59 protein-coding genes (1 of these 59 running past the window's edge) are annotated in these 57,119 nt (G+C 63.0%); 24 read left to right on the plus strand and 35 right to left on the minus strand.

Annotated features, from left to right (window positions below):
* Positions 1–562 (minus strand): aminotransferase class III-fold pyridoxal phosphate-dependent enzyme (locus P3G66_RS05000; RefSeq protein ID WP_276116275.1); only part of this gene is annotated, 562 nt, incomplete at its 3' end.
* A gap of 132 nt (positions 563–694) precedes the next feature.
* Here P3G66_RS05000 and P3G66_RS05005 point away from each other — a divergent pair.
* Positions 695–1,012 carry a DUF2322 family protein gene (locus tag P3G66_RS05005; RefSeq protein ID WP_003942194.1) on the plus strand — a complete coding sequence of 106 codons (318 nt, stop codon included), beginning with the start codon at positions 695–697 and terminating at the stop codon, positions 1,010–1,012.
* Here the strand turns inward: P3G66_RS05005 and P3G66_RS05010 are convergent.
* The gene (locus P3G66_RS05010; RefSeq protein ID WP_003942129.1) at positions 983–1,612 is read right to left on the minus strand and encodes a Pr6Pr family membrane protein; all 630 of its coding nucleotides are present in this window, start codon (positions 1,610–1,612) and stop codon (positions 983–985) included. The two genes, P3G66_RS05005 and P3G66_RS05010, sit on opposite strands and share 30 nt — an antisense overlap.
* 101 nt (positions 1,613–1,713) lie before the next feature.
* Between P3G66_RS05010 and hrpA the strand changes: the two genes are divergently transcribed.
* The gene (hrpA, locus tag P3G66_RS05015; protein ID WP_276116276.1) at positions 1,714–5,619 is read left to right on the plus strand and encodes an ATP-dependent RNA helicase HrpA; all 3,906 of its coding nucleotides are present in this window, start codon (positions 1,714–1,716) and stop codon (positions 5,617–5,619) included.
* Between the two features lie 286 nt (positions 5,620–5,905).
* Here hrpA and nrdR read toward each other — a convergent pair whose 3' ends face one another.
* The gene (gene nrdR, locus P3G66_RS05020; protein WP_030535543.1) at positions 5,906–6,403 is read right to left on the minus strand and encodes a transcriptional regulator NrdR; all 498 of its coding nucleotides are present in this window, start codon (positions 6,401–6,403) and stop codon (positions 5,906–5,908) included.
* A gap of 194 nt (positions 6,404–6,597) precedes the next feature.
* Positions 6,598–7,311, minus strand: coding sequence for a LysM peptidoglycan-binding domain-containing protein (locus tag P3G66_RS05025; RefSeq protein WP_054782108.1), 714 nt, complete (start codon positions 7,309–7,311; stop codon positions 6,598–6,600).
* Between the two features lie 281 nt (positions 7,312–7,592).
* Between P3G66_RS05025 and lexA the strand changes: the two genes are divergently transcribed.
* A complete protein-coding gene (lexA, locus tag P3G66_RS05030; protein WP_007735195.1) occupies positions 7,593–8,321 on the plus strand; it encodes a transcriptional repressor LexA in 729 nt (242 codons plus the stop codon).
* A 94-nt stretch (positions 8,322–8,415) separates the two neighbouring features.
* Here lexA and P3G66_RS05035 read toward each other — a convergent pair whose 3' ends face one another.
* The 3 genes from P3G66_RS05035 to P3G66_RS05045 form a co-directional block, all read right to left on the minus strand.
* Positions 8,416–9,558, minus strand: coding sequence for an acyl-CoA dehydrogenase family protein (locus tag P3G66_RS05035; RefSeq protein WP_276116403.1), 1,143 nt, complete (start codon positions 9,556–9,558; stop codon positions 8,416–8,418).
* Between the two features lie 189 nt (positions 9,559–9,747).
* Positions 9,748–11,028 carry a solute carrier family 23 protein gene (locus P3G66_RS05040; RefSeq protein WP_020907537.1) on the minus strand — a complete coding sequence of 427 codons (1,281 nt, stop codon included), beginning with the start codon at positions 11,026–11,028 and terminating at the stop codon, positions 9,748–9,750.
* Positions 11,029–11,103: 75 nt separating this feature from the next.
* Positions 11,104–12,777 (minus strand): putative PEP-binding protein, encoded by a 1,674-nt coding sequence (locus tag P3G66_RS05045; protein WP_204855764.1) that lies wholly within the window; start codon positions 12,775–12,777, stop codon positions 11,104–11,106.
* Between the two features lie 191 nt (positions 12,778–12,968).
* Here P3G66_RS05045 and P3G66_RS05050 point away from each other — a divergent pair, with 191 nt between their 5' ends.
* From P3G66_RS05050 to P3G66_RS05065, 4 genes are all read left to right on the plus strand, one after another.
* On the plus strand, positions 12,969–13,736 hold the full coding sequence (locus P3G66_RS05050; protein ID WP_003942134.1) for a DeoR/GlpR family DNA-binding transcription regulator: 768 nt from the start codon (positions 12,969–12,971) through the stop codon (positions 13,734–13,736).
* Positions 13,733–14,728 carry a 1-phosphofructokinase gene (gene pfkB, locus P3G66_RS05055; RefSeq protein WP_204855763.1) on the plus strand — a complete coding sequence of 332 codons (996 nt, stop codon included), beginning with the start codon at positions 13,733–13,735 and terminating at the stop codon, positions 14,726–14,728. Before P3G66_RS05050 ends, pfkB begins: the two co-directional genes overlap by 4 nt.
* A gap of 18 nt (positions 14,729–14,746) precedes the next feature.
* Positions 14,747–16,816, plus strand: a complete 2,070-nt coding sequence (locus tag P3G66_RS05060) for a fructose-specific PTS transporter subunit EIIC (protein WP_007735189.1) — start codon at positions 14,747–14,749, stop codon at positions 16,814–16,816.
* 97 nt (positions 16,817–16,913) lie between these two features.
* Positions 16,914–17,171 (plus strand): HPr family phosphocarrier protein, encoded by a 258-nt coding sequence (locus P3G66_RS05065; protein WP_003942144.1) that lies wholly within the window; start codon positions 16,914–16,916, stop codon positions 17,169–17,171.
* Between the two features lie 39 nt (positions 17,172–17,210).
* Here P3G66_RS05065 and P3G66_RS05070 read toward each other — a convergent pair whose 3' ends face one another.
* The 7 genes from P3G66_RS05070 to P3G66_RS05100 all read right to left on the minus strand — a co-directional run bounded on the left by P3G66_RS05070 (position 17,211) and on the right by P3G66_RS05100 (position 24,471).
* Entirely contained in the window at positions 17,211–18,554 is a 1,344-nt protein-coding gene (locus tag P3G66_RS05070; RefSeq protein WP_052027949.1) for an alpha/beta hydrolase-fold protein, read from the minus strand.
* Positions 18,555–18,592: 38 nt separating this feature from the next.
* A complete protein-coding gene (locus P3G66_RS05075; RefSeq protein WP_276116277.1) occupies positions 18,593–19,600 on the minus strand; it encodes a hypothetical protein in 1,008 nt (335 codons plus the stop codon).
* Complete coding sequence (gene hflX / locus P3G66_RS05080) at positions 19,593–21,068, minus strand: GTPase HflX (protein WP_003942213.1); 1,476 nt, start codon at positions 21,066–21,068, stop codon at positions 19,593–19,595. The genes P3G66_RS05075 and hflX overlap by 8 nt, the downstream gene beginning before the upstream one ends.
* Before the next feature lie 75 nt (positions 21,069–21,143).
* A complete protein-coding gene (gene dapF / locus P3G66_RS05085) occupies positions 21,144–22,013 on the minus strand; it encodes a diaminopimelate epimerase (RefSeq protein ID WP_276116278.1) in 870 nt (289 codons plus the stop codon).
* Between the two features lie 32 nt (positions 22,014–22,045).
* On the minus strand, positions 22,046–22,717 hold the full coding sequence (locus P3G66_RS05090; protein ID WP_030535550.1) for a class F sortase: 672 nt from the start codon (positions 22,715–22,717) through the stop codon (positions 22,046–22,048).
* A gap of 84 nt (positions 22,718–22,801) precedes the next feature.
* Positions 22,802–23,737 carry a tRNA (adenosine(37)-N6)-dimethylallyltransferase MiaA gene (gene miaA / locus P3G66_RS05095; RefSeq protein ID WP_276116279.1) on the minus strand — a complete coding sequence of 312 codons (936 nt, stop codon included), beginning with the start codon at positions 23,735–23,737 and terminating at the stop codon, positions 22,802–22,804.
* Positions 23,725–24,471, minus strand: a complete 747-nt coding sequence (locus P3G66_RS05100; protein ID WP_276116280.1) for a class III extradiol dioxygenase subunit B-like domain-containing protein — start codon at positions 24,469–24,471, stop codon at positions 23,725–23,727. The genes miaA and P3G66_RS05100 overlap by 13 nt, the downstream gene beginning before the upstream one ends.
* Before the next feature lie 139 nt (positions 24,472–24,610).
* Here P3G66_RS05100 and P3G66_RS05105 point away from each other — a divergent pair, with 139 nt between their 5' ends.
* Entirely contained in the window at positions 24,611–25,996 is a 1,386-nt protein-coding gene (locus tag P3G66_RS05105; RefSeq protein ID WP_003942193.1) for a DUF349 domain-containing protein, read from the plus strand.
* A gap of 94 nt (positions 25,997–26,090) precedes the next feature.
* Here P3G66_RS05105 and P3G66_RS05110 read toward each other — a convergent pair whose 3' ends face one another.
* Complete coding sequence (locus P3G66_RS05110) at positions 26,091–26,681, minus strand: hypothetical protein (protein ID WP_003942155.1); 591 nt, start codon at positions 26,679–26,681, stop codon at positions 26,091–26,093.
* Positions 26,678–28,225 carry a tRNA (N6-isopentenyl adenosine(37)-C2)-methylthiotransferase MiaB gene (gene miaB, locus P3G66_RS05115; RefSeq protein ID WP_047271495.1) on the minus strand — a complete coding sequence of 516 codons (1,548 nt, stop codon included), beginning with the start codon at positions 28,223–28,225 and terminating at the stop codon, positions 26,678–26,680. Before miaB ends, P3G66_RS05110 begins: the two co-directional genes overlap by 4 nt.
* A gap of 231 nt (positions 28,226–28,456) precedes the next feature.
* Here miaB and gluA point away from each other — a divergent pair, with 231 nt between their 5' ends.
* From gluA to P3G66_RS05135, 4 genes are all read left to right on the plus strand, one after another.
* Positions 28,457–29,185 carry a glutamate ABC transporter ATP-binding protein GluA gene (gene gluA, locus P3G66_RS05120; RefSeq protein ID WP_007735175.1) on the plus strand — a complete coding sequence of 243 codons (729 nt, stop codon included), beginning with the start codon at positions 28,457–28,459 and terminating at the stop codon, positions 29,183–29,185.
* Between the two features lie 124 nt (positions 29,186–29,309).
* A complete protein-coding gene (locus tag P3G66_RS05125) occupies positions 29,310–30,146 on the plus strand; it encodes a glutamate ABC transporter substrate-binding protein (RefSeq protein ID WP_030535553.1) in 837 nt (278 codons plus the stop codon).
* Between the two features lie 100 nt (positions 30,147–30,246).
* The gene (locus tag P3G66_RS05130; RefSeq protein ID WP_030535554.1) at positions 30,247–30,927 is read left to right on the plus strand and encodes an amino acid ABC transporter permease; all 681 of its coding nucleotides are present in this window, start codon (positions 30,247–30,249) and stop codon (positions 30,925–30,927) included.
* Positions 30,924–31,820 carry an amino acid ABC transporter permease gene (locus P3G66_RS05135; protein WP_042450676.1) on the plus strand — a complete coding sequence of 299 codons (897 nt, stop codon included), beginning with the start codon at positions 30,924–30,926 and terminating at the stop codon, positions 31,818–31,820. Before P3G66_RS05130 ends, P3G66_RS05135 begins: the two co-directional genes overlap by 4 nt.
* Positions 31,821–31,936: 116 nt before the next feature.
* Here the strand turns inward: P3G66_RS05135 and recX are convergent, their stop codons facing one another.
* The 8 genes from recX to P3G66_RS05175 form a co-directional block, all read right to left on the minus strand.
* On the minus strand, positions 31,937–32,512 hold the full coding sequence (gene recX, locus P3G66_RS05140; RefSeq protein WP_276116281.1) for a recombination regulator RecX: 576 nt from the start codon (positions 32,510–32,512) through the stop codon (positions 31,937–31,939).
* 8 nt (positions 32,513–32,520) lie between these two features.
* The gene (gene recA, locus P3G66_RS05145; protein WP_007735170.1) at positions 32,521–33,558 is read right to left on the minus strand and encodes a recombinase RecA; all 1,038 of its coding nucleotides are present in this window, start codon (positions 33,556–33,558) and stop codon (positions 32,521–32,523) included.
* A gap of 288 nt (positions 33,559–33,846) precedes the next feature.
* A complete protein-coding gene (locus tag P3G66_RS05150) occupies positions 33,847–34,041 on the minus strand; it encodes a DUF3046 domain-containing protein (protein WP_003942185.1) in 195 nt (64 codons plus the stop codon).
* Positions 34,042–34,093: 52 nt separating this feature from the next.
* On the minus strand, positions 34,094–35,257 hold the full coding sequence (locus tag P3G66_RS05155) for a nucleotide disphospho-sugar-binding domain-containing protein (protein ID WP_276116282.1): 1,164 nt from the start codon (positions 35,255–35,257) through the stop codon (positions 34,094–34,096).
* Between the two features lie 12 nt (positions 35,258–35,269).
* Positions 35,270–36,805, minus strand: a complete 1,536-nt coding sequence (locus tag P3G66_RS05160; RefSeq protein WP_003942114.1) for a glycerol-3-phosphate dehydrogenase/oxidase — start codon at positions 36,803–36,805, stop codon at positions 35,270–35,272.
* A gap of 2 nt (positions 36,806–36,807) precedes the next feature.
* Positions 36,808–37,446, minus strand: a complete 639-nt coding sequence (locus P3G66_RS05165) for a TetR/AcrR family transcriptional regulator (RefSeq protein WP_003942216.1) — start codon at positions 37,444–37,446, stop codon at positions 36,808–36,810.
* A 73-nt stretch (positions 37,447–37,519) separates the two neighbouring features.
* Complete coding sequence (locus P3G66_RS05170) at positions 37,520–38,233, minus strand: PIG-L deacetylase family protein (RefSeq protein ID WP_042450681.1); 714 nt, start codon at positions 38,231–38,233, stop codon at positions 37,520–37,522.
* Positions 38,234–38,250: 17 nt separating this feature from the next.
* Positions 38,251–38,427 (minus strand): hypothetical protein, encoded by a 177-nt coding sequence (locus P3G66_RS05175; RefSeq protein WP_003942133.1) that lies wholly within the window; start codon positions 38,425–38,427, stop codon positions 38,251–38,253.
* Positions 38,428–38,664: 237 nt separating this feature from the next.
* On the opposite strand from P3G66_RS05175, the gene P3G66_RS05180 reads away from it, so the two are divergent.
* From P3G66_RS05180 to P3G66_RS05190, 3 genes are read left to right on the plus strand one after another with little or no spacing between them, the layout of a single operon-like run.
* Positions 38,665–39,261: a biotin transporter BioY gene (locus P3G66_RS05180; protein ID WP_276116283.1), complete on the plus strand. Its 597-nt coding sequence runs from the start codon at positions 38,665–38,667 to the stop codon at positions 39,259–39,261.
* A 6-nt stretch (positions 39,262–39,267) separates the two neighbouring features.
* Positions 39,268–39,948, plus strand: coding sequence for an ABC transporter ATP-binding protein (locus P3G66_RS05185; RefSeq protein ID WP_276116284.1), 681 nt, complete (start codon positions 39,268–39,270; stop codon positions 39,946–39,948).
* Positions 39,945–40,550, plus strand: a complete 606-nt coding sequence (locus P3G66_RS05190) for an energy-coupling factor transporter transmembrane protein EcfT (protein WP_054825715.1) — start codon at positions 39,945–39,947, stop codon at positions 40,548–40,550. Before P3G66_RS05185 ends, P3G66_RS05190 begins: the two co-directional genes overlap by 4 nt.
* A gap of 39 nt (positions 40,551–40,589) precedes the next feature.
* Here P3G66_RS05190 and P3G66_RS05195 read toward each other — a convergent pair whose 3' ends face one another.
* The 5 genes from P3G66_RS05195 to pgsA form a co-directional block, all read right to left on the minus strand.
* Positions 40,590–41,435 carry a hypothetical protein gene (locus P3G66_RS05195; RefSeq protein ID WP_020907518.1) on the minus strand — a complete coding sequence of 282 codons (846 nt, stop codon included), beginning with the start codon at positions 41,433–41,435 and terminating at the stop codon, positions 40,590–40,592.
* 31 nt (positions 41,436–41,466) lie between these two features.
* Entirely contained in the window at positions 41,467–42,279 is an 813-nt protein-coding gene (pspA, locus tag P3G66_RS05200) for a phage shock protein PspA (protein WP_003942098.1), read from the minus strand.
* A gap of 156 nt (positions 42,280–42,435) precedes the next feature.
* Positions 42,436–42,816, minus strand: coding sequence for a helix-turn-helix transcriptional regulator (locus tag P3G66_RS05205; RefSeq protein ID WP_003942191.1), 381 nt, complete (start codon positions 42,814–42,816; stop codon positions 42,436–42,438).
* 90 nt (positions 42,817–42,906) lie between these two features.
* The gene (locus P3G66_RS05210) at positions 42,907–43,404 is read right to left on the minus strand and encodes a CinA family protein (protein WP_064075603.1); all 498 of its coding nucleotides are present in this window, start codon (positions 43,402–43,404) and stop codon (positions 42,907–42,909) included.
* On the minus strand, positions 43,401–44,042 hold the full coding sequence (pgsA, locus tag P3G66_RS05215; RefSeq protein ID WP_003942125.1) for a CDP-diacylglycerol--glycerol-3-phosphate 3-phosphatidyltransferase: 642 nt from the start codon (positions 44,040–44,042) through the stop codon (positions 43,401–43,403). Before pgsA ends, P3G66_RS05210 begins: the two co-directional genes overlap by 4 nt.
* 120 nt (positions 44,043–44,162) lie before the next feature.
* On the opposite strand from pgsA, the gene P3G66_RS05220 reads away from it, so the two are divergent.
* Positions 44,163–44,687, plus strand: a complete 525-nt coding sequence (locus P3G66_RS05220; RefSeq protein ID WP_007735157.1) for an amino-acid N-acetyltransferase — start codon at positions 44,163–44,165, stop codon at positions 44,685–44,687.
* 58 nt (positions 44,688–44,745) lie between these two features.
* On the plus strand, positions 44,746–45,030 hold the full coding sequence (locus tag P3G66_RS05225) for a YciI family protein (protein WP_003942124.1): 285 nt from the start codon (positions 44,746–44,748) through the stop codon (positions 45,028–45,030).
* 16 nt (positions 45,031–45,046) lie between these two features.
* Here P3G66_RS05225 and P3G66_RS05230 read toward each other — a convergent pair whose 3' ends face one another.
* The 6 genes from P3G66_RS05230 to thyX all read right to left on the minus strand — a co-directional run bounded on the left by P3G66_RS05230 (position 45,047) and on the right by thyX (position 53,363).
* Complete coding sequence (locus tag P3G66_RS05230) at positions 45,047–46,027, minus strand: TerC family protein (RefSeq protein ID WP_019748181.1); 981 nt, start codon at positions 46,025–46,027, stop codon at positions 45,047–45,049.
* Between the two features lie 45 nt (positions 46,028–46,072).
* Complete coding sequence (locus P3G66_RS05235) at positions 46,073–48,844, minus strand: DNA translocase FtsK (RefSeq protein ID WP_030535561.1); 2,772 nt, start codon at positions 48,842–48,844, stop codon at positions 46,073–46,075.
* A 124-nt stretch (positions 48,845–48,968) separates the two neighbouring features.
* Complete coding sequence (locus tag P3G66_RS05240) at positions 48,969–49,592, minus strand: TIGR03085 family metal-binding protein (RefSeq protein ID WP_003942175.1); 624 nt, start codon at positions 49,590–49,592, stop codon at positions 48,969–48,971.
* A gap of 59 nt (positions 49,593–49,651) precedes the next feature.
* Positions 49,652–51,661: a ribonuclease J gene (locus P3G66_RS05245; protein ID WP_003942231.1), complete on the minus strand. Its 2,010-nt coding sequence runs from the start codon at positions 51,659–51,661 to the stop codon at positions 49,652–49,654.
* Positions 51,662–52,567, minus strand: coding sequence for a 4-hydroxy-tetrahydrodipicolinate synthase (dapA, locus tag P3G66_RS05250; protein ID WP_054782114.1), 906 nt, complete (start codon positions 52,565–52,567; stop codon positions 51,662–51,664). It abuts the gene before it with no gap.
* A gap of 43 nt (positions 52,568–52,610) precedes the next feature.
* Positions 52,611–53,363: an FAD-dependent thymidylate synthase gene (gene thyX, locus P3G66_RS05255; protein ID WP_003942250.1), complete on the minus strand. Its 753-nt coding sequence runs from the start codon at positions 53,361–53,363 to the stop codon at positions 52,611–52,613.
* Positions 53,364–53,517: 154 nt separating this feature from the next.
* Between thyX and P3G66_RS05260 the strand changes: the two genes are divergently transcribed.
* The 7 genes from P3G66_RS05260 to nuoD all read left to right on the plus strand — a co-directional run.
* Positions 53,518–53,997 carry a toxin-antitoxin system HicB family antitoxin gene (locus P3G66_RS05260; protein ID WP_003942206.1) on the plus strand — a complete coding sequence of 160 codons (480 nt, stop codon included), beginning with the start codon at positions 53,518–53,520 and terminating at the stop codon, positions 53,995–53,997.
* 87 nt (positions 53,998–54,084) lie between these two features.
* Positions 54,085–54,519, plus strand: coding sequence for an SRPBCC family protein (locus P3G66_RS05265; RefSeq protein WP_003942203.1), 435 nt, complete (start codon positions 54,085–54,087; stop codon positions 54,517–54,519).
* 180 nt (positions 54,520–54,699) lie between these two features.
* A complete protein-coding gene (locus P3G66_RS05270) occupies positions 54,700–55,092 on the plus strand; it encodes a response regulator transcription factor (RefSeq protein ID WP_042450864.1) in 393 nt (130 codons plus the stop codon).
* Positions 55,093–55,303: 211 nt separating this feature from the next.
* The gene (locus P3G66_RS05275; RefSeq protein ID WP_003942165.1) at positions 55,304–55,663 is read left to right on the plus strand and encodes an NADH-quinone oxidoreductase subunit A; all 360 of its coding nucleotides are present in this window, start codon (positions 55,304–55,306) and stop codon (positions 55,661–55,663) included.
* An 80-nt stretch (positions 55,664–55,743) separates the two neighbouring features.
* Complete coding sequence (locus tag P3G66_RS05280; protein WP_003942234.1) at positions 55,744–56,298, plus strand: NADH-quinone oxidoreductase subunit B; 555 nt, start codon at positions 55,744–55,746, stop codon at positions 56,296–56,298.
* Complete coding sequence (locus P3G66_RS05285; RefSeq protein WP_042922617.1) at positions 56,295–56,957, plus strand: NADH-quinone oxidoreductase subunit C; 663 nt, start codon at positions 56,295–56,297, stop codon at positions 56,955–56,957. Before P3G66_RS05280 ends, P3G66_RS05285 begins: the two co-directional genes overlap by 4 nt.
* A protein-coding gene (gene nuoD, locus P3G66_RS05290) for an NADH dehydrogenase (quinone) subunit D (protein WP_003942229.1) crosses the window boundary here: on the plus strand, positions 56,957–57,119 show its start. 1,169 nt of this gene lie beyond the right edge of the window; the window shows 163 of its 1,332 coding nt (coding positions 1–163); it begins with the start codon at positions 56,957–56,959; its stop codon lies off the right edge, out of view. Before P3G66_RS05285 ends, nuoD begins: the two co-directional genes overlap by 1 nt.

A 57,119-nucleotide genomic window follows, 5' to 3' on the forward strand; every position in this document is an offset into this window, starting at 1 on the left:
TCGCACCGATCTTCTCGATCAACTCGAGCAGGCTCTTCGCATCGTCCCAGCCGACGGTCGCCGCATCCGCCATCAGCTCGCCGTACCCCTCACGGTTCACCGGAATACCAGCGAGAGCCGTTCCGGCAACGTGCATTCCGTGATACGCCTTCTGGCGTCCGACGATGATCGTCTTCTCCGGCTGCCCCACCTCGTGCCAGTACCGGCGAGCCAGCTTCGCCGCAGTGTCCACCGAATCCGAACCACCCGAGGTGAAGAAGATCTTGCTCCCGGCAACCGGCGCGATGGCCGCCAACCGCTCCGCCAACACCTGCGTGGTCTCGGGAACAAAATCACCGAAGTTGGAGAAATGAGCGATCTTCGACAACTGAGCCGCCACCGCATCCGCGATCTCCGTGCGCCCGTGCCCGACATTGGTGAACCACAGGCCCGCCGTCGCATCCAGATACCGAGTGCCCTCGCGGTCCCAGATGTACGCGCCCTCACCGCGAGAGACGACAAACGCGCCGTTCTTCTCCACAGCGCCCATGTCCGCGAACCCGTGCCACAATGCCGAAGCCATCATTGTCCCCTTCGAATACAAACGATGCTGGTGTGCAAACGATGTGCTGCGACTATATCGACACCAGGAATCCGCGCACGACGGCGCTCGCCCGGCACCGGCTTTCACGGGCGCACCCGTAATCTGTCGACCATGACTTTCGCCGACAATCTTGCAGCACTGCCCGCCATCGATCATCTGGCCGCCATCGAGGTACTCGACGCCGACGGAAACGTCATCGACACCGTGGAGAACAAGCCCGGAAAGTCCGGCTCGGTCAAGGTGTACAACCATCTCGCTCAGGTCTACGGCGCGCTGACACCCGAAGCCGCCTCGGCAGGATTGACGATCTTCGCCGAGCACACGGAGGACGCCCGGGCGAACCCCGGTAAGCACCCGAACGTGGACCGCCTCGAGCAGGTGCTCGCCTCCGGCAATCCCCTAGGACTTCGCAGCGTTCCGTCCGCGTAACCCGGCTCCCAGCCGTCCGACGGCATTGACCGCCAACGCCATCAAGGCCATCGCGATGCCCAGTACGACGAATCCGATGAACAGGGCCAGATAGCCCTGGTGGCGAGGATCCATGAACGGATACGGATACCAGTCGACGATCGGCCCTCGAATCAACGTGTACACCGCGTAGATCACCGGAAACAGCAGCCACTGCAGTGAGCGGGCTTCGGAGATCCTGTGCCTCGAAGCGAAGAACACCCAGTCGAGAAGCATGACCAGGGGAAGAATCCGATGCAGTGCCGAGTTGATCCAGGCATCGTTCAAATTGACGTCGATATCGGCCAGGAGCACGGCGTAGATGATCCCGGTGATCACCATGTACAGCGTCACCGCCCCTCGGATCGACTGCCACGCCTGCGATTGTGGATCTCGAATTGCACCGACCAGCAACACGATCACCGCAAGAATGTTGCTCTCGATGGTGAAGTAGCTCAGATAGTTCGACAGAGACAGCTCAGCCGCGTCACGGATCGGGATCCACAGCAAAGCGGCAAGTCCGAACACAGCAAACAACAGTCTCAGGGCTCGCACGGCGATCGGCGTCGACAAGACAGGCACCGATGACTCATTTGCGGTATTTGTCGTCACTGGTCGATATTTGCACATCAGCACGATCTGCGAGCGGTAGTTGTGAACGCGTTCGATAGGCTGTCATCAGCATGTCTACAACACCACCGGCCCCGCTCTCCCCCAAGCGGAGTGACCTGAAGAGCGCGCTGGCGCAGATCTCACTCCGCGACGAGAGTCGACTCCGTCGCAAACTCGACCGTGCCCGCACACCAGACGCTTTGGTGGCGCTGGCCGAGGAAATCGAAACGGCGCGCACGCGGTTGGCCGCACGCTCCGCCAATGTTCCCGCAGTCTCGTATCCGGAAGCTCTGCCCGTCAGTCAGCGCAAGGACGACATCGCGACCGCGATCTCGGAGAATCAGGTTGTCATCGTCGCCGGCGAGACCGGCTCGGGTAAGACAACCCAGATCCCGAAGATCTGTCTCGAACTCGGACGTGGCGTCCGCGGTTTGATCGGACACACACAGCCGCGCCGGTTGGCAGCACGCACCGTTGCCGAACGTATCGCCGAAGAACTCGACACCGAACTCGGCGACGCCGTCGGATACACCGTGCGGTTCACCGACCAGGTCTCGGACCGCACCTACGTCAAGCTCATGACCGACGGCATTCTCCTCGCCGAAATTCAGCGCGACCGTATGCTCCGACGCTACGACACGCTGATCATCGACGAAGCGCACGAACGCAGTCTCAACATCGACTTCATCCTCGGTTACCTGGCTCAGCTGCTCCCCCGCCGACCCGATCTCAAGGTCATCATCACGTCGGCGACCATCGATCCCGAGCGCTTCGCCAAGCACTTCGCTGTCGACGGTAAGCCCGCGCCGATCGTCGAGGTATCCGGGCGAACATTCCCTGTCGAAATGCGTTACCGGCCACTGACCGTCGAATCCGGCGACATCACCTTCGACCGCGATCCCGTCGACGCGGTCTGCGAGGCGGTCGACGAGCTGAGCGCGGAGGGCGAAGGCGACATCTTGGTCTTCCTCTCCGGCGAACGCGAAATTCGCGACACCGCAGATGCTTTACGCGATCGGCGTCTTCGCAACACCGAAATCGTCCCGCTGTACGCGCGGCTGTCTGCTGCCGAGCAACACAAAGTGTTCTCGCCGCACACCGGCCGACGCGTCGTCCTTGCCACCAACGTGGCCGAGACCTCGCTGACCGTTCCCGGCATTCGGTACGTCGTCGATCCGGGAACCGCGCGCATTTCGCGATATTCGGTGCGCACCAAGGTTCAGCGGTTGCCGATCGAGCCCATTTCGCAGGCGTCAGCTCGTCAGCGTTCCGGGCGTTGCGGCCGCGTCGCCGAAGGAATCTGCATCCGCCTGTATTCCGAGGAGGACTTCGAGTCACGGCCGGCATTCACCGAACCGGAGATCCTGCGAACCAACCTCGCATCCGTGATCTTGCAGATGACGGCCCTCGGCCTGGGCGACATCGCGGCATTCCCCTTCGTCGAACCGCCGGACCAGCGCGCCGTGAAGGACGGAATTGGACTCCTCGAGGAACTCGGCGCCATCGCGCGAGGTTCCGAGGCCAGCCACCCCGAACTGACGCCGGTCGGCCGCGAGCTGGCCCAGATTCCGGTGGATCCGCGGCTGGCACGGATGCTGGTGGAAGCCAAGAACAACGGTTGCCTTCACGAAACCCTTGTCATCGTCGCGGCGTTGTCCATCCAGGACGTTCGCGAGCGGCCCGCCGAGTTCCAGCAAGCCGCCGACGAAAAGCACGCCCGCTTCAACGTCGAGAACTCCGACTTCCTGGCCTACCTGAAACTGTGGGACTACTTACGCGAACAACGTAACGATCTGTCCTCCAACCAGTTTCGCAAGATGTGCCGGAACGAGTTCCTGCACTGGCTCCGCATCCGCGAATGGCAGGATCTGCACGGGCAACTCCGGCAGATCACCCGCGGTCTCGGCTGGACAGTGGGAGAGACACCGGCAAGCGAGAACGCGATCCATCAGTCGCTCCTTGCCGGGTTGCTCTCGCATATCGGGCTACGCGAGGGCGAGAAGCGGGACTACCTCGGCGCCAGGGGCAGCCACTTCGCGATCTTCCCCGGATCGGGACTGTTCAAGAAGCCACCACGCTGGGTCATGGCCGCCGAACTCGTGGAAACGTCGAGGCTGTGGGCGCGCATGTCCGCGCGTATCGAACCCGAGTGGGCTGAAAAGCTCGCCCCGCACCTGGTGAAACGGACCTATTCCGAACCGCACTGGTCCTCCAAGCGCGGCTCGGCGATGGCATACGAGCGGGTCACTCTCTACGGAGTTCCTCTGGTAACCGGCCGCGCAGTGACGTACTCACGAATCGATCCCGAGGCCTCTCGCGATCTCTTCATCCGCCATGCGCTCGTGCAGGGCGAATGGCAGACGAACCACAAGTTCTTCCACGAAAACCGTGCACTCCTCGACAACGTCGAAGAACTCGAGAACCGCGCGCGCCGACGCGACATCCTCGTCGACGACGAAACTCTCTACGAGTTCTACGACGAACGTATCGGCCAGGAAGCCGTATCCGCCAAGCATTTCGACCAGTGGTGGAAGACCGAGCGGCGCAAGAATCCGAGTCTGCTGACTTTCACACCGGAAACGGTGGTCAACTCCGACGCAGCTGCAGTACTGGGCGGCGAGTACCCGGACGCCTGGCGCCAAGGCGACATGCAGTTTCCACTCACTTACCAATTCGAGCCGGGAAAGGACGACGACGGCGTCAGCGCGCACATCCCGGTCGGCCTGCTCGCGCAACTTCAGCCGGTCGGCTTCGACTGGTTGGTCCCCGGTATGCGCGTCGATCTCGTTACCGCTCTGATCAAGACGTTGCCCAAGAACATTCGACGCGCTGTCGTTCCGGCTCCGGATTATGCCGCCGCAGCATTGGCAGCAGTCAAACCTCGATCCGAGCCGTTGATGACCGCGATGGCCCGCGAACTCTCGCACTTGGGCGGGATCCAGATCGACGCCAAGGACTTCGATCCCGCCGCGCTGCCCGACCATCTTCGGATGACATTTGTCGTCGAGGACGAATCGGGCAAGGTTCTCGCGAAGGGTAAGGATCTGGCGCAGCTACGACGCACGCTCGCCCCGCGCGTGCAGAAGGAAGTGGCCAAGGCGGCAACCGGAACCGAACGGGCAGCGGCAACCGTCTGGACATCCGAAACGCTGGGCGCATTGGAACAGACCATCACTCGCTCCATCGGCGGACAGCAGGTGACCGGCTACCCAGCTCTGGTGCCGGAGAACGGCGGAGTTGCCGTTCGTGTCCTGAGTACGCCGGCCGCGCAGGCGCAGGCGATGAGGGAAGGTACGCGGGCGCTTCTCCTCGCGGCCGTTCCCACCCAACTCAAGGCAGTGACCGCCGGCTTGTCGAACACGCAGCGTCTGGCTCTCGGCCAGAATCCGGACGGCGGCTTGGAGGCCCTCGTCGAAGATTGCCGGGTGGCAGCTGCCAACGAAGTGATCGCGGCTCACGGTGGACCGGTACGCACGCCTGAAGCGTTCGATGCCCTGGTGAAGATCGCACGCTCCGAACTGGCCGGACGCGTTTCCGCGATCCTGCGCATGATTGTTCCGATCCTCGAACAAGCACACCAACTGAGCGTCGTGCTGGACCGCTCGCGCGGCGAGGCAGCCGACGACGTCCGAGAACAGTTGACCTCACTGCTGTTTCCGGGATTTGTCGCCGAACTGGGATCGGCCCGCCTACGCGATTTACCGCGGTATCTTGCCGCAGCAAAATTCCGTCTCGAAGCTCTGCCCGCAAGTGCACAACGAGATCAGCAGGCTATGGATGTCCTCGACCGGGTGTACGCAGCGTACGACCGGTTGTTGAGTTCGCTTCCCGAAGAGCGTCGCACTGCTCGAGATGTCGACGCGATCAGTTGGATGATCGAGGAACTGCGCGTGAGCCTGTTTGCGCAGTCCCTCGGTACACCCACACCGATTTCCGAAAAGCGAGTCCTGAAAGCTATCGAAGCGATCAAGCGTTGACGTTCGGCGAGAATTGCGCGATCAGTAGATTGTCTGAATGTTGACGTTGGTGAGGAAACCGCCAAAGGTGGCAACAGTGTTGGCGAACCCGAGGGTTACCAGGCTGTTCACGACTCCGAGAACTGCAACTAAGTTCATAACGCCTCCGTGAAGATCCGAGATGCGGACGAACGTACCTGGTAGACACTAAGCGAATAACGTGCCCGATTTGTTCGATTGTTCGCTTTGTGTTCTCAGCGTTACCTAAGACCGCTCTGTGCTCTCAGCGTTATCTGAGGCGAAGGCCTCAGTCGACGGAAACGGTCTCGGCGCCGGGAGCCTTCTCGGCGGCACGGGTCTCTGCATGCTCGCGCATGTCGGTGATCTCACGTTCGAAATCCGCAGCCGAGCTGAAGGACTTGTACACCGATGCGAATCGCAGGTAGGCGACTTCGTCGAGATTTCGAAGCGGATCGAGGATCGCGAGCCCTACCTCGTTACTGGGAATTTCGGCAGAACCCGAAGCTCGAACGGCATCTTCGACCTGTTGGGCGAGCAAATTCAGCGAATCGTTGTCCACTTGGCGGCCCTGGCATGCGCGACGCACACCTTTGACAACCTTTTCTCGGCTGAAAGGCTCCGTGACGCCGCTGCGCTTCACGACCGAGAGAACTGCCGTCTCGACCGTGGTGAATCGGCGGCCACACTCGGGGCACGAACGACGCCGCCTGATCGCCTGGCCCTCGTCGGCCTCGCGCGAATCGACCACTCGGGAATCAGGGTGCCGGCAGAACGGGCAATGCATCGGGGTTCCTTCGTTGTCGCCGAAATGGCCGCAACTCAGATTCGCTACCGACTGCAAATCCTCCGACGATTTACAGAGCAGATCCACGTACTCAACGCGACCACCCGAGGTGGTGGGACTGTCAAGTGGACAGCTTACTCGCTGTGAACGGACTGCTCTCACGCTCGGTACGCCCCCGCCCGGTACGGGGTAGGTCAGCGCCCCGAGGCCGGCACGATCAGCGTTTGTCCCACTGACAGTCCGGAACTCGACATCGCATTGAGATCCATGATCTGCTCGATCACCGAACCGACAGCCTGGCCAGGTGCAACCTTGGCAGCAATATCACTGAGGGATTCACCCGCGGCAACACGAACCACTTCGGTCGCGCCGTTTGTCGCAGCTACGTCACCACTCGACAAAGCGCCGATCCCCACCAACGCCAACACTGCGAATGCGGTGAATACGGCGCCCAGGAAAACCGTCTTCCAAGTGACATCCTCGGCGGCCACTTCATGTTCGACCCGTGACACACCGACCCTGTTTCGGTGCGCGAAACTTCCTCCGTACGGGCGTGACGAATCGTGCTCGCTGTCCCACCGGCGAGGAGATTCGCGCAATGAACGCGAACCTGAAACCGCGCCCACCGCCGGAACCCGGCGAACGACGGCCGCCTGCGGTTCGTTGTCGACATCCCTGGCCACGCCATGCATTTCGGCCGCTCCGCGCCGTTCGAAGGACACAGCGTCTGCATCGGGCCCATAGAACGAGGGGTGGTACTTCAGTGCCGACGTACCGTCGAAACCAAACGCGTCGAAACCAATCGCGTCGTCGAAAACCCTGTTGCTTTTCAGTGCTGCGTTACCCATCGTGACCTCCGCTGGTCGACACCGATCGATGTGTTCGATCATGCGTTCGATGGAACGCATGTTCGAATTTCTACCACGCCTGGCCGACAATGTCTCTACTTGGAGCGACACGAATCGAACAGATGTTTGAAACCGCGAGCAAATCCGGCTAGATTCGTGTCAGACCACACAGCGGGAATTGCGAAAGCCTCCGTGTTTGTCGACAGCTCGAATGTTGGCAGGAGGCACCGACAGGTTTCTGCGCGACTTGCACCAGGCACTTTGCAGGCAGTTTTCAGACACGACTTTTTCAGACACGACTTCTTCAGACACGACTTCTTCAGACACGGAGGCAACAGGCCATGAAGGACGATCGCTCCAGCACAGCCGCGGAGGCAGGAGCTTCTGCAGTTCCGTCTCCGTCGAGCGAGACGCTCACCGAGCGTCAGCGGCGCGTTCTCGAAGTGATCCGCGATTCGGTGACGGAGCGCGGGTATCCGCCGAGCATTCGCGAAATCGGGGATGCGGTGGGGCTTACCTCCACGTCGTCGGTCGCGCATCAACTGCGAACGTTGGAGCGCAAGGGCTTCCTTCGACGCGATCCCAATCGCCCTCGTGCAGTCGATGTTCGGGGTCTCGACGAGGTTGCGGCCGATACCGCCATCGCGTCGGTGTCGAAGCATTCCGGCGAGTACAACAGTGCCGACCCGCTGCCAGAGCCGGCGTTCGTCCCCATCCTGGGCCGCATCGCTGCCGGCGGACCGATCCTCGCCGAGGAAGCTGTGGAGGATGTGTTTCCACTCCCCCGCGAGCTCGTCGGCCAAGGTTCGCTCTTCATGCTCAAGGTTGTCGGTGAGTCGATGATCGATGCAGCGATCTGCGATGGCGACTGGGTTGTCGTCCGTCAGCAGAACGTCGCCGAGAACGGTGACATCGTGGCCGCAATGATCGACGGCGAAGCCACCGTGAAGACGTTCAAGCGTACGAAGAAGGAGGTGTGGTTGATGCCGCACAACGACCTCTTCGAGCCGATTCCCGGCAACAACGCCGTCATCTTGGGCAAGGTTGTCACGGTCATGCGGAAGATCTGAATTCGCTCGCATCCCACGACCTAAAGACTCTGGGCCCCGGCATCAGCCGGGGCCCAGAGTCTTTTACGTGACGATCAGCGGTGCATCACCCGAATCAGAGGTTCAGCGAGCGTCCGATGATCTCCTTCATGATCTCGGTTGTGCCACCGTAGATGGTCTGCACACGAGAGTCCATGTACGCCTTGGCAACCGGGTATTCCTTCATGTAGCCGTAGCCTCCGTGCAGCTGGAGGCAGCGGTCGATGAGCTTGACCTGAGCTTCGGTGGTCCACCACTTTGCCATCGCAGCTTCCTGCACGGTCAGCTTCTCGGCATTGAGCTGCTCGATGAACTTGTCCACCAGGATGCGCACTGCCGTGGTCTCCGTTGCCAATTCGGCCAGTACGAATCGGGTGTTCTGGAAGCTGCCGATCGACTTGCCGAATGCCCTGCGGTCACGGCAGTACTGGATCGTGCTCTCGAGAACCGATTCCATTGCGGCGGCAGCAACGACGGCGATCGAGAGTCGTTCCTGGGGAAGGTTCTTCATCAAGTAGAAGAAGCCCATTCCCTCTTCGCCCAGCAGGTTGGCAGCGGGAACGCGTACGTCGGTGAAGCTGAGTTCGGCGGTGTCCTGAGCCTTCATGCCGATCTTGTCGAGATTGCGTCCTCGCTCGAAGCCGGGCATGTCCCGCTCGACCACGAGGAGGCTGAAGCCCTGAGCACCCTTGTCCGGGTCGGTGCACGCGACAACGATGATGATGTCGGCGTTGATTCCGTTGGTGATGAAGGTCTTCGAACCGTTGAGTACCCAGTGGTCCCCGTCGCGAACTGCTTTCGTCTTGATGCCCTGCAGGTCGCTACCGGTACCCGGTTCGGTCATCGCGATCGCCGAGATCAGCTCACCCGATGCGAATCCGGGTAGCCAACGCTGCTTCTGCTCCTCGTTGGTCAACTCCAGGAGGTACGGCGCCACCACGTCGTTGTGCAGCGTGAAGCCGATACCACTGAAGCCACCCTTGGTGGTTTCCTCGGTGATGATCGCGTTGTAGCGGAAATCCTTGACACCGCCGCCGCCGAATTCCTCAGGTACCGCGGTTCCCAGGAATCCCTGCTTTCCGGCCTCGACCCAGACGTCACGATCGACGATGTTCTGCTCTTCCCACTTCTCGTGGTTCGGTGCCACGTGCTGTGCCAAGAACTTCTGGTACGACTCCCGGAAGAGTTCATGTTCCGGTTCGAACAGGGTGCGCTCCACGCCGACTCCTTGCAATTCGATATACGGCACTTCAGTGATGTACCCGGTGGGGACGATGTACCCGGTCGGGATGTTTTCGCTGAGACTGGGCACGCCGAAGTTCGCGGGCCCACGTCACTGCCTCCGACGGTAGAACCTGTTGCGATACCCGTCGATGACCCGAACGATCACGATTCGTGACTGTAGCGGTTATCTGTTACTCGAAGTACGGAATTTGGCTAGGTATCGCATGATCGGGTAGGCGACCAGGATGCCGATCGACCCCCAAGCGATGCCGCCCAGCTCGACCGAACCAATGGTCAGCGTCAGGTTCCCGATGCCGGCAACCAGTGCGGCAGCGGCGACGGTCAGGTTGACCGGATCGGTGAAGTCCACCTTCGCTTCCATCCAGATGCGCACACCGAGAATGCCGATGAGTCCGTAGAGAACCATCGTCGCACCGCCGATGACGCCGTTCGGAACCGTGAAGACCAGTGCACCGAATTTGGGCGAAAATGCCAGGATCACGGCGGTGGCGGCCGCTACCCAGTACGCCGCGGTCGAGTACACACGCGTCGCTGCCATGACCCCGATGTTCTCGGCATACGTGGTGGTTCCGGATCCGCCGCCGGCGCCCGCCAAGGTCGTGGCGAGACCGTCTGCAAACAGCGCATTGCCGGCCAGATCATCGAGGGACTTACCCGTCATGGCGGACACCGCCTTGACATGTCCGACGTTCTCGGCGACCAGAACGATCACCACGGGCAGCGCGAGCACGATCACCGACCAGTCGAACGACGGTCCGTGCAGACTCGGCAGCCCGAACCAGTCGGCTTCGCGCAGAGCGGACACTCGTTCACTGTCGAGACCACCGATGACCGCGGCGAAGACCCAGCCGATCACGACGCCGACCAGAATGCCCAACCGGCCGAGCAGCCCGGGACCGACGACCGTGACCAGCAGGATCGAAACGAGCGTGACCGTGGCGATCAGCGGCTGCGATTCGAAGGAGCCGACCGCCGTCGGAGCGAGGTTGAGACCGATCAGCGCGACGACGGCGCCTGTCACTACCGGCGGCATGACGGCGTCGATGACCCGGCTGCCGATCAGACGCACGGCGACGCCGATCAACATCAACACGATGCCGACGGCCATGACGGCACCGAGCTGCGCGGCCGGGCCCGATCCTGCCGACGCTGTCAGCGGGGCGATGAACGCGAAGGACGAACCGAGATAGCTCGGGATCCGGCCCCGGGTGATGAGCAGGAACAGCGCGGTGCCGATACCCGAGAACAACAGCGTCGTCGTGACGGGGAAGCCGGTGATGGTCGGAACCAGCAGTGTCGCTCCGAACATCGCGATGACGTGTTGCATCCCGATTCCGATGGTGCGCGGCCAACTCAGTCGTTCGTCCGGCGCCACGACGGCTCCGTCGGCGATCCGCTTGCCGTCTCCGTGGACAGTCCAGCCGATTCCGCCGGCCCCGGTCATTGTTTCTCGTTCGATCACAGGTCGAAATACTAGAGGTCAGGCGCTCGGTCTCCGACCGAGACCAACGAAACCAGTTCAGCTGATTGCGTCGGCCGCCGCTTTGCGCGCTGCCACCGGATCACCGGTTGCCAGCACCGCCGCCGCAGCCGCCTCACATTGCGCCATGGTGACTGACCCGACCTTCGCTCCCACACCCGCGACCGACGCCGCAGCGCACGACAGCGAGGAAACTCCGAGTCCGGCCAGAACACACGCCAACAGTGGATCGGCGGCCGCCTCACCGCAGACGCCGACGCGCTTGCCTGCCGCCTGACCGGCCTGGGCCGTACGTGCGACAAGGGCGAGCACCGCGGGCTGCCACGGATCGGTCAGGTCGGCGAGTTCGGAGGACATCCGATCAGCGGCCATCGTGTACTGAGCGAGGTCGTTGGTACCGATCGAGAGGAATTCGACGTGTTCGAGAATCTGGTCGGCCAACAGCGCCGCCGCCGGGATCTCCACCATCACACCGGGAACAAGATCGCGTGCCCGCACCGCATCGGCAAAACGTTTCGCCTCGGCCGGGGTGGCGATCATCGGCGCCATGACCCACGGCGACGAGTTCGTCGACGCCGCTGCTGCGGCGATCGCGTCGAGCTGGCGGTCGAGAATCCCCATGTCCTGCCAGGCGATTCGGACCCCACGAACGCCGAGGGCCGGATTAGCTTCCTCTTGGTGGTTGGCGAATTTGAGCGGCTTGTCCGAACCCGCGTCCAACGTGCGAATGATGACCTTCTTGCCTGCGAAGGCCTCGAGAACTTCGGCGTAGATCGCCGCCTGCTCGTCTACGGTCGGTTCGGTCTCACGGCCGAGGAAGCAGAGTTCGGTCCGGAAGAGCCCGATGCCTCCCGCTGCGGTCAACGCCGCGGCGCGAGCGCCCGCGCCGTCTTGAACATTGGCGAGAACGTCTACCGGCCGACCGTCCGACGTCCGGCCTGGTCCGGTCCACGTGCTGACGCGTTCGCGATCGATCCGGGATTGTTCGACCAGTTCGCGTGCCTGTTCGGGATCCGGCTCCGCGATCACGTCGCCGGTGGTTCCGTCGATCAGAATCGGTGTTCCGGCCGCGATGGATTCCAATTCCTTCGCAGCCACGATGCACGGGATGCCCAACTGCCTCGCGATGATTGCCGTGTGGCTGGTCGGGCCGCCGAAGATGGTCACGAGTCCGATGATCTTGGTTGCATCGAGGCCCGCGGTGTCCGCAGGAGCCAGATCGTCCGCGCACAGCACCGACGGCGTCTCGGGCATCGGAACTCCGGGTTCGGGCAATCCGGAGAGTTCGGCGATCACGCGGTCGCGGATGTCCTCGAGATCGGTGACGCGCTCGGCCATCACACCGCCGACCTTGGTGAACAGCACCACGAACTGCTCCGTCGCCGCGATCGCAGCCTGCACTGGGGGCACTCCGCCGGCGATCGACTTCTTTGCCGCCCCGATCCAGCCGCGATCGGCTGCCATCGCCGCGTTGGCCTGCAAGACCTCGGCGGCCGCGCCTGTGGCTTCGGCAGCCCGTCCGAGAAGGCGGTTCTCGACAGCCTTCGCTGCTGCGACGAAGGCGTCTGCAGCGGCCTCTCGATCGGCCTCGTCGAGGGCCGGTGCTTCGGTGACGAGTTCTGGTCGGCTGGACGGCCAGATAGCCGGGCCGTAGGCAACTCCGGGCACCACGGGGGTGCCGTGCACGGTGATTCGGTTGAGCTGTTCGGTCATCTGTCCTCCTTGAGCGATGGGCCCGGTGTCACACCGGATCACCTCGAGCGCGTAAAGCCCTCACCTTCGTTGTGACGAAGATTACTCCCAAGTCTTGACATGTCAACACACTCGGGCGTAAAACAACATAAAGCAACATTCACTGTGATCCACAACGCACCGTCGGATCACATTTCGGAATCGGAGAGCACGTGTACGCGGAAGAACGCCAACAAGCGATCGGCACCATGGTGTCGCAGCGCGGACGCATGTCCGTGGCGGCGCTGTCGGAGACCTTCGGTGTGACCACCGAGACCGTGCGTCGCGATCTGGCCTTCCTCGAGCGGATCGGACAGATCAGGCGTGTACACGGCGGCGCCGTTCCGACCGGATCCCTCCATGTGACCGAACCGGGCATGGCGGAACGCGATCAGACCCGCGCGCAACAGAAGGACCGGATCGCCCGCTGCGCGGTCACCTATCTCCCTCCTACCGGCGGCAGCGTCATCTTCGACGCGGGCACGACCACGGGCCGCATGATCCCCGAACTACCGACCGAGAACGACTTCACGGCCGTGACCAATTCCGTGCCGATCGGCGCACGACTGGCATCGATGAACTCGATTTCCCTGATCCTGCTCGGCGGACGAGTGCGCGGGGTGACGCAAGCCGCGGTCGGCGAGGACGCTCTGCGCCTGCTGAGCACGTTGCGGGTCGACGTCGCCTTCGTCGGAACCAACGCGATCAGCGTCGGGCACGGACTCTCCACCCCGGACAGCGAAGAGGCCGCCGTCAAACGAGCGATGGTCAAGGCCGCCAATCACGTTGTCGTGGTGGCCGATTCCAGCAAAGTCGGCCGCGAGCACTTGATCAGCTTCGCGCCACTCGACAGCATCGACGTCCTCATCACCGACGAAGAGATCAGTCCCACAGACACATCCGAGTTCCACGACCACGGAATCGAGGTGGTGATCGCATGATCGTCACACTGACAGCCAACCCGAGTATCGATCGGACCGTACAACTCGAGCAACGGCTCGAACGAGGCTCCGTCCTACGTGCCCACTCCACTCGCAGCGACCCCGGCGGCAAGGGGGTCAACGTCGCGCGTGTTCTCGCCGCAGCCGACCTCGACGTGCTCGCCGTTCTACCGGGAAATGGTGGCGATCCGTTGCTGTCGGCGCTCGCGGCCGGTGGGATTCCCCACATCGGCGTCGCCACAACGGGTCCGGCTCGCACCAACATCACCATCGCCGAACCGGACGGGACCACGACGAAGATCAACGAACCCGGCGCAACGCTGTCCGGTTCGACTCTCGACGCCCTGGCACAGGAGTTGATCGCCCGCGCCGATACCGCACTGTGGTTCGCGCTGTCCGGCTCACTGCCTCCCGGCGTTCCGCTGGGGTGGTACGGCGAACTTGTCGCGGCGCTGCGCGATCACCCGTGCAAGGTGGCGGTCGACACCTCGGACGCCCCGCTGACGGCACTCGCCGAATGCTTCCCCGGCTCGGCACCTGATCTGCTCAAACCCAACGGCGAGGAACTCGCGCAACTGACCGGCGTCGACGGCCACGTCCTCGAACGTGCTGCCGAGAACGGTGATCCCGGGCCTGCGATCACGGCGGCACAGCGATTGGTCGATCGCGGCGTCGGCAGTGTGCTCGCCACACTCGGCGCAGCCGGTGCCGTCCTCGTCACGTCCGACGGCGCGTGGATCGCCACCGCTCCCCCGATTGTCGCAGTCAGTACCGTCGGAGCAGGCGATTCGTCGCTGGCCGGCTACATCCTCGCCGAAGCGGGCGGCAGCTCGGAATCCGAGCGGCTACGTCACGCGGTCGCCTACGGAAGCGCCGCTGCCTCCCTTCCCGGCACAACCCTTCCCACACCCGAACAGATCGATCTGGCAGCGGTTTCGGTATCTGCAGCAGATGCCGCCTCTCCCATCCCCGTCCCCACCGAACTCGCCTGACGCCCTAAGGAACCTGACATGTCCGATACCACCGCAGCCGGCAGTTCCGGCCCGGAGATCATCAGTCCCGAACTGATCTCACTCGACACCGACCTGGGTTCGACCAAGGAAGATGTCATTCGTTCTCTCGCAGCGCGATTGACTGCAGCGGGACGGGCGAGCGACGCCGCGGGACTGGTCGATGCCGCACTCGCTCGCGAAGCGCAGTCCGCGACCGGACTGCCCGGCGGAATCGCAATTCCCCACTGCCGCGCCGAGGCTGTCTCGTCCGCGTCCCTGGGGTTTGCTCGACTCGATCCGAAGGTCGACTTCGGTGCACCCGACGGCCCCGCCGATCTGGTCTTCCTGATCGCGGCACCCGAAGGCGCCGGGGCCGAGCACATGAAGCTGCTATCCTCGTTGGCCCGAGCACTCGTCAGGCCCGCGTTCGTCACGTCACTTCGTGAAGCGTCGACGCCGGACGAGATCGTGAGACTGGTCGACGAGGTACTCAATCCCGCACCGAAGGATCCTGCAGCAAAGGCTGCGGCAGCGACACCCCCGGCACCTGTTTCCACCGGGAAACACGCTACCGAGGAGACCCCGGCACCAGCGCCCGCGGAGCGTCACATCGTCGCGGTCACCGCCTGCCCGACCGGAATCGCTCACACCTACATGGCGGCGGACTCACTCGTCGCCGCGGGTGAACGCGCCGGCATCAAGGTTCACGTCGAAACGCAAGGTTCGAGCGGAAGCACCCCCCTTGACCCTTCGGTGATCGCGGGAGCCGCCGCGGTCATCTTCGCCACCGACGTCGGAGTGAAGGGCCGCGAACGATTCGCCGGTAAGCCCGTCGTCGCTTCCGGTGTGAAGCGGGCAATCAACGAGCCGGACAAGATGCTCGCAGAAGCGTTGCGCGCCTCCGAGAATCCCGCCGCCGCCACCGTTGACGGCACCGCCGCAGCGGCCGCGGATTCCGATGCCGGTTCCGTAGGGTTCGGCACCCACCTCCGTCAGGTCCTCCTGACCGGTGTCAGCTACATGATCCCGTTCGTCGCGGCCGGCGGTCTGCTGATCGCACTCGGCTTCCTGCTCGGCGGATACGAGATCTCCGGTCCGGCCAAGGACATCGTTCTCAACAACTCGATCACCAACCTTCCCGACGGTGGTCTGGCCACCTATCTCGGCGCAGTGCTGTTCCAGATCGGTTCGTTGGCATTCAGCTTCCTGGTGCCCGCGTTGGCCGGCTACATCGCCTTCGCCATCGCCGACCGGCCTGGCATCGCTCCCGGCTTCACAGCCGGCGCGGTCGCCGTGTTCGTCGGTGCCGGTTTCATCGGCGGCTTGGTCGGTGGTCTCATCGCCGGTGTCGTCGCGCTCTACATCGGCCGGATCGCCGTCCCGCAGTGGCTGCGAGGCCTGATGCCGGTGGTGATCATCCCGCTGTTCGCGACGCTGGTCGTCGGAGCACTGATGTTCATCGTCCTCGGGCGTCCGCTCGCCGCGATCACCTCCGGTCTCACCGACTGGCTCAACGGACTGTCCGGCAGCTCGGCCATCTTCCTCGGCATCATTCTCGGCCTGATGATGTGCTTCGACCTCGGTGGACCGGTCAACAAGGCGGCTTACGCCTTCGCCGTCGCCGGACTCAACGTCAACGACCCGGCCACTTTGCGCATCATGGCGGCTGTCATGGCTGCCGGTATGGTTCCGCCGCTTGCCATGGCACTTGCCTCGACGGTGCTGCGTCCCAAGCTCTTCAGCGAAGCCGAACGGGAGAACGGAAAGGCTGCCTGGTTGCTGGGTTCGGCATTCATCTCCGAGGGCGCGATTCCGTTCGCCGCTGCCGACCCGCTTCGCGTGATCCCCTCGATGATGGCGGGCGGCGCGGTCACCGGCGCGCTGATCATGGCTTTCGACGTCACTCTCAGCGCCCCGCACGGCGGGATCTTCGTCTTCTTCGCAGTCGGCGGAATCGGCTGGTTCCTGGTCTCGCTCGCCGCGGGAACCGTGGTAGCTGCGCTCGCCGTCGTCGGAGCCAAGGAGTTCTTCCGCAAGGGGCCGTCCGATGCCGAACTCGACCCCGAAATCGTGCCCGCTGCGGCATGATCGACAGCAGGCAACACTGCAGTCACCACCTGAGTCACCAGATCTGCCCGAACACCCCATAACGTCCGCAACGACAGTTCTACAACGAGGAGATCCCATGCCCAGCAAGACAGTTGCCGTCGGTTCCGCAGTCGGCCTCCACGCCCGCCCCGCCGCTCTCATCGCCGAAGCAGTCGGAGCCTCCGGCGCCACGGTCACCCTCGCAGTCGCCGACGGCGAACCGGTGGATGCAGGTTCGGCACTGATGATCATGACGCTCGGAGCCGCCAAGGACACCGAAGTAACCATCGAGTCCGACGACGCCGACGCACTCGCCAAGGTCGCCGAGCTGGTAGCCGCTGATCTCGACGCCTGACCTGATGTCAGTCGGTGCTGTCTAGCGGGCCGGACACTCTCACGGAGTCAGTGCGAGTGTCCGGCCCAGCCAGTCCATTTCGAGTTCCAGAGCAGTGCCCCACACATCACCCGAGTGCCCGCCGGGAAGGGTGTAGTAGTCCACGTTCATGTCGGCGGCGCGTGCAGCCTCGAACATGATCTCCTGCTGAGGGCGGTAGATGTCGTCGTCCTCACCCGCGACAAATACACCCGACAACTGCGGATACCGATTCTGCGCCATCAGGTCTCGGGCGTTGACCGCGTCGAACGCGCTTTCGTCACCGTCGAACATGGCCGCCACGGTGTCCTCGTGATCACCGGTCGACGGTTCGTCCTGCCCGGAGAAGTCCAGGAACGACGGGTATCGGTCCGGGAAGTTCACGGCCATCTCGATCGCGCATGTCCCGCCGTAGGAGAACCCACCGATAGCCCATTGCGCAGCGTCCGGATTCACTTGAAGGTTCGATTCGATCCAGTTCGGAACGTCCTGGTCCAGATACGTCGCGACGTTGCCGAGCGCAGAATCCATGCAGCCGGGGTTGGCGTCGTAGTCCCCCAACGCGTCGGGCACCACCACGACGGGAGCAAGCCCGGAATGCCTCGACGCATAGGCGTCGACGGTGGTCGCGAGCCGGCCACTGTCCAGCCAGTCGCTGGGGCTGCCGGGCTCACCCGCCACCAACACCAGTACGGGCAACTCGGCACGCGGATCGGCAAGATAGGCCGGCGGGAGATACAGCGTCGCAGGCCTCGCGTCGAATCCCGAAACGTTTCCTGGAATCGCCGCTTCCGTCACGACACCGTTGCTCGGCATCCGCACCGGAACCTGCCAATGAGTTTCGGTGGGCAGTCCCCGTTGTACCCAAGGTTCGGCCCCAGGGAGCGAATCGAAGGCAACGTTCTCGACCGAGCCCACCGGCCAGTGCCCGACCAGTGAGCCGAGTGTGGGATAGGTGCCGGTCTGCGCGTTGACCTGACCTACTGCGACGATCGCGGCCAGCCCGGCGAATGCCGTCACCGAAAGGCCACGCGCAAGCCCTGGGCGCCGAAGGAGAACGAGTGCGGCGCCGATGACTCCGAACATCGCCAGCGCTATCCAGACAAAATTCGACGCCGGTAGCTGCGCGGGCAGCGGCCGAAAGCTGAGCCACACGAATGTCGCACCGGTGGCTGATCCGAGCACTGACAGACCTAGCGCAACCAACGCGGCCCTACGCGGCAACCACCGAAGCAGAAGCAACGTGCCGACGCCGACGATGACGGAACCCACGAGCAGCGCTGCGGTGATGTGTCCGTGCTCGAGTGACATACGCGAGAGCCGCGTCAGGAGTTGATGCCCGTGCATTCGTTCCAGTATCCACATCTACCGGCGGTCTGCGAATTCGTGGAATTATTTGGGAATCAGCGGCGTCGTCGAAATCTCACGAACGCCGCGCCCCCGATCGCACATCCTGCCGCGACCAACCCGGCCCACACGAATGTCCACGGATCGACCCCGACACCGACCGAACCGTCAGACGAGTCAGCCGTCGCTTCTGTCGCGTCCACGAGCGCTCGCATCACGTACACCGGCGGCAACGCTCCGCCGGCAGATTCAGAACCGATCAGAACATCGCCCGCATCGTTGAATGCCACCGCCTCACCCTGAGGCTCCTTCGGGAGCGGGATCCGCAGCGGTTCGGTACCGGTGAGCGTCGCGCCGATTCCGCCGTCCACGACTTCGTACAGGTACAGGTCGGAGTAACTCCGAAGTGCGATCGCCGAACCGTCCGACGACACCGCTCCCCCGGTGAACATCACCGACACGGGCTTCTCCGGTCCGAGGGACACGGTCCCGACGCGCTCGAGCGGCGTCGGGCCGGGCTGCGCCAAGTCACTCAGTTTCTGATCCCCGACCGGTGTGTAGACACTGCTTTCGCCGAACAATTCCTTGGTCACGACAAAAACGTGGCCGTCGGGGTCTAGCAGTATCGACTCGGTGTCGTGCGCACCGTCCGGGTACGTGAGGCGGTGCAACGTACCGTCACCGGAATCGAGGTCCATCGTGATGAACGCCACTGTTTCGCGGGTCCGGAGGTTGTCACCGGTGTCCGACAGAACGAGCGTTCGCCCACTCACCGCAAGATCTTCGACGTCGTAAGGATCTATCGGGACCGGAATCTGTTTCTGGACAACACAGTTCAGGTCCATTTCGAATACGAAGTCGTCACTGCCGCCGTCGCCCATCGCGTAGATCCGATCGTCGACGACGACCATCCCCGACAACTCCTGGAGCGCAGGATCGGTAGGCGTACAGAGTGGGGCGAACTCGCTCGGTTCGAACGACGACGCCTGTGCGAGCGCTCCGGGAAGCAGTGCGGTTGCCGTAGTCGCAGCAATCACCGCGACTACGGCCCCGAAACTACGCACTAGGTGCGTACTCGACCAATGCCGAGGCCAACATCTGTGGCACGCGTGCGTGCACCCGCGTTCCCGCCTCTTCGTGAGTCGATTCCAAAATCGTTCCGTCCGAGTGGATTCGAGCCATCAAGTCACCGCGCGTGTACGGCACCAGCACGTCGACCTCGACCTCCGGCCGAACCAGCACCTCGCTGAGATGTGCTCTTAGTTCGGCGATTCCCTCACCCGTCCGCGCCGAGACGAACACGGCACCAGGCAACAGACCACGTAGTTGCGTCAACGTAACCGGATCTGCCGCGTCGATCTTGTTGACCACGATCAACTCCGGCGGAGCCTTCGAATCCGTCTCGCGCAGAACATCGGTGACGACTTCCCGAACAGCCTTGATCTGTTCTGTCGGCAACGGATCCGAACCGTCGACGACGTGCAGCAGCAGATCCGCGTCGGTTACTTCCTCGAGAGTCGAGCGGAATGCCTCGACCAACTGAGTCGGCAGGTGTCGCACGAAGCCGACCGTGTCGGTGAGTACGTACTCGCGGCCGTCGTCGAGTGCTGCGCGGCGAGTGGTCGGGTCCAAGGTGGCGAACAACGCGTTCTCCACGAGCACACCCGATCCGGTGAGCGAATTGAGCAGACTCGACTTGCCCGCGTTGGTGTATCCGACGATGGCGATCGACGGGATGTCGCTCTGCAGTCGACGTGTGCGCTTGGTGTCGCGAGCGGCCTTCATGCCTTTGATCTCGCGGCGCAGTTTTGCCATGCGCTCACGAATACGGCGACGGTCCGTCTCGATTTTCGTCTCACCGGGACCACGCAGACCCACACCGCCGTTACTGCCGGCACGGCCACCGGCCTGGCGCGACATCGACTCGCCCCAACCACGCAGACGCGGGAGCATGTACTCCATCTGAGCAAAAGCCACCTGGGCTTTACCCTCACGAGACGTGGCGTGCTGAGCAAAGATGTCGAGAATCAGAGCTGTCCGGTCGATGACCTTGACCTTGACGATCTTCTCCAGCGCAGTGAGCTGCGCCGGCGTCAGCTCACCGTCGCAGACGACGGTGTCGGCGCCGGTCGCCAGGACTACTTCGCGCAGTTCCTGCGCCTTGCCGGAACCGATGTAGGTGGCAGCGTCGGGTTTGTCGCGACGCTGAACCAGTCCTTCGAGGACCTCGGAGCCGGCCGTCTCGGCAAGTGCGGCCAACTCGGTCATGCTCGCCTCGGCCTGCTCGGCAGTTCCCTGCGTCCAGACGCCGACCAGGACAACTCTTTCGAGTCGAAGCTGGCGGTACTCGACTTCGGTGACGTCCTCGAGCTCGGTCGACAGACCGGCCACGCGGCGCAGGGCGCCGCGATCTGCGAGTTGCATCTCACCGGTCGACGGGTTGCCCGATGCGGACGCTGCCGTGTATTCGGCCTGCGCGTACTCGGACTGCTCGTGAGCGGTGGACTCTTCGTTTTCATGTGTGTTCGTCATACAGGATCCATGGTCCCACGAAACCTGGCCACGGTGCATTCGTATTTCCTGCAGGCGTATTTCCCGCGGGCGATATCACACAAGCGATTGCCACCAGGCATCGCTGATCGTCCCGTTCACCACCAGAACCGAGGGCCCCCGCAACGACCCTTTGCCGCCTTCGACGGTGACCTGTACCTCGCCGCCTAGCACGCGCACCAGTACCGAGCCTTCATCGCGGCCGTCGTACCTCAGCGCCGCGGCCGCAGCTGCGACCGTTCCGGTTCCGCAGGAACGAGTCTCGCCCACACCGCGCTCGTGTACGCGCATGTGGACCCCACCGTCGTGGATCGGAGTCACGATCTCGATATTGACGCCGTGCGGGAAGAACCCGGGATCGAAGCCCGGCGAAACACTCAAATCGAGCGAACTCAACACTTCTGGCGTCACGTGCTCGTCGACACACGCCAAATGCGGATTACCGACGTCGATCCCGACACCGGCGAAGACGCGGCCGTCGATTGTTGCCGAGCTGGTGCCGAGGTCCTTGATCGGGCCCATCGCCACAGTCACGTCACCATGCGTGGCGTCGTAGCCGTGCACCACGACCGGACGCGCTCCAGCGCGGCTGCCGACCACGAACTCGTCCTTGCTCTCCAAGCCCGAGGCCTTGAGATAGTGGGCGAATACGCGAACGCCGTTTCCGCACATCTCGGCGATGGAGCCGTCGCTGTTGCGGTAGTCCATGAACCAGTCTTCGGCAGCGACGCCGTCGGGCAGCGCACCGAGCACGCCCGCGTCCGCAAGTGCGCCTGCCCGGGCGACACGAAGGATGCCGTCGGCGCCGAGGCCACACTGACGATCACACAACGCTGAAACTCGCGTCGGCTCGAGATCGATCCGAACGTCGAGGTCAGGGAGAACAACGAAGTCGTTCTGCGTGCCGTGGCCCTTACTGAAATCCATGGTCGCCATCCTATCCGGACCTACCGAGCGATTTACGCAGGTGACGCGGTGACCACCACGTTCTGTTCGTAGGTGAAGCCGGACGGCAACGAGGGATCCGGCACCGTCGCGCCCCCGCAGGTCACCAGGACAAGCCTGGGCGCACCGGATTCGGAGAAGAACTCCGCAGGCAAAGCCACCTTTTCGTACAACTTCAGGCTCGCTGCGTGATAGGTGAACATCGTTCCGGTGTCGTCACTGACATAGATCGGTGTTCCAGGCTTCATCTGGTGCAGCGCCCACAAGGCGCCGTGCGTGCGGTCACCGTCGTCGACGTGGCCGGCAACAAGATTGGTGCCCTCCGAAGATCCGAACTGCACACCGTTGGTGAAATGCGAAACCTTGTCAGGATGCGGAAGGATCATTCCGCGGTTGGCGCCGAACCCACTGGTCACGATGTCGGCTCGCACATCGAGATCGGGAATCGCGAGCGTGTTAGGCGGCAGATCCGTTGGCGCAGGCGCCCAACTCGCCCCTGGATCGGTTGGAGCTCCCACGTCGAAGGGTGCTTCGGGAACAGGTGCGCTGATGGGCTTCCCGGCCGCACTCACCGCAAAATAGACGAGCACCCCGCCGACCGCGAGAAATGTGACGAGCAGTAGGAGAAGCGGCAGCCGACCCGCGCGTCGGCCTCTCGGTCGCGCGTGTGTCCCGGTCTGCGCCATGTTCGTTGTCCTCCAGTCCGTCGATCGCGAAACGAATGGATCGCGAAAGAGCTAACTGTAAGATAGCTGATCCGCTCGATCGTGTTACAGACCGCGATCTGCGAGCGCCGCGAAGGCGGAGTTGGGCAGCTCCGGATCGGCACCGTCGAGCCAGTGCACGCGTGCGTCACGACGGAACCATGATCGTTGGCGGCGAACGTAGCGCCGCGTCCCGATGAACGTCCGTTCGAGCGCTTCGGCCAGATCGTATTCACCGTCGAAATGTGCGAGCACCTGTGCGTAGCCGATGGCTCGCGGCGCTGTGACGCCCTCACGCAATCCTTGCTCGACGAGGCCGGCAACTTCGTCGACAAGTCCGCCTGAAAACATCAGTTCGGTTCGCAACCGAATCCGGGTGTCGAGTTCTTCCGTATCCCGATCCACGCCGAGAATGCGAGTTCCCCATCGAGGGTCACCGATCTGCGGCGCCGAGGCCGCGAACGGCAGACCTGTCAGCTCGACGACCTCGAGCGCCCGAACCATCCGCCGGCCGTCCGTCGGCAGTATCGAGGCCGCCGCTACCGGATCAGCAGCAACCAGCGCCGTATGCACCGCATCGACCCCTCCTTCGGCGAGCACCGCCTCCCACTTCGCACGAACCTCGGGATCGGTTGCCGGAAAGGACCATTCATCGAGTAGAGACTGGACGTACATCATGGATCCGCCGACGATCACCGGAACCTTGCCCGCCGCGATCAGATCCTCGGCGATCGCGATCGCGTCGCTTTGATAACGCGCGACGGTGGCGGTCTCCTTCACATCGAGAACGTCGAGCAGGTGATGCGGAATCCCACGGCGCTCGGCCGGTGTCAGTTTGGCGGTCCCGATATCCATGCCGCGATAGAGCTGCATCGCGTCGATGTTGATGATTTCACCGCCGAATTCCTCGGCCAGTGCCAACGCGAGATCGGACTTTCCCGACGCTGTCGGACCGACAACTGCGATCGGGCGAAGTTCTTCAGGGACGTTCACGGCCGCCACGTCCCGACGTGGTAACCGACGCCGAACGGCGCATCGCTGTAGTCGACCGTCGCGCGAGGATGGGCCGACCGAGACGAGCCCGTAAAGACACCGGCCAGGACCTGCCACGCCGCGCGCCCCTGGGCTCCGACACTGCGGCATAGCCGCGGATCGAGAGCAAGCAGCGCCTCCGGGTCACCGGCCGTCAGGGCGTCGACGATGGCCGACTGCACACCCGCGGCGCGCTCGTCGAAGCTTCCTGGCGCCTTTGCCGTCAGCGTGGACGCACCGTCAGCAACGATCAGAAGCCCTTGCGGTCGGTTGTCGCTGTCGAGTTGCTTGCGCAGCTGCTGCCCGAACTCACGACATTCATTCGCCGACGCCTTTGCACTGACGACGTGCATGTCGACGGTGATCTCCACGTCTGTTCGGCCACGCAGCCAGCCGGCCACGAGGGCGCAGAGTTCGAGTGATGGTACCGGTTCGCCTGCCGCATCTGCGTCCAGTGACGTCCGGACATCGGCGCCGAATCCGGCGAACGTACCGATCTGTCCACGTCCGACGCCAGTTCGCCAGAGTTCGCCTGCTGCTTTCTCGGAGTCGACACCGACGCCCACCCATTGAACTGCCTCGTGAGACAGCCGGCGCACGGCGGCCGATGCCGCAGCGCGCACGTGGGCGGACTCGGCCGAATCACCGGACAATTCCGGCACGAGTAACGGCGCCGAGGGGACGAGAACAGCGGAAGTCAACACAGTTGCCACGCTAGTCGACCCCGAGGTGGCGACCTCACACCCTCTTACCTGATTCAATAGTCGGAGAACGTGAGTACCGGGTTCAATGGAACCAGGAATGCGATCAGGCAGCCGTGACGCGCGGCAGAGACGAGGACCGATGACCGAGAACAGTGAACCCACCACCGGCGCCGACAGCAGTTCGGCCAGCCCGAGCCCGGCAGCACCCAAACCCGGCGCTCCCAAACCTGGTGGACCACGCCCCGGTGCGCCCCGCCCCGGAGCACCTCGCCCCGGACCAGCAGCCTCGCATGCCGTCACCGCCGCACCGGCCAGCGACCCGAGCAAGTTCGGACGCGTCGAGGAAGACGGAACCGCCTGGGTGAAGACCGCTGACGGTGAACGTCAGATCGGTTCGTGGCAGGCCGGCGACGCCACCGAGGGCCTCGCCCATTTCGGTCGTCGCTACGACGACCTCGCGACCGAGGTCTCGCTACTCGAGGCGCGACTGACGTCGGGCGCCGGAGACGCCAAGAAGACCAAGGCTGCCGCCATCGCTCTGTCCGAATCCCTCTCGACCGCTGCAGTGATCGGTGACCTCGACGCTTTGGCTCGCCGACTCGACGTGATCGTTGCCGGTTCCGACGAGGCCGCAGCGCACGCGAAGGAAGAGAAGGAACAGTCGCGCGCGGCAAGCACCGCCCGCAAGGAGGCCCTCGCAGTCGAGGCCGAGCAGATCGGCTCGGAGTCGACCCAGTGGAAGACCGCGGGTGATCGACTGCGCGAGATTCTCGACGAGTGGAAGACGATTCGCGGAATCGACCGCAAGGTCGACGACGCACTGTGGAAGCGTTACTCGAAGGCTCGTGAGTCCTTCAACCGACGACGTGGAGCCCACTTCGCCGAACTCGACCGGGATCGTGCGAGCGCCCGTTCGACGAAGGAAGAACTGGTCGAGCGCGCCGAGAAGCTGTCGACCTCCACTGAATGGGGACAGACCGCCGGGGAATTCCGCGATCTGCTCAGCGAGTGGAAGGCTGCCGGCCGCGCACCGCGCGAGGCCGACGACAACCTGTGGAAGCGCTTCAAGGGCGCTCAGGATGTGTTCTTCGCCGCGCGCAACGCTGCTGCATCCGAGCGCGATGCCGAATTCGAGCAGAACGCGGTTGCAAAGGAGGAGCTGCTCGCTGCCAATGCGAACATCGATCCGGCACACGGACTCGAGAACGCCCGCGCAGCGCTTCGCGACCTGCAGGAGAAGTGGGACGCGATCGGCAAGGTGCCGCGCGACCGAATGCAGGAACTCGAAGCGAAGCTCCGGGCCATCGAAACCAAGGTGCGCGACGCGGTCGACGCCGAGTGGCGTCGCACCGATCCGGAAGCACTTGCCCGGGTCGCGCAGTTCAAGGAGCGGGTGAGCCAGTTCGAGGAGCAGGCCGCCAAGGCTCAGGCTGCCGGCAAGACAAAGGACGCCGAGAAGGCTCTCGCTCAGGCCAAGCAGTGGCGTGAGTGGGCCGAAGCTGCCGAAAGCGCCGTCAACGAGTAATCGACGACGAGCTGTAAAGACAACAAAAACGCCGGCTGACTCCGAAAGGAGTCAGCCGGCGTTGTCTTGTGCTTTGGACGGACGGCCTGCTGTGTCAGCCGACGTTCCATTCCTGATGCTTCTCGGCTTCGGCCGCAGCGATCCGGCGTTGCTCCTCGGCAGCGAGCTGAATGTTGGTTCGTGTCCAGACCACCTTGAGCCAATGGAACGTCAAGAACACGACGGCAAACCATCCGATGATCAGCCCGATCGACGGTCCTGCCACATTGAAACCGGCGGGAATGGTCTGACGCGACCAGACGGCCATCATGCCGAGAGCGCTCGCCACGGCACTGCCGGCGAGTGCGACCCAGGCCAGACTCCAACGCCGCGTGACCAGCGCGAGCATCGAGAATCCGATGCCGAAGATGACGACGAACCACACGAACAAGCGTGAGAACAGTGCAATCCGTTCGGTTTCCGCGTCCTGGTTGTACGCGAGCACATCCCAGCCGTTCGCAACTCCCGCATGGGGCAGTGCAAGGGTGCCGACAAGCACGAGCACCGCAACCGCGACAACCATGGCGCGCACACCCGGATCGATTTCTCCCGCGACCTTGCGTTCCGCGTCGTCGAGATCCTTGCGGTAGCCCTCGAAGGCGTCGTCGCCCGGCTGTGGTGTCGTGTTCTCGTGTTGCGAGGTCATGCGTTGCATCCCATCTGGACGGGTTGTGGGGCCGGGGCACCGATCTTCGGTAGTCCGAGACCTACGCCGATGGGCGGGGTCTTGGGTGTGATGCCCTTTTCGAACGAATCACCGGCGCGGGTCCGACGGTGCGTGAGCACTCCGTCATCTGCCACGAGGTGATGAGGGGCTCCGTGGGTGACGACGACCGTCACCACGTCACCGGGTCGGATTGTGCCGTCGAGGTTTCCCTCGGGGCGGAAATGCACCAGGCGGCCGTCTCGCGCGCGACCACTGAGACGTTGAGTCGCCGCGTTCTTCCGACCCTCCCCCGCTGCCACCAAGAGTTCGACCTCGGTGCCGACGAGCTTGCGATTCTCCTCGATGTTCACTTCTTCCTGAACGGCGAGCAATCGCATGTAGCGTTCCTGGACAACCTCTTTGGGAAGCTGATCGGCCATCTCCGCCGCCGGCGTGCCCGGGCGCTTGGAGTACTGGAAGGTGTAGGCGTTGGAGAATCGCGCCTTACGCACGACGTCCAGCGTCTCCTCGAAATCCTCCTCCGTCTCCCCCGGGAACCCGACGATGATGTCCGTGGTGATGGCGGCGTGCGGCATTGCGGCGCGCACCTTCTCGATGATCCCGAGGTACTTCGACTTGCGGTACGAGCGCTTCATCGCTTTGAGAACCTTGTCCGAACCGGACTGCAACGGCATGTGCAGCTGCGGGCAGACGTTGGGAGTGGTTGCCATCGCTTCGATGACGTCGTCAGTGAATTCTGCCGGGTGCGGCGATGTGAACCTCACCCGTTCGAGGCCGTCGATGTGTCCACATGCCTTCAAGAGGGAGGCGAAGGCTCCGCGATCGCGCGGTTGTTCCGGATCGGCGAACGACACGCCGTAGGCATTGACGTTCTGTCCGAGCAGGGTTACTTCCGAGACACCCTCGTCGACGAGTGCCTGCACCTCGGCCAGAATGTCGCCGGGACGTCGATCCACTTCCTTGCCACGCAGGGCCGGAACGATGCAGAACGTACACGTGTTGTTGCAGCCCACCGAGATGGAAACCCAACCTGCATAAGCAGATTCGCGCTTGGCTGGCAGTGTCGACGGAAACGCCTCGAGTGCGTCGAGGATTTCGACCTCGGCGCGCTGATTGTGACGCGCACGATCGAGCAGCGCGGGCAGCGAGCCGATGTTGTGAGTGCCGAAGACGACATCGACGAACGGCGCCTTCTTGACGACGGTGTCACGATCCTTCTGCGCCAGGCACCCGCCGACCGCGATCTGCATGTCGGGGTTCGCCTCCTTGTTCGGGGCGAGCTGGCTGAGGTTGCCGTACAACTTGTTGTCCGCGTTCTCGCGGACCGCACACGTGTTGAAGACGACAAGATCAGGATCGGTTCCGGTCTCCGCCTTCGAATACCCGGCGTCCTCGAGCAGACCGGACAGTCGCTCGGAATCGTGGACGTTCATCTGACAGCCGTACGTCCGCACCTCGTAGGTGCGAACAGACTTCGCAGTCGGCTCCGGAACTGCAGTCGGCTCCGGAAGTGCAGGGGACATTTCGTCGATCAGTGACACGCTTCAGCCTAGCTCACGTCCACTACGACGTGTAATAACGCCCTGATAAACAGCCGAAACGCGACATAAACGTCGTCACAGTAAAATTTCCATTACATATGGCAAGAACCATGGCGAAATCACGGGCGTCGACGCAAACTACGCCTAAGGTTCTCGTTTATGACCCAAGCCGACGATGCGACGACGCCGACCACCTCCGGCGATTCCACATCCATGATTTCGATGACCTCGGTGAACAAACACTTCGGGGAACTTCACGTCCTGCAAGAGGTCAATCTCGAAGTACCCAAGGGCCAAGTGGTGATCGTCCTCGGTCCGTCGGGCTCCGGTAAGTCGACTCTGTGCCGCACCATCAATCGCCTGGAACCCATCGACTCGGGCACCATCGCCGTCGACGGCAAGACGCTCCCCGAGGAGGGCAAAGCACTTGCCGCACTTCGTGCCGACGTCGGGATGGTCTTTCAGTCCTTCAACCTGTTCGCACACAAGACGATCCTCGAGAACGTCATGCTCGCACCGATGAAGGTCCGCAAGGCGAAGAAGGACGAAGCCAAGAAGACGGCGCAGGCATTGCTCGAGCGCGTCGGTATCGCCAATCAGGCCGACAAGTACCCGGCGCAGCTTTCCGGCGGGCAGCAACAGCGTGTCGCGATTGCTCGCGCTCTTGCGATGCAGCCGAAGGTGATGTTGTTCGACGAGCCCACCTCCGCTCTCGACCCCGAGATGGTCAACGAGGTTCTCGACGTCATGACTTCCCTCGCCAAGGAAGGCATGACCATGCTCGTGGTCACGCACGAGATGGGATTCGCCCGAAAAGCCGGCGATCGTGTGCTGTTCATGGCTGACGGCCAGGTCGTCGAAGACACCACGCCCGAAGAGTTCTTCACCCATCCCAAGTCGGATCGGGCCAAGGACTTCCTCGGCAAGATCCTCACTCACTGATCACAGTCCCCTCCGACAGTCCTGTCCTCGTCCACAAGACAACTTGCTCGACTGCACCGTTCACCTCGGCTGCACCGTTCATCTCGACTGCACCGTTTGCATGTCGACAACTGAGAGGATCTTCATGAAGATCAATCGCTCCGTCCGTTTCGGAATCGGAATCATGGCTATCGCGTTCGCTGCCACGGCTTGTGGTGGCGGCGAGGAGAGCAAATCGATCAGTGAGAACGCTGCTGACGGCAAGCTCACCGTCGGCATCAAGTTCGACCAGCCAGGACTCGGCTTGCGCAATTCGGACGGCACGTACACAGGTTTCGACGTCGAGGTCGCGAAGTACGTCGCAAACGAGCTGGGCGTGAAACCGGAGAACATCACGTTCAAGGAATCACCGTCCGCCCAGCGCGAGACGTTGATCCAGAACGGTGAGGTCGATTACATCGTCGCCACGTACTCCATCACGGACGCTCGCAAGGAGAAGGTCGGATTCGCCGGACCGTATTTCGTCGCCGGCCAGTCGCTGCTCGTCAACGCGGACAATACCGACATCACCGGCCCCGAATCTCTGAACGGCGGCAAGATTCTCTGCTCGGTGGCTGGTTCCACTCCTGCACAGAAGGTCAAGGACACCTACGCCAAGGACGTCCAGCTCCAGGAGTTCGACACCTACTCGGCGTGCGTCGAGGCGCTACGCAATGGCAAGGTTGACGCAGTCACCACCGACGACATCATTCTTGCCGGCTACGCGGCTCAGTCTCCCGGCGCATTCCGTATCGCCGGTGAGCCGTTCACCACGGAGAATTACGGCATCGGCTTGGCGAAGGACGATTCCGAAGGTCGCGGCAAGGTCAACGATGCCATCGAGAAGATGATCTCTTCCGGTGCGTGGGCCGAAGCATTCAACGAGACGGTCGGACCGTCCGGTTACACGATGCCCGCTCCGCCCACCGTCGACCGATACTGATCCAACTGAGCAGTAGCCATTCCAGGTGGGATTTCCGTATTCGGAAATCCCACCTGGGCAAGCACTTTCAACAACGACCCATGAACTGGGGAGACCGTAAGTGAAAATAATCGACGATTACGGAAGCCAGATACTCGAAGCGTTCTGGACCACTATCCAGCTCACGATCTTCTCGGCGATCGGCGCATTGATCCTCGGAGTGATTATTGCCGCCATGCGGGTGTCACCCGTACCCGTGGCCCGATTCCTCGGCGCCGCCTACGTCACTGTCTTCCGCAATACGCCGCTCACCCTGATTCTGCTCTTCTGTGTGTTCGGTCTGTACCAAACTCTCGACATCAGTCTGGCATCAACCAGTTCGTCAACCTTCGTGATCGACAACAACTTCCGTTTGGCGATCCTTGGACTTAGCGTCTACACCGCGTCGTTCGTGTGCGAGTCGATCCGCGCCGGAATCAACACCGTCCATGCGGGACAGGCAGAAGCAGGACGATCCCTAGGGCTGACCTTCCTCCAGAACCTCCGACTCATCGTTCTTCCTCAGGCATTTCGCGCCGTGATCGCACCGCTCGGTAGCGTCCTCATCGCTCTGACCAAGAACTCCACCGTCGCCGCCGTCATCGGCGTGTCCGAGGCATCGAAATTGATGAAGGAGATTCTCGAAAACGAAGCCGCACTCTTCTTGACCGCAGGAATCTTCGCCGTCGGCTTTGTCATCTTGACGCTGCCGACGGGATTGCTCTTCGGCAAACTCGCCAAGAAATTCGAGGTCGCACGATGACCAAACAAGCAACCGTTCTTTACGACGCGCCAGGCCCGAAGGCCCGGGCACTGTACCGATTCGCGTCGGTTGTCGTAGCCGTCCTCGCCCTCGCCATTGCGTTTGTCGTGTATCGCGCGCTCGACGACAAAGGGCAGTTGACATCGGCCAAATGGGATCCCTTCCTACAGGCGGACGTCTGGACGACCTATCTGCTTCCCGGCATCAAAGGCACCTTGATCGCGGCGGCACTATCCATCGTGCTTGCACTGATCCTGGGCGCAATTCTCGGCATCGGCAGATTGTCCGATCACCGCGCAGTACGCGTTGTCAGTGGTGTCATCGTGGAATTGTTCCGCGCAATTCCCGTACTGCTGCTGATCATCTTCATGTATGCGGTTTTTGCCGAGTACAAAATTGTCAAGCTCGACTACTTGGCACTCTCCGCCGTCGTGGTGAGTTTGACGCTCTACAACGGATCGGTGATCGCGGAAATTGTTCGCTCGGGAATCAACTCACTCCCCCGTGGACAAAGCGAAGCCGCCAAAGCTCTCGGCATGCGCAAATCTCAAATCATGGTGACGATCTTGCTACCCCAGGCGGTCACAACCATGCTCCCCGCACTGATATCGCAAATGGTTGTTGCACTCAAGGATTCAGCGCTGGGCTACATCATCGGCTACACCGAACTTGTTCGGCAGTCCACGCAATTGGGCGCTGCATTTCAGAACTACCTTCCGGCACTCATGGTGGCTGCGGTCATCATGATCATCCTGAACTCCTCGCTCACGTACCTGGCAACCAAGGTGGAGAAGCGCCTGCGGTCCGGGAAGCGAAAGGGCAAGGGGCCCGTCGCGGCTCCGGTTGGCGACGCTGCCGTTTCGGTACCGGGTATGGACCTGACCAAGCCGTGAGCTGATCGACCTGCTGTTCCACTGACACGAGGAGCGGGGTGTGTCACCGAATCCGGTGACACACCCCGCTCTTGGTATTCGATGCCGACGGTGCTTTTTGCCTACGGTCTGGTTACCTACAGCTCTGCAGCAGCCATCTCGGCTCTGACCACCTCGTACGACATCCCAGCTGAATATCCCTTGCGTGCCAGCATCGAGACCAGTCGACGCGTGACCTTGTCGCGATCATCGACGGGCTTGTTCTTCAGCTTCCGCCGAACCAGCTCCGCTGCTCGCTCGCGCTCGTCTTCCGGATCGATCTGTGACAACGCTTCGGAAGCGGTGTCCTGGTCGATTCCTTTGAGCCGCAACTCGACTGCAAGCGCACGCTTTCCCTTGCCCGAGTACGTGTGCCGCGAATGAACCCATTGGTTCGCGAAGTCCGCGTCGTCGATCAACCCGATTTCTTGGAGTCGATCGAGGACCTTGGCAATGATCTCGGGCTCGAAGCCGCGCCCGCTCAGCTTTGTTTCCAGCTCGGAACGACTGCGCGCCCGGTCGGTCAGGAGGCGTAGGCAAGCATCTTTGGCCTGCGCCTCCGTCCCACCTTCTGCGCGTTGCGACGGCTTCTCGGATCGTTGACGGGATCGACGCCGAGGAGCGCCGTACTCTTCACGAGCATTCTCGCCGTTGTCACCGTCGTCGAAGCTCATGACTGAACTCAGAAGTCGGCGGGAGCTTCGTCGGTTGCAGTGACGTCAGCACCGATACCGAGCTTTTCCTTGATCTTCTTCTCGATCTCGTCGCGGATATCGGTGTTCTCCAGCAAGAACTTACGAGCATTTTCCTTGCCCTGACCCAACTGGTCACCTTCGTAGGTGTACCAGGAGCCGGACTTGCGGATGAACCCGTGCTCGACACCCATGTCGATGAGCGAGCCTTCCTTGCTGATGCCCTGGCCGTAGAGAATGTCGAACTCGGCCTGCTTGAACGGCGGCGCGACCTTGTTCTTGACGACCTTGACGCGAGTGCGGTTACCCACTGCGTCGGTACCGTCCTTGAGAGTTTCGATACGACGGATGTCGAGGCGGACCGAAGCGTAGAACTTCAGTGCCTTACCACCGGTGGTGGTTTCGGGAGAACCGAACATCACGCCGATCTTCTCGCGAAGCTGGTTGATGAAGATGACGGTGGTGCCCGAGTTGTTCATGGCACCGGTGATCTTGCGCAGCGCCTGGCTCATCAGTCGAGCCTGCAAACCGACGTGGCTGTCACCCATCTCGCCTTCGATCTCGGCGCGAGGAACAAGAGCGGCCACGGAGTCGATCACGACGATGTCGAGGGCGCCTGAACGGATCAGCATGTCGGTGATTTCGAGGGCCTGCTCACCCGTGTCCGGCTGTGAGACCAGGAGTGCATCGGTATCGACGCCCAGCTTGGCTGCATAGTCGGGATCGAGTGCGTGCTCCGCGTCGATGAACGCCGCGATGCCGCCGTTGGCCTGAGCATTGGCAACTGCGTGCAGTGCCACGGTGGTCTTACCCGAGGACTCCGGGCCGTAGATCTCGATGACGCGGCCACGCGGCAGTCCGCCGATACCCAGCGCGACGTCGAGCGCGATGGAACCGGTGGGAATGACGGCGATGGGCTGGCGGACACCCTCACCCAGGCGCATCACCGAACCCTTGCCGAAGTTCTTGTCGATCTGCGCCAACGCGAGGTCGAGTGCCTTGTCCCGATCAGGTGCCTGTGGTGCCATCGTGATCCCCATCCTTGTTTCAGTCTTCAGTGCCTGCCTGAGCAGACTCCGTCTCTTCAGCGCCTGCCTGAGCCGACCCTGTTGGTGTGTTGCGATCAGAGTAGATCCGGCCACCGACAGACTTTTCGATCTTGCTTTAGCGCTTGTCGATCACCGCGTTTGTAGGTCACCGCGTTTGTAGAACATCGAAAGTTCGCAGTTACCAAAGGAGCGTCACCACCGAACAGCTTCAGCATAGACGAACACGTGTTCGAACAGAAGATGGGAGACGTTCGACACGCCGAAGAATCAGCGGCGGGCGGGTGGTACGTCGAACTCCACACAGAGCGCACGCCACACCTCGCGAGGCTCCCAGCCTGCTTCGACGGCCTCCGCAGCAGTCATTCCGTCGAGACTCTGGAGTACATGGTCGATCAGCATCGAGTCGCCTCGTACCTGCCCGAACTCTTCGCGCACCATTTCATGAAATTCGGTCAACCGCACAGCCGCCACCGTAGTCCACAGAGCGGTGCACCTGCATTCAGGCGCAACGTGCTCACGCCGTCACACCACCGCTGACCACCTGTCGGCACACCGCCACTGGATCGATGACCTGCGACGCAGTCGCGGCAGCAGACTTCGCAGCTTCCGCAAATCGTCCGTCGGAGAGCACCTGCAGTACCGCATCGCGAATCGACTGAGCATCTGCGGGCCGCACGATCACCGACGTCCCTGCCCGCGCAGCGCGATTGGCCAACTCCCACTGGTCCCCACCCCCGGGAACGACGACCGTCGGCACGCCGGCCAGCAGGGCCTTCGCCAACATGCCGTGCCCGCCGCCGCATACCAACACCGACGCGTCACGCAGCATCGCGTCCTGGCGTCCGAGACCTGCACGAACCCAATCAGGATGCTGACCTTCAGCCCCGTCGAGCATCGACGCGATCAGCCTGACACCGGCGCCGTCGAGTCCTTCGACGGTGCCCTCGAACATTCCCACTGCGCCGGTGTGCGCCGTGGACGGCGCCACCATGACCAGCGGTTCGTCACCTGGCGGTGGATCCAGAATGACTTCGGTCGGCTCCCAGAGAAGCGGTCCGACGACGTGTGCGCACTCCGGCCAGTCGGGGCGAGGCACTTCGAGTGCCGGAAGTGTTGCGATCAGCCGCGCTTGCGGACCGGGATCCAGAGCGGGCAGTCCGACACCGACACGGGCCTGGGATCGCTGGGCCAACCCTTGCTTGATCGAACGTCCCGTCGCTGCGCGCATCAGGGTATCGCGGAGTCGACCACGAATTCCGACGCCGGGCGCGAGCCCACTGCCGATCGGCGGCAACCCCCGTGAAGGTGAGTACAGCGGGTGAGGCGAGAGTTCCACCCAGGGGATGCCAAGTCTTTCGGCGGCCAATCCGCCTCCGGCAGTGAGGATGTCGGAAACGACGAGATCCGGGGAGACGGACTTCAGGTCGGGAAGCAGTTCGGTGGAAATATAGGCGGCGCGCGAATGAATCCGAGCGCCTGCATCAAGATCGTCGTCTCCCGGCCGCGGGGCCAAGCCCTTGAGCGGCTCGGCTTCCACGCCGGCTGCTCGCGCTGCCTCGACCCACCGGGTCCCCGTGTACAGGATCGGTTCGTCGCCGGCCTGGATCAACGCCAGCGACAACGCTATTGCGGGAAAAGCATGACCCGGGTCCGGCCCGGCAACAACGGCTACACGCACCGGATCAGAGTGTCACACCGAGTGAAAGGCCTGTTCCGCCGCACCCAGTGCGCGTTCGCGATCCGAAGCCACCAATCCGATTCTCGTCCTGCGATCGAGGACGTCGTCGACGTCGAGGGCGCCTTCATGCGACACCGCGAAATCGAACTCGGCACCGCAGATCTCCAAGTCCGCAACCGACCGGAGACGATCGCCGCTCGCCGCGGCAACGACCTCGGCCTCGGTGCCGTATCGCGCCACCAATGACGCGGGTGCCTTGATCTTCTTCAATTCCGCCGGTGATGCAGCGCCTACCAGCGGCAACGCGCGTGTCCGACATGCCCCGGCGCTCAGCGACCCGACCTCGACCGCAGCGTCGACGGCGTCTTCGGCCATCTTGCGGTACGTCGTGAGTTTTCCGCCTACCACCGTGACCAAGCCCGAGTCCGAACGGACTACAGCGTGATTGCGCGAGAGGTCGGCCGTCGAGCCTTCACCGGTGTCCAGCAGCGGACGCAGACCCGCGAAGGTCCCCAAGACGTCCCCACGGGTCAGCGGAACTTCCAACGCCGTGTTCACGGTGTCGAGCAGGAAGTCGATCTCGTCCTCGGACGCCGACGGCACGTCTGGCACCGGCCCCGGCGCTGCTTCGTCGGTCAACCCGAGGTAGATCCGGCCGAGCTGCGCGGGCAGGGCGAAGACGAAACGGTTGGTCTCGCCGGGAATCGGCACGGTCAGCGCTGCCGTGGGGTTCCCCAATCGCGCTGCATCGAGCACCAGGTGCGTCCCGCGGCTTGGGCGCAGGGTGATGCTGGAGTCGACCTGATCAGCCCAGACACCGGTCGCATTGATCACGACGCGGGCACGCATCAAGAACTCGGATCCGGTCAACTCGTCACGCAAGGTGGCCGACGTTCCGGATACGTCGTATGCACCGACGCGGGTCAGGATTCGCGCGCCGTGCGACGCTGCGGTTCTGGCGATACCGACGACGAGGCGAGCGTCGTCGATGAGCTGCCCGTCGAACGCGGTCAAGGCGCCTCGTAGGTTCTCCTGCTTGACCGCGGGAGCCAATTCGCGCGCCCGCGCAGCGCTGACCGTCCGTGATCTGGGCAGCACCGAAGCCGGGGTTCGCGCCGACATGCGCAGAGCGTCACCGGCCAGGAAACCGGTACGCACCAGGGCCTTCCCGAAGAACGACGTTTCGGGCAACAGCGGTACGAGTTGAGGCATGGCGCGAACGAGGTGAGGCGCGGTGCGCGTCATGAGAATGCCGCGCTCGACCGCACTTTCACGCGCTATACCGACATTGCCGGAAGCCAGGTACCGAAGGCCGCCGTGTGCCAGTTTCGAACTCCAGCGGCTGGTGCCGAACGCGAGGTCGTGCTTTTCGACCAGCGCAACACTGAGCCCACGAGTCACGGCGTCGAGAGCGACACCGACACCGGTGATTCCGCCGCCGATCACCAGGACGTCGACCGAATCGCCGTTCGCCAACTGCTCGAGTTCACGAGTACGCCGTTGTGCGTTGAGCGCTGAATCGCTGCCTGCTGAATCTAGGGGGCTCACAGCTATTCTCCCGAATTCTTGACGGGTGCCAGATAAGCAGCGACCGCATATCGAAGTTGCTCGACCGACGCATCGGAGGAAAGCTCCGGCTCGAGAGTCGGCGCAGAAATGACGACGGACTGAGCCATCAGTAGAACCATCGCCGCGATCTCGTTGACGCTTCCCTCACGAATCGAACCATCCTGTTGGCCGGCCGCGACAACGGATGTGATCAGCTCGAGAATCGACTTCTGGCTCGCGCCGAGCCGGTCCACGATGTACGTCGTCAGCAATTCTTGATCGGCTTGCCGAATTTTCACGAAGAGCGGATGGTCGCGAATCTGGCCGACGACGTCACCGATCGCCTCCACGAGCAACGTGCCGGCAGACCCGTTGAAGGTCACCTCGGGCAGCACCGATCGAATCTCCCGGGTGAGCAGGTCCGCGACGACAGCTCGCGTGTCCGGCCATCGCCGGTAGACCGTCGGTCGGCTCACGCCGGCCCGACGCGAGATCTCGGCAAGTGTGGTTCGCTGCATTCCGAAATCGAGGACACACGACCTTGCTGCGTCGAGAATCACGTCGTCGATCTCGCGGCTGGGGATGCGCTGACCATCTGCCTTGCGAGGGGCAATTGAGTCATCTGCGTTACGGATTACCATCGTGTGTAACACAATACCGGACAAGTCACCGGCAATCCCGTCGGGACTTGCGATTTCTCTCGCTCAGAGATCATCAGAAATAGTACAACTCGAAACCAACTGCTCGCTCGGCGTCGAAACCAGGCTTCGGTCCGCTGACCATGTCGATCTGTGCGCGCGCCTGTTCCCGGATCGGCGTGGAACTCAGCGCCGCCAGATATCGCGCATGTTCCGCTAGCGAATCCACGGCGCGATCGACCGTCGACGTCACGTCGACGCAGTGTGTGGGAGTCATCGTATTGACCGCAACCCACCGAACACCGGGCCACGGCGCCAGTCCCTGCGCCGTCAACGAGGGAAAGATCCATTCGTTTGCTGCGTCGGCAGTTGCGTCGAGAACGCTGATCCCGAGTGCACGGTGATCTGCGCTGTTCAGATAGCCGGGGCCCCAGGTGTGGGAGAAGTTCATCGTCACCACCAATTCCGGACGGTGGCGGCGAATTGCTGCGGCGAGAGTCGAGCGCAACTCCAAGCCTTCCACGAGACGACCGTCGGGCAGGCCGAGGAACTCCACCTCACCGACACCGACGATCGCGGCCGAGCGACGCTCTTCTTCCTCGCGGATCGGGCCGGACTCTTCGGGCGACAGACCGGCGATTCCGGCCTCGCCGCGCGTGGCCAGGACATATCGCACGTCTTTGCCGCGATCGGTCCACTGCGCCACTGCTGCGGCTGCGCCGTATTCGATGTCATCGGGATGCGCCACGATGACAATCGCGCGCTGCCAGTCCTCGGGGAAGTTTTCCATAGGGCAGATCTTGCCCGTCAGAACCGCGAAGCGGGCGAATTGTCGTCACTTCCCGACATCGCCTTCACCAGGAAGTAGATTCCGAAGCCGACAGCGCCGACCACCAGAACCCAGAAAAGCCCCTTGATCAGCGCACCGACCACCGCGAGTGCGACCCACACCAGTACGACGGCCAAAACGATCTTCCAAAACATGCTTACCTCCAACGTGCCGTTGAATAATCAGTCGAATCGGACAGGTACTGCGTCGTCCGTAGAACCAGCCTGACAGGTCTGGCGTGACAAAGCAGCAGCTCAGCGGCAAGTTCAGGTAAAGATCAGGGTTCACCCCGAGACCGGCCCTCACGCAGGTCAGGTGTCCAACCCATGGGAGCTTGCTCCTGGCGTAAACTCGCGAAGTTCGATCCCGTATGCCGAAGGAGCACGTCCGCAGTGTCTACGACCCGTTTCCCCGCTCGCGATCTCGCGCATGTAGCCGTCTTCGCCGCACTCATCATCGCGCTGGGCCTACCCGGGTCGATCAACATCGGCATTTCCGGCGTGCCGATCACCCTTCAGTCCATGGGCGTCATGATGGCCGGCGCTCTACTCGGACCGCGCAAGGGTGTTCTCGCCGTCCTGACGGTCATTGCTCTGGGATTGGTCGGTCTACCGGTCCTTGCCGGCGGTCGCACCGCACTCGTGTCTCTCTCGAGCCCGACAGCCGGATTCCTCATCGGTTGGATCCCGACGGCGTTTGTCATCGGATGGCTGACCGCCAAGATGCTGCCCAAGTACCGGATCATCGCGGGCATCGGCATCAACCTTCTCGGCGGCGTCGTCGTTCTCTACGCGTTCGGCATCGTCGGAATGATGGTCCGCGGACACATGAGCTTCGTAGCCGCCTGGTCGGCCAACGCTGCCTTCATTCCTCTCGACGCGGCAAAGGCCGTGGTCACCGCGCTCGTCGCGTCCCAGGTCCATCGCGCATATCCGGCACTCCTGCGTGATTCGGTGATCTCGTCCACCAAGACCGTGGTGGCGAATTAATCTCCGATGAGTGAGATCGTCTTCGAGAACGTCGGCCACAGCTTCGGTGAACGAAAGGTCCTTCAGCAGATAGATCTGCGACTGAGCGAGCAGCGAATCGGGATCGTGGGTGCGAACGGAAGCGGCAAGTCGACCCTCGCTCGCATGATCAACGGACTGGTCGTTCCGACGGAAGGACACGTCCACGTCAACGGCTTGGACACGGCGAAGAAGGGCCGCGACGTACGCAAGCAGGTCGGATTCGTCTTCACCGATCCCAACCACCAGATCGTGATGCCGACGGTTGCCGAGGACATCGAATTCTCGCTCCGCCGTAGCGGATTGGGCAAAGCCGAGCGCGCCGCAAAGGTGGCCTCGGTGCTCGAACGCTACGGCCTCGCCGGGCACGCCGACCATCCCACCCACCAGCTTTCCGGTGGGCAGAAGCAGCTACTCGCGCTCGCGGCCATCATGGTGACAGAGCCGAACGTACTCGTCGCCGACGAGCCCACCACGCTCCTCGATCTTCGCAACTCGCGACTCATCAGCTCGGTGTTCGAGTCACTCGATCAACAACTGATCGTCGTGACCCACCAACTCGACCTCCTCGAATCATTCGAACGGGTGTTGGTTGTCGACCAAGGCCGTGTCGTCGCCGACGGCTCCCCCGCCGACTCGATCGGCCATTACCGGTCGTTGGTCTCGTGACCACTCTCGGCGTCTACCGGCCGGGCACATCGCTCCTGCACCGGATGCCGACGGGGATCAAGCTCTTCGCATTGATCGTGGCGATCCTGGCCGTCTCGATCTTCGTACGTGAGCCGTGGCAGCTGGCAGCTCCCGCGATCGTCGTCATCGCCCTGTACGTCATTGCGCGCATCCCGCCGATGACGGCGATCCGGCAGCTGCGACCCGCACTGTGGATGTTGCTGTTCATCGGCGCGTTCCAGCTGGTGGTCGCGGGGTGGCAGCGAGCGACCGTCGTGTGCGGCGTCCTGATCATCTCGATCGCCTTCGCGGCGATCATGGGTCTGACCACGCGGATCTCCGAGATGCTCGACGCGATCACCAGATTCCTGACACCCTTGCGACGCTTCGGCGTCAATCCCGAACGGATCGCCTTGCTCCTGGCAATGACGATCCGGTGCATTCCGCTGATGTTCGAGGTCATCACACAGGTGTCCGAAGCACGCAAGGCACGAGGGCTCGGCTTCTCGCTGCGTTCCTTCGCAGTGCCGGTCATCGTCGGCACTCTGATGACCGCGGACGCAATGGGTGAAGCATTGGCGGCCCGCGGCGCCGACGACTGAGATTTCGAACAGGGTGCATCGATCAGGCGCGAGGACCGATCAGTTGTACTTGCGGGTGATGTCGTCCACCTCACCGATGGCGTCGGCAAGCGCCGAGAGTCGCTCGGCGGCCGCGTGCAGCGCCGAGAGTTCTCGGTTGAATCCCACCAGCGCCGAGGGGCTGTGAGGCGCTGTCAATGCAGCTGCGGAGGTCACCAGATCCTCGTACTGATCCAACCCCGACTGCAACTCACGAACTGCGCCGTCGATGGTGGGATCAAGAGGTTCGGTCACCTTGGGTGTAGCGGCCACGGCGCGTTCCATTGCGACGACATCCGAAGACACCGCGAACATCGCTCTCAATGCCGAATCGGCGGTAACAGTGATTTCGTCCAACTCACCGGGGTCGATGGTGTCGGCGCGCCTGAGCACACTCAAGATCTCGAACAACGAAGTCTCGGCGCCGATGAGGCGAGACATCGGGATGAACGCGCGAGACGACGACGGTGGCAAGCGCCGGCGAATCGGCGCCGACGGCGGTGGGCCGGAACTCATCGAACGGTAACGGCCGACCGCGATGACGGCGGGAACCGCGAACAGTGCCGCTCCCCCGCCTGCCACGACCACCGACCACTCGGGGGCCGACGCAACAGCAAGGCCGGCCGTGCCGACCACTGATCCGCCGGACATGAAACCCCAACGCTGAGCGCGTCGACGTGCACGGGCACGTTTGCGCTCGAATTTGGCGCGCGGGTCCTGCCACCGCCGAGCGGCATCCGCCGCAGACAGTCCGACCTCGCGCAATGTGTCCGCGGTGCGTCCCAACGCTCCGAAGGCGCCGGATACGGAAACGGGAACGGCCGACCGGGGCTCGCGCCCAGATCGACCGTCTCGTGAAGAAAACATCAGAGCATCACTGCCGACATCGAGGATTCGGCTACTGCCCGGTCTGACCGGCAGCCGGGGGCTGCTTCTCGACGGACGGAGTCGCAGGAGTGGCTGCTGCGCCGCCGGAAGGCAGTGCCTCGCCCTTCATGGAAGCACGAATCTGCTCGAGGCGACTGTGCCCTGCCATCTGGACCGAGGCCTGCTGGACCTCCATCATGCGGCCTTGAACGGAGTTCTGGGCGAGCTCGGCAGAGCCGAGTGCGTCGGCGTAACGCCGCTCGATCTTGTCGCGCACAGCATCGAGGCTGGGTGTGTTGCCGGGAGCCGACAGCGTGCTGTCCATGGACCGAAGGGACTCGCTCACGCGCTCCTGCATCTTGGCCTGCTCCAACTGGCTGAGCAGCTTGGTGCGCTCGGCAACCTTTGCCTGCAGAGTCATCGCGTTCTGCTCGACAGCCTTCTTGGCCTGAGCGGCGGCCTGCAAGGACTGGTCGTGCAGTGCCTTCAGATCTTCGACGCCCTGCTCGGCCGTCACCAACTGGGCCGCAAAAGCTTCGGCAGCGTTGGTGTACTGGATCGCCTTGTCGTTGTCGCCGGCAGCAGCGGCCTGATCGGCGAGGTTGACGGCCTGGCGCGCGTTGGCGTTGAGCTTTTCGACCTCGTCGAGTTGACGGCTGAGCTTCATCTCGAGTTGACGCTGATTACCGATCACCGACGCAGCCTGCTGGGACAACGCCTGATGCTGGCGCTGTGCGTCCTCGATCGCCTGCTGAATCTGAACCTTTGGATCTGCCTTCTCATCGATCTTCGAATTGAAGAGCGCCATCAGGTACTTCCAGCCCTTGACGAAAGGATTAGCCATTGGTTTGATCCTGCCTCCATCTGATGCGCCGCGCCGAACGCGACCCGGAGCGCGACCGTCGCGCACCGAAACAAGGGCTGCGCCCTATCTGCTCTGACCCCACCTGCTGGAAACCGGCGGTTACGTACAAAATCTATCGGTTACGGCCGGTAGTGGCTACGCCGCCGCCAACCTTCGAGCGTTCGGTGCCGGAATCACGACGCGGGTATCGCGTGCGATTGTCGGCGAACCGGAAGCCGAGACCGAACCGGAAGCCGACACCGCAGGTTCGGCGACCTGTCGACCAGCTACCGGAGCGCTCTTCTTCGTGGCCAGGGTCTCGCTCACGTCGACCAGCACGTCGGACAGTGGGACTGCGAGCGCATCACAGATCGCCGCCAACAGTTCGCTCGATGCTTCCTTACGTCCACGTTCCACTTCGGACAGATAGCCCAAGCTCACACGCGCGCTGTTCGACACCTCACGTAGCGTGCGGCTCTGCGAAACGCGCGTACGCCGGAGACTGTCACCGATTGCCTCACGCAATAGCAGCGCCATCTCGCTCCTCCTTCATCCGTGACCTCATCGTGCATGGTCGTACGTCTTCACAATCGTCAACGTCCGAACACATCCGATTGGTTCCCGAGCCTATCGTGCCGCACGCTCTGCGACACGATCACGTAACCGCGACACGGCAGTTGCGACTGCGGTTGTCCGAATCTCCCACCGTTCGCCGCCGAGCACGAGGGGTACGCATTCGGTTCCGTCCGGGCCGGCGATACCGAGAAACACCGTTCCGACCGGGCGTCCGTCCTGCTCACTCGGACCGGCGACTCCGGTCAGTCCGATACCCCAGTCGGCGCCGCACCTCGTCCGGGCGCCGAGCGCCAAAGCCACGGCGGTGCTCTCGGACACGGGGCCGTCCGTTGCCAGACGCTCGGGATCCACGCCCGCCAGCGTCGCCTTCAGGTCGGTCGCATACACGACCAGGCCCCCACGCAGCACCGCGCTCGACCCTGGCACGGACGCGACCGCAGCCGTGAACAAGCCAGCCGTCAGAGATTCGGCGGCGGCGACAGTCTGCCTCGCGGCGCCAAGGGCGTCGACGAGTTCGACCACTCCGAGTGCGAGCAGCGGGTCCGTCATGACTCGACTGCGCGAACTCCGGCGCGAAGCCTGATCGCCTGCACGATGTATTCGATTCCCGTCGCCACCGTCAGCACGACGGCAGCAGCCATCAGCAATCCGCTGACGATGTCCCAACTGCTCGGCAGCGGGCAGAGGTAGAACCCGATCGCGACGGCCTGCACGAGGGTCTTGAGCTTGCCGCCCTTGCCCGCCGGGATGACCGCGTGCCGCAGTACCGCGAACCGCAACAGCGTGATTCCGAGTTCTCTGGCGATGATCACTCCGGTCACCCACCACGACAGGTCACCGAGAACCGAAAGACCGATCAGCGCGGCGCCGATCAGTGCCTTGTCCGCGATCGGGTCCATGAGTTTGCCGAAATCGGTGACCAGACCGTACTTCCGAGCCAATTGGCCGTCGATCCGATCCGTGATCGCGGCGACGATGAACACGCCCATTGCCCCGAGACGCCACCACGTCGAGTGTCCGCCGTCGACGAACAGAACAACGAGAAAAACCGGAACGAGAACCATTCGGACCATCGTGAGAATGTTCGCGATGTTCAGCAACGGAACCGGGTTGTCCGCGACAGGTGTGCCGTCGGACGGGCCGACGGCGGCGCGATGGGCGTCGGTCTGATCGCGCGGGGTACTCATCGGATCACCGCACAGGCGGTGAGCCGAACCCGGGACAAAGCCGAGCGGCGCGGGAATTGCGTGGGGCGGACAGGCACGCGACTTAGAATATCGGTAGGGCCATTGACTAATGTGCACCACATGACTTCGACCGCGCCGACCTATACCGAGAGCCAGTTGATCGTGCGTCGCGCGCGAACGTCGGACATCCCCGAAATCAAGCGTCTGATCGACATCTACGCCGGCAAGATCCTCCTCGAGAAGAATCTCGTGACGCTGTACGAGGCAGTCCAGGAGTTCTGGGTCGCCGAGCGAGGCGGCCAGGTAATCGCTTGCGGCGCACTGCATGTGCTGTGGGCGGACCTGGGTGAGATCCGCACCGTCGCAGTCGATCCGACTGCCAAAGGCCAGGGCGCAGGTTTCCACGTCGTCGACAAACTCATCGAGGTCGCCAAGGAATTGGAGTTGGAACGGTTGTTCGTTTTGACGTTCGAGACCGAGTTCTTCCACCGTCACGGATTCGCGGAGATCGACGGCACCCCCGTCACCGCCGAGGTCTATGCGGAAATGTGTCGGTCCTACGACGCCGGCGTCGCCGAGTTCCTCGATCTGAGCTATGTGAAACCCAACACACTCGGCAATACTCGCATGCTCCTGACTCTCTGAACCGTTCAGACTCTTCACACACCACCATCTCGATCACCAGCCCCGAAAGCGGTTCACGATGTCGTTGTTCCTCGTCGAATACACCTACGCGCCCGAGAAGAACGCTCAGCGCGACGAAGTCCGTAGCGATCACCGCGCGTGGCTCGCGGATCTGGTTTCCCGCTCGATCGTCTTGTCATCCGGCCCGTTTGCAGATGGAAACGGCGCGCTGATCATCGTCGACGCCGCAGACGCCGACACCGTTTCCCTCCTCTTCACCCACGATCCGTTCGCGATCGCCGATTTGATCGAGAAGGTCCGGATCACCGAGTGGGTTCCGGTGTTGGGTCAGTTCAGCGCCTGAGAGCCCCGGCCCCGGCTTACTCCCCCGCCCGGTCGCGAGTCTTCAACAGGCTCGCGACCGTCGTCACCGCCAATACTCCGATGATCACTCCGAGTGAGAGTGCCGTGGAGATTTCCGGGACGGAGACGTGTTCACCTCCGTTGACGAACGAGAGGGTGTTCTCGTGCAACGCGTGAAGTACCAATTTCACACCGATGAACGCCAGGATTATCGAGAGCCCGTACGAGAGATAGACCAGCCGTTCGAGCAACCCACCGATCAGGAAGTACAGCTGCCGTAGACCCATCAGCGCGAAGGCGTTGGCGGTGAACACCAGATACGGTTCCTGGGTCAGACCGTAGATCGCCGGAATCGAATCGAGCGCGAAGAGCACGTCGGCAAACCCGATTGCGATGAGCGCCAACAACAACGGTGTCACGACGCGCTTGCCGTCGATCCGGGTGATCAGTTTGTCCCCGTCGTACTCCTCGGTTGTCGGCAGCACCCGCTTCACGAGTGAGATGATGCGACTGTCGCGCTTCTCCTCGGCTTCCTTCTCATGCCCGTGATCGCGGATCAGGGTGTACGCGGTGTAGATCAGGAACGCACCGAAGAGGTAGAACACCCAGCTGTACGCATTGATGGCGGCCGCACCGACTCCGATGAAGATTCCGCGCATCACCAATGCGAGGACGATGCCGATCAGCAGGACTTTCTGCTGGAACTCTCGCGGGACGGCGAACGTCGACATGATGATCACGAAGACGAACAGATTGTCGACCGAGAGCGCCTTCTCCGTGACGTAGCCTGCGAAGTACTCACCGCCGTACGTGGTGCCCCAGATCCACATCACGACGAGGCCGAAGACGATGGCGATCGAAATGTAGACCGTCGACCAGAATGCGGACTCCCGGAAGGTCGGCGCATGCGGAGTGCGGACGTGGGCGAAGAAGTCGAAGACGAACAGGCCGAGGATCACCACGATCGTGATTCCCCAAGCCAACGGCGTCACATGCACGGGTTCCTCCGGTCGTCTGTCGACGGCTTCTCCGCCGAGGTGTCCCTACTCGTCTGCAGGTGCCTCATCCGGGTCGCCGCCGCGTATCGACCACAGCAGACCGTCGAGCTCCTCGGGCTTCATGAGCACCTCGCGTGCCTTCGAGCCCTCGCTGGGTCCGACGACGCCGCGGTTTTCCATGAGGTCCATCAGTCTGCCGGCCTTGGCGAACCCGACTCGTAGCTTGCGCTGCAACATCGACGTCGAACCGAATTGACTCGTGATGACCAATTCCACGGCCTGCAGGAGGACATCCATGTCGTCGCCGATGTCGGGGTCGACGTCTTTCTTCTCCCCTGCCTTCTGTGCGGTGACACCTTCGGTGTACTCGGGCTCGGCCTGGTTTTTCGCGAAGTCGACAACCGCCGAGATTTCCTCGTCGGTGATGAACGCGCCCTGCATACGGGTCGGCTTACCCGCGCCCATGGGCAGGAAGAGGCCGTCACCCATACCGATGAGCTTCTCGGCGCCGGGCTGATCGAGGATGACTCGCGAGTCCGTCAGTGAAGACGTCGCGAACGCCAGACGCGAGGGCACGTTGGTCTTGATCAGGCCGGTGACGACGTCGACGGACGGGCGCTGCGTTGCCAGCACCAGGTGGATACCGGCAGCACGGGCTTTCTGCGTGATGCGGACGATTGCTTCTTCGACGTCGCGCGGCGCGGTCATCATGAGGTCTGCCAGCTCGTCCACGATCGCCAGGATGTAGGGGTACGGACGGTAGACGCGCTCGCTGCCCAGCGGGGCGGTGATTTCGCCGGACTTGACCTTGGAGTTGAAGTCGTCGATATGACGCACCCGGTTGGCCTGCATGTCCTGGTAGCGCTGTTCCATCTCCTCGACCAACCAGGCCAGCGCTGCCGCTGCCTTCTTCGGCTGAGTGATGATCGGCGTGATCAGGTGCGGGATACCTTCGTACGGCGTGAGCTCGACCATCTTGGGGTCGATGAGGATCATCCGTACTTCTTCGGGCGTTGCTCGGGTGAGCAACGAGACGAGCATCGAGTTCACGAAGCTCGACTTACCCGAGCCGGTCGAACCTGCCACCAGAAGGTGGGGCATCTTCGCGAGGTTCGCACTGACGAAGTCACCTTCGATGTCCTTACCCAGACCGATCACCAGCGGATGGTGATCGCGTCGGGTGCTCGGCGCGTTCAAAACGTCGGCGAGGCGGACCATTTCGCGGTCGGAGTTCGGTACCTCGATACCCACCGCGGACTTACCCGGAATGGGGGCCAGGAGGCGGACGTTGTCGGTTGCCACGGCGTACGCGATGTTGCGGGCGAGCGCGGTGATCTTCTCGACCTTCACGCCTGGGCCGAGTTCGACCTCGTAGCGCGTCACCGTCGGTCCGCGGGTGAAACCGGTAACAGCGGCATCGATCTTGAACTGTTCGAGGACTTCGCTGATCGCCTCGATCATCGCGTCGTTCGCAGAACTGCGGAGCTTGGGCGGGTCTCCCTCGATCAGCAACGTCGTCGGCGGGAGGTTGTAGTCGCCGTCGGTGACCCGATCGGTGACGAAGTGTTCCTTCTCCTCCGGCTCCGGTTCGGGTTTCGGCACGGGCTTGGCGATGGGGACCGAACGCGCAGGCACCTTGGGGCGCGGTGCCGGCGTCTCCACGACGGGCGCTGCCGCAGCCGCGACGGGCTCGTCGGGTACTGCGGTGTCGTCGGCGTTCCACAGACCGAGGACTTCGGTCTTCTTGTCTCCGGATTCGAACTCGTCCGTCGGGTAGTTGTCGATCGGTGCGCGTCGGCTGGTCCGCTTGGCGGGCTTGAGCGGCGGCTCGGCGTAGGTGTCGACCGGGTAGCCGTCGGCGTCGAACAGTGAAGGATCGTAAGCAGATTCGCCGTAGTGGTGCTCACCGTCCTCGTCGAATTCGGATCCGTAGTCGCCGTATTCGTCCGAGCGATACGAGGCGCCGAAGAAGGACTGGAACTTGCTCGGCACCTCACGCAGAGTCGTTCCGGTCAGAAGGAGGATTCCGAATCCGGCGGCGATGACCAGCAGCGGCGCAGACAGCCAGACGGTGAGCCCGTTGGTGAGCGGGCCGCCCACGACGTATCCGACAAACCCTGCGCCGTTGGAGCGACCGGTGGCGTCTGTCGGTGAACCCGAGATGATGTGCCAGAGGCCGAGCGCCGGCAGACCGACCAGCAAGGATCCCATGATCAGTCGGGGCCGGATCTCAGGTTTCGGTTCGGTGCGCATCAACAGGATCGCGAGGCCGACGCCGACGATGGGGAGCACGGCCGAGGCCGCGCCGAAGATCGCCCGCACGAGGGTGTCGATGCCGCCGCCGATCGGACCACCGGCCTTGAACCAGACGCCACCGGCGATGACGACGCTGAATGCGATCAGGCCGAGCGCTATTCCGTCGCGGCGGTGGCCGGCTTCGATCTCGCCGACCTTACTGACGGTGCGTGTGGTGGCGCCGACGCCGCGGGCAGCCAGGGACCACCCGGCTCCGATTCCCTTGCCCACAGCGGCCAACGGGCTGGCCCGCTGAGAGGTTTTCGATACCGGGCGGCGCGCGGCCGACGACGTACCGGACGCCTTCTTGGGCGCCGGCTTGGAGCCTTTGCCCGACGCGGGGCGCCCACCAGCCCTGGCCGAAGTCGTGACATTTCGAGGAGTCGATACGGTTCGCGTGGTGCGCGAGGCACGAGGTTTTGCGGTTGCGCGCGCGCTCGGAGTAGAGGCTGACGACCTGGTCGATGCCCTGGACGTAGACGTGCTTGTACTGGATCCCCGGGCGCTCGACTTACCTGCCATGGAGTTCAGGCTAGTCTGTGCGACCCCATCTGGACCATCCGCAACACCAGCAACACTGGTGGCGAGTGCGAAACGTGATCTTCACAACCCGTCTGTCGAGCTCGGCTCCGGCAGAAGGGGGCCATCAGAAACTGCGATCGAGCGCCATCACGGATTGAACGTCGGCCAGTTCACCTTTGGCTTCGATCTTCACCTCGTTGCGACCGAAAGCGTGCAGCAGCAACTCGGCGGGTTCACCCTGCAGGACAACACTGCGAGAGCCGGATTTGTGGACGACCGCACTCTCGCCGGACGGAAGTTCGAAAATGACCTCGACAGCGGCTTTGCGGTAACCCATCTTGCCGATCTGCCGGGCGTACTTCCACAGCTGAGCCTGCCGACCCTCCGACAACGGACGCGGCGCCCAGTTCAGATGTGCGCGTCGTACATCTTCGTGGTGGACGAACATTTCCGTGGTATTCACCTGCGCGTCGAGCCAGTACATCGGCGACCACCGAGGCGGCCCACTCCGAACGTCGTCGAGGATCTCCTCCCACGGACGCGCCGCTGCGGCCTTACGCACGCTCTCGGTGTGACCGGCAAGAGGGCTCAACATGATTCCGGGAGCGGCGTCGAGACGCCGCTCCCGGACTATCAGATGTGCTGCCAGGTCACGATTGGTCCACTCCCCACACAGTGTCGGAGCATCGGGGCCGAATTCGACCATGCTGTCCACCAGGGCGAGTCGTTCGTCATGAGCGAAGGTCACCTTCGCCAAAGTACTCGAACCGGACCGGGTTCGAGCGGAAGCGACCTGCTGTGCCGAATCTACGGAACCGCGATGACCGTCGGAATGATCATCGGACGGCGGCGGTACTTGTCCGCGACCCAGCGTCCGACGACGCGGCGCACCGACTGCGCGATGCGATGAGCGTCGATGACGCCTTCGCTCGCCAACCGGGCCAGGTCCGATTCCACGAGATCCGCGGCAGCCTTGAGCGCTGTCGGATCGTCGGAGAAGCCGCGACCGGACACCTCGGGGGTGCTGACCGCACGGCCCGTCGACTCGTTGATGACGATGGTGATCGCGATGAAGCCGCCCTCACCGAGCACGAGGCGATCGGACAGCGTCGGCTCACCGACGTCGCCGACGGACAGACCGTCGACGTAGACGTGTCCGACCGGTACGCGTCCGACGATCTCGGCGAGGCCGTCCACCATGTCGACCACGACGCCGTCCTCGGCCAATACGATGCGCTCTTCCGGCACGCCGGTTGCCTTTGCCAGCGCGGCGTTGGCACGCAGGTGCCGCCATTCACCGTGGACGGGCATGGCATTGGTGGGCCGAACCGCGTTGTACAGGTAGAGCAACTCACCGGCGGACGCGTGGCCCGAGACGTGAACCTTGGCGCTCTGCTGGGTCACGACGGTGGCACCGCGCTTGGCCAAACCGTTGACCACGGCAAAAACGGAGTTCTCGTTGCCCGGGATCAGCGAAGACGCGAGAACGACAAGGTCGTTGGCGCGGATGTTGATCTGACGGTGTTCGCCGCGCGCCATCCGCGAGAGCGCTGCCAACGGCTCACCCTGCGAACCCGTCGAAATGAGCACCAGGCGATCGTCGGGAAGGGTGGCGGCGGTGTCGATGTCTACGACGAGGCCGTCGGGCACCGTCAGGTAGCCCAGATCCTGGGCGATCTGCATGTTGCGGACCATCGAGCGGCCGACGAAGACGATGCGGCGGTTGTACCGAGCGGCTACGTCGACGACCTGCTGGATGCGATGCACATGGCTGGCGAACGATGCCACGATGACGCGCTGCTTCGCCTTGCCGATGACATTGTCGAGCACTCCCCCGATTTCGCGCTCGGGTGTGACGAATCCCGGAACCTCGGCGTTCGTCGAGTCGACGAGGAACAGGTCGACGCCCTCGTCGCCCAGGCGGGAGAATCCGGCGAGGTCGGTCAGGCGGCCGTCGAGAGGCAGCTGATCGAGCTTGATGTCACCGGTGTGCAGTACGACGCCGGCGTCGGTGCGAATCGCGATCGCGAGAGCGTCGGGAATCGAGTGGTTGACCGCGAAGTACTCGCAGTCGAACGGGCCATGGGTGGTGGTGTTTCCCTCGACGACCTCGACCAGGTTCGGACGCAGGCGATGCTCGCGGCACTTGGCGGCAACGAGAGCGAGAGTGAACTTCGCGCCGATGACCGGAATGTCCGCGCGCAGACGCAGCAAGAACGGCAGAGCACCGATGTGGTCCTCGTGTCCGTGAGTCAGGATGACGGCTTCGACGTCGTCCATACGGTCTTCGATGTAGCGGAAGTCCGGGAGGATCAGGTCGACGCCAGGCTGCTGGTCCTCGGGGAACAGCACACCGCAGTCGACGATCAGCAACTTGCCACGGTGCTCGAACACCGTCATGTTGCGACCGATTTCGCCGATGCCGCCCAGCGCGACGATGCGCAGACCCGATGCCGGCGCCTTCGGGGGTGTTCCGAGGCGACCCGTGGGATCGACGGCCGGACGGTTCTCGGGGCGCTTGTTTCCGCGCCCGTTGCCCGACTTCGATGCTGCCGGTCGGTTACCGCCGGAAGATTTGCGCGGCGACCTGTCTTCGGTCGACTTCTTGGGTGCAGCAGATTTGGTGGCAGCGGACTTGGTTGCTGCAGATTTGGTTGCTGCGGCCTTCTTGGGCGGGGCGGCTGCGGCGGGGGCCGCTTCTGCCGCCGGCGCAGCTGGTGCCTCTACCGGTGCGGCCTTTGCGGCCGTTTCGGGAGCCGGAGGCGAAGGCGGACCGGCTTGACGACTGGCACTACGACGTCGGGGGGGACGGGTCATTTACAAAACTCCTGCCGCATGCAGATCGGCGGCAAGACCGTCGATCTGCTCTTTAGTGGGTGCAACCTGCGGAAGGCGTGGTTCTCCGACATCGATTCCGATGAGTCGCAGACCCGCCTTCGAAGCGCTGACACCGCCGAGGCGGGCAACGGAACGAATCACAGGGATCAAACTGAGGTTTATCTCGCGTGCGCGGGCGATGTCGCCGGACACGAACGCGGTGTGAAGGTCGCGGAGACGACCCGGAACAAGATGGCCGATGACGCTGACGAAGCCGGTGGCGCCCACAGCGAGCCACGGCAGATTCAGCGGGTCGTCGCCGGAGAAGAACTGAAGCTCGGTGGTGCCGATCAACTCTGCGCCGGCGTTGAGGTCGCCCTTGGCGTCCTTGACGGCCTTGATTCGCGGGTGCTCGGCGAGTCGGCGGATCGTCTCGGTCTCGATGGGAACGACGGAGCGGGGCGGAATGTCGTACAACATGACGGGCAGGTCGGTCGCGTTGGCGACGGCGGTGAAGTGTGCAAACAGTCCGGCCTGGGGCGGACGTGAGTAATACGGGGTGACGACGAGCAGACCGTGCGCTCCGGCGCGAGCCGCGTCACGTGCGAGTTCGACGCTGTGAGCGGTGTCGTTGCTGCCGGCGCCTGCAACGATCTTCGCGCGGGAACCGACGGCGTCGATCACTGCGCGGAGCAGGTCGAGCTTCTCGGACTCGGTGGTGGTGGGAGATTCACCGGTGGTACCGGCAAGAACGAGGCCGTCACAGCCGTTGTCGACGAGATGGGCTGCGAGGCGCACTCCCGCGTCGACGTCCAACTTCCCGTCGGCAGTGAACGGGGTCACCATCGCAACGGAAATGGTGCCGAACGGACGCTCGACAAGAGAAGCGGAATCACCGTAGGTCATGGTCAGAAGGTTACCCGGTTCAGCTCTTACTTCTGCACACGAGTCACGACTCGGCCGCAAATGCGCTGACGGCAATTTCCGATCCGTCGCTTCCGCGAAGAATCTCGTAGTCCCCGAACACATTTGGCGCGACATCACGAAGCTGACGCAGGCACTCGACCGCGACTCGCCGGATCTCGACATCCGCATGTTCGGTGGCACGCATCTCGACGAAGTGCCGCCAGGCCCGATAGTTCCCGGTCACGACCAAGCGCGTCTCGGTGGCGTTGGGCAGCACCGAGCGCGCAGCCTGCCTGGCTTGCTTGCCCCGCATCGGGGCACCGGGCACCGATTGCAGTTTCCCTTCGAGGGCAGTCAGCAGTTCCCCGTAAGCGCGACGGCTTTCGTCGGTGGCATTCAGAAACAGTGCTTCGAGCTCGGGATCACCTTCGACAGCAGGAGGCACGACGACGTTTGCATCGTTCTCACGGACGAATCGCTGCGAGAGTTGCGAGTACGAGAAGTGCCGGTGACGAATCAATTCGTGAGTGCACGAGCGCGAGATACCGGTGATGTAGAAGCTCACTGTCGCATGCTCGAGCACCGAAACGTGTCCGACCTCGAGCAGATGCCTCAGATAGCCGGCGTTGGTTGCGGTTCGCGGATTCGGCTTGGACCAACTCTGGTAGCAGGCTCGACCGGAGAACTCGACCAGCGCTTCGCCACCATCCGCGTCCGTCTCCCACGGAATGTCCTCGGGCGGGAAGAACTCGGACTTCGCCACCAACTGCACTTTCAGTGACACCGTGTTCGGCACAACCCACTCCTCGACAAGCACGAAACGACCAGCACGAAACCCGGGCGCCGTTCGCCTCAGGTGCTGGGCAACTCTATAGCGGTCGACCGCTCTCGATACCGAGTGACGTCATCACATCCTTGACTGACGTCACTTTTGACGCCACTGTGGTGTCATGGACATTTCGGAGTACACCGCAAAGCTGCAGAACGACCTCGCCACTGCAGCCGAACTCGGCGACGATCACACGCGCCGGATTGCGGCGTCGTTGTCCGCCGCCATCGAACCCTCGGTCCGCCTGGTCTTGTTGGCCGCGGCGACGGAACTGGCCAAGGAGATCGGGGCGAAGCTGGGCGACCGAGAGGTCAAGGTGAATCTCGACGGAAGCGAATTACTGGTCGACGTCGTTCGCCCGCCGAACTCGACCGGCGGCGAGGGTGCAAACGAGAAGGCAGACGACGAGAAGAAGGACTCAACCTACTCCTTCGACGACGTCAGCGGAGATATCAGCCGGGTGACGTTGAGGATGATGGAGCAGATCAAAGCCCGCGCCGAGGAGGCCGCCAATCAGAACGGAGTCTCCCTCAACTCGTGGGTTTCACAAGCCGTCCAGGGCGCATTGCGGGACCAGATGCGCAAGAACGGCATGGACTAGCTCGACGCCAACCCGATCACCGAATGATCTAATTGCGCAACTGCAGTAATCACGAACCGTTGCCGCAAGGCGAGAAGGAGCACGTTCATGGCCGTTTCGGGCGTCAAGGAATTCGAGATCAAGGCTGATCCGGAAACGGTGATGAAGGCCGTAGCAGCCGTCGATCGGCTGCCGGAGTGGTCGTCTGCACACAAGAAGATCACCATCGAGAGCACCCACGACGACGGTCGCCCCCATCGCGTTCGCATGGCCGTGTCCATTCTGGGAATCAACGACGAGCAGGTAGTCGACTACACCTTCGAGGGCGACGAGAAGGTGACCTGGACCCTCGTGGAGAGCGGTCAGCAGAACCAGCAGGACGGCTCGTACGTCTTGACTCCCACCGACGGTGGAACCAAAGTCACCTTCGAACTGACCATCGATCCCAAGATCCCGCTGCCGGGCTTCCTGGTGAAGAAGGCACAGAAGACGGCCCTGGAAACAGCGAGCAAGGGCCTGACGAAGTTCGTCGAAAACTTCTGAGCGCACACGCAATTCAGGCGGCCCTTACTTCGGCGTTCATCGCCGGGTAAGGGCCGTTTGCTGTGAAGCCGAGCTGTGTTTTCGCGGAAGCCCCTGCCGATGTTGAAGATTCGCCGGTAGCCAGAGACCGCCCGGAGTAACGTCGGCCGCGTGTCCGCCGAGACCGCAGAGCCCAACTCCATGGCACCCGTGCGCATCCTCGTCTACAGCGACGACGCACACACGCGCGAGCAAGTTCGGCTCGCTCTCGGAGAGCGCCCACATCCGTCGATGCCCACCATCGACTACATCGAGGTCGCGACGGCACCGATCGTCGTAGCCAAGCTCGACGCCGGCGGAATCGACCTCGCAATCCTCGACGGCGAGGCGAGTCCGGCGGGCGGCATGGGCGTCGCGAAACAACTCAAGGACGAGATCGCCGACTGTCCACCGATCCTCGTACTGACCGGTCGACCCGACGATGCGTGGCTGGCGTCGTGGTCGAGAGCGGAAGCCTCAGTGCCGCAGCCGATAGATCCGATCGAACTTGCTTCCACCGTCATCGCGCTTCTGCGTCGACAACTGAGCCGGTGAGCACCCGTTGCAGCGGTGATTCGTTGCGGCGCCGACTACTTCGGACTTTCGAGAGCGAAACTCCGCACCCCGAAAACGAACCCAATGTCGGAGGCCTCCCCTAGTGTGGGTGTCGCAGGTCACATAAGTATCGAATTGCTGGCAGTATCGAAATCGAACGGCACCTTCGGGCTGGGCGGACATCCGCACAGCGGAGAGGAGTTCGGGTGACATGAACGCTTACATCCCCATTCTCGTCCTCGGGGTCATCGCGATGGCCTTCGCTGTGGTGTCGGTTGTTCTCGCGTCCGTGGTCGGCCCGAAGCGGTACAACAGGGCGAAACTCGAAGCCTACGAATGCGGAATCGAACCGGCACCCCGTACCGCCGGTGGCGGGCGGTTTCCCGTCAAGTTCTATCTGACGGCAATGCTGTTCATCATCTTCGACATCGAGATCGTTTTCCTCTACCCGTGGGCGGTGCATTTCGATTCGCTCGGCTTGTTCGGCCTCGCGGCGATGGGCCTTTTCATAGTCAACGTCTCGGTGGCATACGCATACGAATGGCGACGAGGCGGTCTCGGTTGGGACTAGGCCAGCGGACACAGGTACAGCACACATACGTCAGACAAAACCGGTCACACCGCAGCTGTTGCGACTGAAAAGAGTCGGATATGGGTCTCGAAGAAAAGCTCCCCAGCGGATTTCTACTGACCACTGTCGAGGGCCTGGCAGGGTATGCCCGCAAAGGATCACTGTGGCCTGCCACCTTCGGGCTCGCGTGCTGCGCGATCGAGATGATGGCAACCACGTCAGGTCGCTTCGACCTGGCGCGGTTCGGCATGGAGGCATTCCGCGCGTCGCCGCGACAGGCAGACCTTCTGATCGTGGCCGGGCGGGTCAGTCAAAAGATGGGGCCGGTACTTCGTCAGGTCTACGACCAGATGGCCGAGCCGAAATGGGTTCTGGCCATGGGTGTGTGTGCGTCGTCCGGCGGTATGTTCAACAACTACGCAGTGGTACAGGGCGTCGACCACATCGTGCCGGTCGACATCTACTTGCCCGGCTGTCCGCCGCGGCCGGAGATGCTCCTGAACGCGATCATCGAACTGCACCGAAAGATCCAGGAGATGCCCCTCGGCGTGAACCGCGAAGAGGCACGCGCGGCAGCCGAGCGCGCCGCACTGGCATCCACCCCCACCATCGACATGAAGGGGCTTCTGCGATGACCGCGGGCAACAACGGATCGAGGGGGATGTTCGGGGTCCGCGGCAGTGGTGACACCTCGGGCTACAGCCGGCTCGCCCCGCCGATCTCAGTAGAGGACAAGGCCTCTCGACCGTTCGGTGGATACTTCGACGAAGTTGCGGACTCCTTGGATGCCGCATTGCGCAGCGCGGGCAGCACTTTCACCGATGCAATCGAGCGGGTAGTGATCTTTCGAGACGAGATGACGCTGCATGTCGAACGGTCTCACCTCCCGCAGGTCGCGCGCAGACTGCGCGACGAATCGGAACTTCGCTTCGAACTTTGCCTGGGTGTCGATGGAGTCCACTATCCGCAGGACACCGGTCGCGAGCTCCACGCCGCATATCCATTTGCTTCGATCACGCACAACCGCCGGATCAGACTGGAAGTGTCCGTGCCGGACTCCGATCCACATATTCCGTCCATCGTCGGGATATACCCCACCAACGATTGGCACGAGCGTGAGACCTACGACTTCTTCGGGATCGTCTTCGACGGTCACCCGGCCCTGACCCGTATCGAGATGCCCGACGACTGGAAGGGCCACCCACAGCGCAAGGACTATCCGCTCGGCGGTATCCCGGTCGAGTACAAGGGCGCCCAGACTCCTCCACCCGACGAGCGTAGGTCGTACAACTGATGAACGAGACGACAGGAAGCAACTCCGGTGCCACGACGGAAACCGTCGTCACAGCATCGGGTCAGGACTGGGACGACATCGTCACCGCGGCCGCTCGCCAGCGAACCGGCGAGGCCGAACGGATCGTGGTCAACATGGGCCCGCAGCATCCGTCCACTCACG

This window comes from Rhodococcus sp. C3V (assembly GCF_029269915.1).
Lineage (GTDB): Bacteria > Actinomycetota > Actinomycetes > Mycobacteriales > Mycobacteriaceae > Rhodococcus_F > Rhodococcus_F qingshengii.

Bases quoted from the DNA above. Each gene is read 5' to 3' on its own strand.
- P3G66_RS05005 (WP_003942194.1), top strand. From the start codon at position 695: ATGACTTTCGCCGACAATCTTGCAGCACTGCCCGCCATCGATCATCTG.
- hrpA (WP_276116276.1), top strand. From the start codon at position 1,714: ATGTCTACAACACCACCGGCCCCGCTCTCCCCCAAGCGGAGTGACCTG.
- nrdR (WP_030535543.1), bottom strand. From the start codon at position 6,403: ATGCATTGCCCGTTCTGCCGGCACCCTGATTCCCGAGTGGTCGATTCG.
- P3G66_RS05025 (WP_054782108.1), bottom strand. From the start codon at position 7,311: ATGCGTTCCATCGAACGCATGATCGAACACATCGATCGGTGTCGACCA.
- lexA (WP_007735195.1), top strand. From the start codon at position 7,593: ATGAAGGACGATCGCTCCAGCACAGCCGCGGAGGCAGGAGCTTCTGCA.
- P3G66_RS05040 (WP_020907537.1), bottom strand. From the start codon at position 11,028: ATGACCGGGGCCGGCGGAATCGGCTGGACTGTCCACGGAGACGGCAAG.
- P3G66_RS05045 (WP_204855764.1), bottom strand. From the start codon at position 12,777: ATGACCGAACAGCTCAACCGAATCACCGTGCACGGCACCCCCGTGGTG.
- pfkB (WP_204855763.1), top strand. From the start codon at position 13,733: ATGATCGTCACACTGACAGCCAACCCGAGTATCGATCGGACCGTACAA.
- P3G66_RS05060 (WP_007735189.1), top strand. From the start codon at position 14,747: ATGTCCGATACCACCGCAGCCGGCAGTTCCGGCCCGGAGATCATCAGT.
- P3G66_RS05065 (WP_003942144.1), top strand. From the start codon at position 16,914: ATGCCCAGCAAGACAGTTGCCGTCGGTTCCGCAGTCGGCCTCCACGCC.
- P3G66_RS05070 (WP_052027949.1), bottom strand. From the start codon at position 18,554: ATGTGGATACTGGAACGAATGCACGGGCATCAACTCCTGACGCGGCTC.
- hflX (WP_003942213.1), bottom strand. From the start codon at position 21,068: ATGACGAACACACATGAAAACGAAGAGTCCACCGCTCACGAGCAGTCC.
- dapF (WP_276116278.1), bottom strand. From the start codon at position 22,013: ATGGATTTCAGTAAGGGCCACGGCACGCAGAACGACTTCGTTGTTCTC.
- P3G66_RS05090 (WP_030535550.1), bottom strand. From the start codon at position 22,717: ATGGCGCAGACCGGGACACACGCGCGACCGAGAGGCCGACGCGCGGGT.
- P3G66_RS05105 (WP_003942193.1), top strand. From the start codon at position 24,611: ATGACCGAGAACAGTGAACCCACCACCGGCGCCGACAGCAGTTCGGCC.
- P3G66_RS05110 (WP_003942155.1), bottom strand. From the start codon at position 26,681: ATGACCTCGCAACACGAGAACACGACACCACAGCCGGGCGACGACGCC.
- miaB (WP_047271495.1), bottom strand. From the start codon at position 28,225: ATGTCCCCTGCACTTCCGGAGCCGACTGCAGTTCCGGAGCCGACTGCG.
- gluA (WP_007735175.1), top strand. From the start codon at position 28,457: ATGATTTCGATGACCTCGGTGAACAAACACTTCGGGGAACTTCACGTC.
- P3G66_RS05125 (WP_030535553.1), top strand. From the start codon at position 29,310: ATGAAGATCAATCGCTCCGTCCGTTTCGGAATCGGAATCATGGCTATC.
- P3G66_RS05135 (WP_042450676.1), top strand. From the start codon at position 30,924: ATGACCAAACAAGCAACCGTTCTTTACGACGCGCCAGGCCCGAAGGCC.
- recX (WP_276116281.1), bottom strand. From the start codon at position 32,512: ATGAGCTTCGACGACGGTGACAACGGCGAGAATGCTCGTGAAGAGTAC.
- recA (WP_007735170.1), bottom strand. From the start codon at position 33,558: ATGGCACCACAGGCACCTGATCGGGACAAGGCACTCGACCTCGCGTTG.
- P3G66_RS05165 (WP_003942216.1), bottom strand. From the start codon at position 37,446: ATGGTAATCCGTAACGCAGATGACTCAATTGCCCCTCGCAAGGCAGAT.
- P3G66_RS05170 (WP_042450681.1), bottom strand. From the start codon at position 38,233: ATGGAAAACTTCCCCGAGGACTGGCAGCGCGCGATTGTCATCGTGGCG.
- P3G66_RS05175 (WP_003942133.1), bottom strand. From the start codon at position 38,427: ATGTTTTGGAAGATCGTTTTGGCCGTCGTACTGGTGTGGGTCGCACTC.
- P3G66_RS05185 (WP_276116284.1), top strand. From the start codon at position 39,268: ATGAGTGAGATCGTCTTCGAGAACGTCGGCCACAGCTTCGGTGAACGA.
- P3G66_RS05195 (WP_020907518.1), bottom strand. From the start codon at position 41,435: ATGTTTTCTTCACGAGACGGTCGATCTGGGCGCGAGCCCCGGTCGGCC.
- pspA (WP_003942098.1), bottom strand. From the start codon at position 42,279: ATGGCTAATCCTTTCGTCAAGGGCTGGAAGTACCTGATGGCGCTCTTC.
- P3G66_RS05205 (WP_003942191.1), bottom strand. From the start codon at position 42,816: ATGGCGCTGCTATTGCGTGAGGCAATCGGTGACAGTCTCCGGCGTACG.
- P3G66_RS05210 (WP_064075603.1), bottom strand. From the start codon at position 43,404: ATGACGGACCCGCTGCTCGCACTCGGAGTGGTCGAACTCGTCGACGCC.
- pgsA (WP_003942125.1), bottom strand. From the start codon at position 44,042: ATGAGTACCCCGCGCGATCAGACCGACGCCCATCGCGCCGCCGTCGGC.
- P3G66_RS05220 (WP_007735157.1), top strand. From the start codon at position 44,163: ATGACTTCGACCGCGCCGACCTATACCGAGAGCCAGTTGATCGTGCGT.
- P3G66_RS05225 (WP_003942124.1), top strand. From the start codon at position 44,746: ATGTCGTTGTTCCTCGTCGAATACACCTACGCGCCCGAGAAGAACGCT.
- P3G66_RS05235 (WP_030535561.1), bottom strand. From the start codon at position 48,844: ATGGCAGGTAAGTCGAGCGCCCGGGGATCCAGTACAAGCACGTCTACG.
- P3G66_RS05245 (WP_003942231.1), bottom strand. From the start codon at position 51,661: ATGACCCGTCCCCCCCGACGTCGTAGTGCCAGTCGTCAAGCCGGTCCG.
- dapA (WP_054782114.1), bottom strand. From the start codon at position 52,567: ATGACCTACGGTGATTCCGCTTCTCTTGTCGAGCGTCCGTTCGGCACC.
- P3G66_RS05260 (WP_003942206.1), top strand. From the start codon at position 53,518: ATGGACATTTCGGAGTACACCGCAAAGCTGCAGAACGACCTCGCCACT.
- P3G66_RS05265 (WP_003942203.1), top strand. From the start codon at position 54,085: ATGGCCGTTTCGGGCGTCAAGGAATTCGAGATCAAGGCTGATCCGGAA.
- P3G66_RS05270 (WP_042450864.1), top strand. From the start codon at position 54,700: ATGGCACCCGTGCGCATCCTCGTCTACAGCGACGACGCACACACGCGC.
- P3G66_RS05275 (WP_003942165.1), top strand. From the start codon at position 55,304: ATGAACGCTTACATCCCCATTCTCGTCCTCGGGGTCATCGCGATGGCC.
- P3G66_RS05280 (WP_003942234.1), top strand. From the start codon at position 55,744: ATGGGTCTCGAAGAAAAGCTCCCCAGCGGATTTCTACTGACCACTGTC.
- P3G66_RS05285 (WP_042922617.1), top strand. From the start codon at position 56,295: ATGACCGCGGGCAACAACGGATCGAGGGGGATGTTCGGGGTCCGCGGC.